Here is a 56,725-nt window from a genome sequence, read left to right on the forward strand (position 1 = left end):
CAGCGGCCGGTGTCGAAGCCGAGCGCCTGGACGGGCGACAGGCCGCTTGAGGCGTGAGCCAACGCGCGCGGCACGTTCAAGTCCGGCGCCGTCAGGCCCCCTGCACTCACGCTGAACCCGGCGCGGCGCAGGGCCTCCACGGTCGCGGCGCCCGTGCCACTGGCCAGCACGTGTACGTGCGCGGCGCCGGACTCCCGGATCTGGCGCACGAGGGCTGCGTGGTCCGGCGCGGCCGGATCGAACAGGGCTGTGCCGCTCAGGGTGCCGCGTCCGGCCTGCAGTCCGCTGGTCACCGCGAAGGGCAGGTCATACCCACTGTCCAGGTGCGAGATCAGCAGATACACCCCCCCCTGGCGGGCCAGGGTACGGGCGTGCGCCCACTCGGCCTCCCAGCTGTGCAAGGACGCCGTGAGGGCCAGCGGGGCGGGCCGGTGCAGGTCTGGTCGCTGCACGCCGAACTCCGCCGCCAGGACCGGGGTGGGGCGTTCCAGCAGCGCGGGCTGCGCGGCGTGGGTCAGGCCGTCGCCCAGCAGCACCAGCAGGTCCGGGCTGTCCCGCAGGGCGGCGCGGGCCGCCTCGACCACGGCGCGGGGGGTCGGGCCAGTCTGAACCGTACTCAGGGTGACGTGCTGGCCGTCCAGACTGCCGGTCAGGCCGGCCATGAATGTCCCGGCCATGGCCGGGTAGGGACTGCGTCGAGGCAGCACCACGGCGACGCGGGCAGCGCGGCGAGGCGCGGCCTGTGCGGCGGCGGGCAGGGCCGCGCCGCTGAGTGCAGCGAGGACCTTGAGAAGGCGGCGGCGGGTGGTCTGCGGTTGTGTATTGGTCATGGCGCGCCAGCTTTCCGCTCAGGAGCGGGGAGGGTAGATGCCCTGCAACGCGATGATGAAGTTCATGGTCAGGTAGGGCTGCATGTTGTTGTGGGGTTGACTGCCGCCCTGGATACTCAGGGTTGATGGGCTCAGCGTGGCGTTGGGAGTGGGCACGTAGGGGGTGACGTTCGAGCCGCGGGCCAGGGCCAGGTTGGCGGGATTGTCACTCTCTGCCGGGTCAATCGCGGCGTTCAGGGTGTGGGTGTGTACAGGCATCTGGGTGGAGAGCAGCGTGACAGCAGCCGTGCCGCTACTTTCGCCCAGGCTGCGCGGTGTGAGTCCGGGGCCAGTGCCCCAGTGCATGGGCGCGCGGCCCTGCAGGTTGGGCAGTGCAAAAGTGGTGGTGCCGTTGCCACCGTAGGTCGTGCCCAGGAGGGAGAACAGGGCGGTGTTCTGGCTGATGGGGAGGATCTGACCGTTGCAGAATGCCCAGCCGTACGGCGCGAAGTTACCTGCGAATATACGGATCTCACCGACGTACGCTTCTGACATGAAAACCTCTGTGAGCGAATGGAGGCTGATGTGGTGGATCCGGCGCCCGGACCCACGACTCAGGCGGGGCTGGGGAAGATGCCGTACACCGCGATGATGAACGACACGCACAGGTAGGGCGCCATGTTGCTGTGCGGCTGACTGCCCCCACTCGCCGTGATGCTGCTGGCATTCATGGCCGCAGACGGTGTGTCTTCCAGAAACAGGTCCCCGGTGCTGGGTGGCGCCAGCAGGTTGCCGCCGGGCGCGCTGGTCGTGGCGGTGGCGGCCACACCCAGGGAGTGGCTATGGGACGGGATCTGGTTGGTCGTCAACTGGACGTTCTCCGTTCCCACTGTGCTGCCAATCGTGAAGGTCGTCCCCAGGGCGCTGCCCATGTGGATCGGCACACGGCCCTGAAGATTGGGCAATGCAAAGTTGGTCTGGCCGTCACCGCCGTAGGTCGTGCCGATCAGGGCAAACAGCGCGTCGTATTCGGAGATGGGCAGTAGCTGACCATTACAGAAGAGCCAGCCGGCAGGGGCGAAGTTTCCGGCAAACTGACGAATCTCGCCGATGTAAGGCTCTGACATGACGACTCCTTAGGGCCGCGAGGGGTAGATGCCCACCAGCGCGATGATGTAGTTCAGCACCAGGGACGGTTGCATGTTGATGTGAGGCTGACTGCCTCCCGCCCCCCCCACGGTGCTGCCCACCAGTGCGGCAGACACTGCTCCGGAGCTGTACAGGTTGCCGCCGTGAGCAGGCGCGGCCAGGACAGCGCCGGTGGGCACCGGGGTGGTGCCAGCCTGCGAGCTGGCCTGCACGGTGTGGGTGTGCTGGGGGAGCTCGGTCAGCGTGAGGGTGTGGTTGACTTCTCCGCCCGCCTGTCCCTGGGTGTAGCCGTTTCCTGCGTGGATCGGCATGCGCCCTTGTAGGTTGGGTAACGCGAAATTGGTCTGGCCGTTCCCACCGTACGTGGTGCCCAGCAGGGAGAACAGCGCCTGATTCTGGTTGATGGGCAGCAGTTGTCCGTTGCACAGAGCCCAGCCCCTGGGCGCGAAGTTGAAACTGGTCAGGCGGATTTCAGCAAGGAAGGGATCAGCCATACAGACTCCTGGTTAGTTGGGGGCCTGGCAGGTGCCAGCCACGGGGGCGAAGGTGCCGCTCAGCCGGACTGTCGAGCCGTTGTTGACCGCAGTGACGCCCGCAGAGCTGGGCGCGGCAGTGTCAATCTGGAAGGTACTGCCCAACAGTTGCCGGAGCCGGAATCCCGAAATGGGAGCGGGGTTGGGCGCGACACTGGTGTTACCGATAGGCTTCACGCACAGGAAGTTCCCCTGACCGGACGTCGTGCTGCTGGTCAAGGCAATGCCGTCAAGGTTGTTGGGATGGGCAGGGCTAGAAACATTGTTGTTCGTCAGGATCACGTCCATGCGCGCGGCACCGTCCATGGTCCGGAACTGCATGCCATACAGGCCGTAACTGGTGATGGTGTTCCCGCTGACCTCGAAGCGGGCTGAACCTGCCACTCGCTGGGCCAGATCGATGGGATTGGCGTTGCCGCTTGTGGACAGGGACAGGGTGTTGTTCTGAATCCTGCCGTGATCCACGCTGGTGCTCCCGGTCGGGCGCTGCGCCTCGTAGGTGACGCCGTTGCCCGTTCCGGCGTGCGTGAAGCTGTTGTTCCGGATCAGGTACGTGTTGCTGGTGTTGCCTGTGGGGTTCAGGTACACGCTGGAGGCTGTGTTGTTCTGGAATGAGCTGTCCTGCACGCTCAGGTTCAGGGTGCCGGTACTGGCCGTGCCGAATGGCGTGAACTGCACGCCGACATGGTTCTGCTGCACCACCATGCGGTTGAGGTTCACGGTGAGGTTTGCGGTGTCGGGTTGCAGGTGGATGCCGATATTGCCGGCACTGGCTGCGGTCTGAATCGTTCCTCCTGAGCCGGCTGAGCCGCTGCCGGTGACGGTCAGGGTGCCGCCCACCTGTTCAAGGTTGACGCCCCGGCCGTTCGTGGCGGGGTTGGCGGCGTCCAGGCGGGTGGAGGTCAGGTTCACTGTTCCGTTTTTCAGGTTCAGGGCGAGCCCGTTACTGGCCCTCACCTGCGTCAGGGTGCCGTTCAGGGTGCCGAAGTTCGTGCCGGTTATGCCGTCGGTGCTTCCCTGCACGCTCAGGCCGGTCAGGGTGTTGTTGCTGGCGAGCGTCACGCCGGCGCCGCCGGTCACCTGGAGGAGCGGGGCCGTTGCGGCCGTCAGGAGGGTCGAGCCGTTTACGGTCAGGGCCGTACCGGCCCCGACGGTCGCCTGGGCGTTTTTCAGGGTGAAGGTGGTCGGCTGGCTGTACGTGCCGCTGGCGATGTAGATCAGGTCGTTGGGCCCAGAGGCAGTCTGGGCGGCGCTGACCGTATTGAAGGGGGTGGACTGGCGGCCGTCGCCGCTGCCACCTGCGCCGTTCACGAACCACACGCGCCCGTTGACGTTCACGGGGGCGGCCTGATTGCTGCCGGTGCAGCCGGTGCTGGTGTTCAGGCCGTAGCGCAGGGTATCTGCGGTGGGGGTGCCGCCGCTGAAGGTGAAGGTGTCTGCGGCGTTGCGGGTCAGGGTCGCGCCCGCGCCGTCCCCGACCCTGGAGGTGAACGCGAAGGACCCGTCGGCGTTCATGTTGAGAATGCCGCCGCGTGCACTGCCGTTGCCGGTGAAGGTCAGGGTGGGCGTGGCGCCGCCCGGAGTGGGTGGGTAGACGCTGTAGAAGCGGCCGAGGCCACTGGCGGAATTGGTGGACAGGGTGGTGTTGCCGGTGGCGGCATACGCAGTCGGCAGGGATTTGAGGGCCACGTCCCCGCCGATGTGGGCGGCGCGTGTGCCGGGTGCCCCGGCAGTGGTGGCCGACCCGATGAACAGCGGGGTGCCGCTGTACGTGCTGCCGCACAGCACGGCGACCTGGGCCCCCAGGGCGGTGGCGCGGGCGGCGACGTCCCCTCCGACCTGCTCCTCGGGGCTTTCGGTGACGCGGGTCAGGCTGTCGTCCACCACGGCGAAGGTCATGTTGAACGTGTAGGGGTCGTCCGCCACGTTGGCCTGGAGGGGCAGTTTCAGTGCGACCGTGACCACGCCGTCGAACGCGCTGCTGCCCGGGTTCGCGTTCAGGGTGCGGGAGTCGGTACGGGTGCGGTTCCTGGTCACGAAGCCAAACGGGAAGGCGCGCGTCACCCCGGAGATCCCGGCGACCTCGTTCTCGGCGTACACCTGCAGGTCCTGTGCGCCGCTGAGCAGTCCCGGGCGGCCTGTTCGCGGGTCGAAGGTCAGTCCAGTGGTGGGCTGAATGAGCGGCGCGATGGTCGGGTCCGCGTCCGATCCGTCGAAGCGTTTCAGGCTGCTGAACGGCGTGTTATTCAGTGTGGACGGGGTGCTGGCCGCGATCAGCGTGAGGTTCTGCCGGGGGGTGGTGTAGGCGGTTCCGGCGGCCGTGGCGTTGCGGACCAGGAAGGTGGCGTACAGGTAGCGCACGCCATCGACGCCGCGCGTCCCGGTCGTGAAGGTGCCGCTGGACGCCGCCCGCAGCTGAATGCTGCCCAGATCCGCGAGGCCCGATCCGGTCAGCCCGCCGGGCACGCTGGCACTCACCTCCGGTCCGGATGGAGCTGTCAGGCCGCTGAAGTTGACCGTCACGAGCCCCAGGGGATGCACGGGCTGGGAGCGGCCGGGCTGCGCCGTGACTGGCGTGGTGCCGGGGGCTGGGGGCGCTTCAGGTGCGGCTCCCGGCATGGTCGCCGTGTGGCGCGCGCAGCTGGCGAGCAGGGCACTCATGGTGAGCAGGATCGTGGCGTGGCGGTTCATGGGCAGACCCCCTTGATCAGATAGGTGGCGCCGGGGTCACCGGCCAGCCCGGCGGTCCGCACCTGGTTCACGCAGCGGGCCGGGACGGGTCCGGCGTAGCTGCTGCCAGGCAGGACGGTGACCTGCGTGGCGGCTTCGGCAGCGGCGCGCTGGGTAACCAGGGCGTTGTCGGTCTGCTCGTCGGGGCTCTGCGTGACGCGCGTGGCACTGTCCTGCACGGCGAGCAGCACCACCCGGAAGGCCCAGGGGTCGCGCCGGGTACCTTCGGCGGGGGTCTGGCCAGCGTCGTCCGCCTGGAGGGGCACCCGCACCGAGAGAGTGACCTGTCCGTCGAACTGGTCAGCGGCGGGGCTGGCGCTCAGGGTGCGGCCACCCGCTACGTTTCTGACCACGTACCCGTAGGGGAAGACTGTTTGGACGCCCAGGTCGGCGTACGAGAGAGAGCCTCCGCTTCCACTGCGGAGGCTGCCCGGGGCGATCTCGGTTTCGGTGAACACCTGGAAGTCCTCGCCCCCTGGGTTCAGCACCGGTTGCGCACGCAGGGGATCGAAGCGCAGACCGTGTCCGGGCAGGACGCTGCGGACCACGGCCGGCGCGACGCTGCCGCCCGCGAAGGTGGTGACGGCGCGGTAGGGCGTGCCCGCCAGTGTGTCCCCGGCGGACACGGGAATCAGGGTCAGGTTGCTGCGGGGCGTGGGGCTGGCGGTGCCGTCCGCGTCTGCGTTGCGCACACGGTAGGTCGCGCTGATGTACCGGACACCGTCGACGTTGCGGGTGCCGGTGTTGAACACGGCGATACTCAGTGGCCTGAGTTGCAGTCCGCGCGGCTGATCGGTCAGGTCCTGGGGGCCCAGCGGCAGCAGGTGCGCGCTGGAGATTCCACCAGCCGAGAAGGACAGTTCGATCAGGCCCAGAGGTTGAAGGGCCGGAGGCGCGGGGCGGGGCGGTGACGCGCAGGCGGCGAGGCACAACAGGGCGGCAATGAAGGGCAGACGGGAGGTCATGAGGCTCCTTGTGGCGACGGGGGATCGGTCCGGGCCTAGGTGAATGTGATCTTCATCAGTATAAGATGAAAAGCGTTAGTTCACCCAGTTCGGAGGTAGACCATGTCAGCAGCAGTCAAGACGACCACCCCCCATCGACCTGAGCCGTACCGTCCTCCCCAGGTCACGCCACTTGGACGCTGGGCCAGCCTGACGCTGGTGCAGTCAGTCCCGGTCGGTCCGGGCGGTTGGCTCCCCATAGGCAACCGTCAGGACGCCTGATCCAGACCTGAACCTCAGGCACATCTCACGCGACCTCGTCTCCCACGGAACGCCGTTTGAACGCCACTCCACGCTGGGCCGTGGGCGCTCCCGTCTGGCCTGACTGGCGTAATCACCTCTCTGCCACACCACGTGACAGGTCGTGAACCAGTGGCCCATTGTAGTCCGGCCAGGTCCTGCGTGAGAGGCTGCTGGTCGTGCCTTTGGGGAACCGGTCTTCGCACCGCGACCTTTGGTCTGACCTTATGGCTGCTCCTCCCGGACTGGACAGTTTTTTTAGGCCCTCCTAATCTGAGACATGGCCAGTCGTCCCCCCACCACCGAGTCCGTGTCGCCCCCGGCAGGTCGCAGCCTGGACGACCGCATGACCGAGCGGGCCGAGGCCGTCCTGGCCCGGCACTCGCAGAAGCGCGGGCTGGCCCGCATCCTGCCGTTCCTGGGCCCGGCCGTCATCGCGTCCATCGCATACATGGACCCCGGGAACTTCGCCACGAACATCCAGGGCGGCGCGCAGTTCGGATACGCGCTGCTGTGGGTGATCCTCGCCGCGAACCTCATGGCGATGCTGATCCAGAACCTCAGCGCGAAACTGGGCATCGCTACGGGCAAGAACCTGCCGGAAACCATCCGGGAACGCTGGCCGCGCCCGGTCGTGTGGCTGTACTGGGTGCAGGCGGAGATCGTGGCGATGGCGACCGACCTCGCGGAATTCCTGGGTGCGGCGGTCGCCATTCAGCTGCTGACCGGCCTGCCCCTGATCTGGGGCGCGGGCATCACGGCCGCGCTGACCTTCTGGCTGCTGACCATCCAGCGCCGGGGCTTCCGCCCGCTGGAACTTGTGATCGGGGGCTTCGTGTCCGTCATCGGCGTGGCGTACCTGACGCAGTTCGTGGTGGCCCGCCCCGCCCTGGCCGACCTGGGGCGCGGGTTCATTCCCAGCTTTCAGGGCGTGGACAGCGTGTACCTCGCGGTGGGGATCATCGGCGCGACGGTCATGCCGCACGTCATCTACCTGCACTCAGCGCTGACGCAGGGGCGCGTCCCGACCCGCAACGACGACGAAAGGCTGCGCCTGAGCCGCCTGAACCGCGTGGATGTCATCGCTTCGATGGGGCTGGCGGGCCTGATCAACATGAGCATGCTGGCCGTCGCCGCCGCCACCTTCTACGGCAAGGGCGTCGAGAACGCCGGGGACCTGGAAACCGCCTACCGCACGCTGACGCCGCTGCTGGGCCCGGCCGCCGCCACCGCGTTCGCCATCGCGCTGCTCGCCAGCGGCCTGAGCAGCAGCGCGGTGGGCACCATGGCCGGGCAGGTCATCATGCAGGGCTTCGTGAACTTCAGCATTCCGCTGTGGCTGCGGCGCACGATCACGATGCTCCCGGCGTTCATCGTGATCCTGCTGGGCCTGAATCCCACGGACGTGCTCGTGCTGTCGCAGGTGATCCTGTCCTTCGGCGTGCCGTTCGCGCTGATCCCGCTGCTGCTGTTCACCGCGCGGCGCGACGTGATGGGCGTCCTGACCAGTAGACCCCTCGTGTCCGGGCTGGGCTGGCTGTTCGCCAGCATCATCATTGGCCTGAACGTCTACCTGCTGTGGGGGGCGTTCACGAGCTGACGCGTGAATGAAGGGCGGCCCGGTTCACCTGACCGGGCCGCCCTTCTTGCTTCCGCGGTCAGCGGGGGTACATGGCGTTGATGGTGCTCTTGTCGGTCGTGGAGAAGCCGTTGCGCTGCCCCATGCGGTTCAGGTCGATGCTGCTGTCGAGCGGCTGGATGGCGATCTTCCCGTCGAAGAACGCCGGGTAGTGCATGATCGAGTCGAAGTCGTACGCGCCGTACCCGGCGCTGCCGCTGCGGATCTGGTACTGGCTCTGCCAGTCGGCGGGGATGTTCGCCCAGATGATCGTCACGGACTTGTCGCGGTCGGGGCGGGTCTGCTCGTGGAACAGGCCCATGGCGTGCCCGAACTCGTGGATGATCGAGCCGGTCGTGCAGCGGTCGGCCAGGGTGATGGTCTGCTTGCCGCCCACCATGCCCAGGCTGGACGCGCAGCTGGTGCCGGTGTTGTACGTGATTTCCACGTAGTTGCGCTGCGTGCTGCTGGTGCGGGGCGTCACGACCACGTTCGTGGTCGAGCGGATCGTGGAGGCGGCAGCCGCCACGCGGTCACGGATCGCCTGGGGGACGTTCGCGGCGAAGGTATACGGGATGGTCCGGCCCGTCCAGCGGTAACGGGTGTCGACAACGTACGTGCCCTGCTTTCCGACCTTGGCGCTGCTGAGGTCCGCGAGGATGATGTCGTCCTCGAGCATCAGGTAGCCGTCCTGCTTGAAGCCCATCACCTGCTGCTCGGTGCCGTCGGGCATGATCAGGGTCGCGGGGGCCTTCTCGGGGGCCGTGCGGGCGTCGGGGGTGGGGGACGGGCTGCAGGCAGCCAGGATGACGGACAGGGCAATGAGGGAAGACGCGACGCGCATGGGTGAAACCTCCGTTGTGTGGTGTACCCCGCGAAGATAGTGAAGGTTTGATGAAAAGTAAAGGGGCGACGCGAACGTCTGCCCCTGATGGGTCACTCCGGCACCCGACGCCTCCGGGAGACCCGCTTCAACCCGTGCGGGCGCGCAGCCAGTCGAGGATGACCTGACGGACCTCCTCGCGCGGCTCGTCGTTCAGGAGTTCGTGGTAGCCGCCCTCGACGGTGTGCAGGGTCCTGTCGGTGGACGCGATCGCGTCGTGGAAGCGCTGGCTGCCCCGTGGGTCGGTGATCCTGTCGGCCGTACCGTGCAGGGTGAGGGTGGGCAGCGTCCAGCGGGCGTACTCGGGCCACAGTCGGCCGCTCAGGCCCAGCATGGTCGCGCCGGTCAGGGCCGGGACGTTCCCGTGGTACATGACCGGGTCCGCCTCGTACGCGGCGACCTCGTCGGGCAGGCGCGACAGGCCGCCGGTGCCGAGGTCGCTGGTCTTCAGGCCCGGCGCAATGCGCGCGATCACCGGCGCGAGCCGCTTGAGCCACGCGGGTTCCTTCTCCCCCACCAGCAGCGCCGGGCTGGACAGGATCACGCCGCTCAGGCCACGCGGATCACGGGCCGCGCTGGCCGCCGTGACCAGCCCGCCCATGGAGTGCCCCAGCGCGAACACCGGCAGGTGCTGCGCGCGCAGGGATTCGCGGGCTTTCAGGTGATCCTCGACGAGCACGTTCAGGTCCGAGACCGCCTGCCGCCCGGGGGACTTTCCGTGGCCGCGCTGATCGTAGGCGTACACGCTGATCCCGGCGTCGGCCAGCGTGGGAATCAGGCGGTGGTAGCGCTCCACGTAGCGGCCCGCGTACTCCCCGAACCCGTGCGAGAGCAGCAGCGCCGCCTTCGGGCTGGCCGCCCGCCACAGATACCCCTCGACCGGTGCGCCCGGTACCGTCCACGCTTCGTTGTGCATGAACCGAGTCTAACGGGGGTGATGGGTGATGGTCGACAGCGTGCGCGCGACCCGACCGGCCACGTCAATCTCCATCCACTCCCCACTTCCTATTCCCCAAGAAAGGCGTCCACCAGCGCGCGGTACCGCTCCGCCTCCTCCAGCGCGGGGAAGTGCCCGCTGTGGGCCAGGACCTCCTGGCGGGCGTGGGGGATCAGGGCGGCGATCTCCGCTCCGGCGGGGGGTGGGTTGAGGGGGTCGTGCGCGCCGCTGAGGATCAGGGTGGGGGCCGTGACGCGGGGCAGGCCGGGCCGGAAGTCGAAGCGTTCCAGGGCGCGGCGGGCGGCCTCGGCCTGCCCTGGCGTCTGTGCCAGTCCGGCCGCGTGGTCGTCGGCGGTGCGGCGGGCGACCTCGGCCCGGATGGCCTGAGGGGTGCCGGGGGCGAACATGCGCTCCAGCAGGAAGGTCTGCACCTCCTGCGGGGTCAGGTCCCGCAGTTCATCCTCGTGCCGGGCCATCAGGGCGGCGGTGCCGCTGGTCTGCCCGCTGGCCTTCGGGACGACCAGGATCAGCCGCGAGACGCGCCCCGGGTGGGTCGTGGCGAGGGCCTGCGCGACGTAGCTGCCCATGCTGGTGCCCATCACGGCCGCCTGCGCGACGCCCAGGGCGTCCATGACGGTCAGCACGTCGCTGACGTGGTCGGCCAGCGTGAAGCTCGTGGGGCGGCCCGAGCGCCCGTGCCCGCGACTGTCGAGGGCGATCACGCGCCGTGTCCCGGCGAGGTGGTCTAGGTCGGCGTCCAGCCAGCCGCTGTGGCTGCCCAGGCCGTGCAGGAGGATCAGGGGGTGCCCCTCGCCCCGCTGCTGAACGAACAGCGGGGTGCCGTCGGCGGCGGAGATGATCACGGGGCGTCCAGGGTGGGCAGGGTGCCGTCCACGGCGGCCAGCGCGTAGGCGTATTCCTCGGCGATCTCGTTGAGGTACTCGTAGCGGCTGCTGGACCCGCCGTGCCCGGCGCCCATGATGGTCTTCAGGACGACCGTCCCGCTGCCGGGCCCCGCGAGGTCGCGCACGCGGGCGGCGAACTTGGCGGGTTCCCAGTACGCCACGCGCGGGTCGTTCAGGCCGGTGCTGATGAACAGGTGCGGGTAGCGGGCGGCCTTGAGGTTGTCGTAGGGGCTGTACGCGGCCATCACGGCGTACTGATCGGCGTGGTTGGGGTTGCCCCACTCGTCGTACTCGTTCGTGGTCAGCGGGATGCTGTCGTCGAGCATGGTGCTCAGCACGTCCACGAAGGGCACGCCGGGGAACACGGCGGTCCACAGGTCGGGGCGCAGGTTCAGCGCGGCGCCCATGAGCAGGCCACCCGCGCTGCGGCCCATAGCGACCAGCTCGCGCGCCGTGCCGTCCGCCTTCAGGGCCTCCCCGGCGGCGACGAAGTCGGTGAAGGTGTTCATCTTGTGCGCCAGTCGCCCGGCGTCGTACCAGCGGCGGCCCAGTTCGGACCCGCCCCGGACGTGTGCGGTGGCGTACACCCAGCCCCGGTCCACCAGCGGCAGGCGCGCGATGGAGAACGCGGGGTCCATGCTGAAGCCGTAGCTGCCGTAGCCGTACAGCAGCGTTGGCGCGGGCAGGCGGGTGTCCCGGCGCCGCAGCAGGCTCACGGGGACGCGCTCGCCGTCGGGCGCGGTGATCCAGGTCTGCTCGCTGACGTACAGGCTGGCGTCGTAGCCGGGGACCGGCGTGGCCTTCACCAGGGTGGTGCCCAGGCTGTCCAGGTCGAGGTCCAGGTGCTCGACGGGCCGGGTGAGGCTGGTGAACACGATCCGCGCGCGGCCCGTGTCGAAGACGTGGTTCGCGCCGATGCGGACGGTGACGCTGTCCTCGGGGAACTCGACGCGGCGGGCCGGGCCGTACCCGCCGGGCGTGCGGGCCAGCACCCACAGGCGCGTGAAGCCCCCCTCTTGCCCGGACAGCAGCAGGTGATGGCGGAAGAGGAGCAGGCCGGTCAGGTGCCGCGCCGGGTCGTACGGGAGGACGTCCTGCGCGTCGGCCCAGTCCAGCGTGCCCGCGCGTTTCGGGAAGCGCACGAGCTTGAATTCCTCCGCGCCTCCGTGGTTCGTCAGGGCCAGCCAGTGGTCCCCGGCGTCAGTCAGGACTGGCACCTCGGTACCGCGTTCACGCGGGAGGAGCAGCGTGGGTTGCGCGCCGTCCTGCGCAGTGTCCAGCACCCACCACTCCTGCGCCATGTTGCTCTGGCTGACCAGTCGCAGCGTGCCGCCGTCCTCGGTCGTCAGGGCGGCCACGCGGAAGGTCGCGTCGGGTTCGTGCAGCAGCCGCTCGTCCTGCGTCTGAGGCTGCCCCAGCGTGTGCCGCCAGATCGAATCCGGGCGCTGCGTGGCGTCGTCGGTGGCGTAGTACAGCGCGGTCCCCGCCGCGTTCCAGTCGAGCACCCAGCCGCTCAGGCCGGTCAGGGGCGCCCCGACCAGTTCGCCGGTGGCGGTGTCCAGCACGCGCAGCTGGAAGACTTCCTGCCCGGTCGTGTCGAGCAGGTACGCCCACAGGCGCCCGTCCGGGCTGGGCACCGCGCGGTACACCCACACGTTTTCCAGGCCCTCGCGGACCTTCAGGACGTTCAGGTCCAGCAGGGTCTCCTCGGGGCCGCCCGCCAGGGGGCGGCGCATGAAGATCGCGTGCGCCTGCCCCTCCAGCGTGCGCTGGAAGTACGCGTACGCGCCGCGCACGACCTCCGGCTGGTCGTCCTGCTCCTGCACGTGCGACAGCAGCTCTCGGTAGATCGCCGCCTGCGTGTCCCGCAACGGGGCCATCACGGCGTCCAGGTGGGCGTTCTCGGCGCTCAGGTAGGTCAGCACCTCGGGGTCGGCCTTCCCCTGGGTTTTCAGCCAGTGGTAGTCGTCGGCGCGCTGGACGCCGTGAATATCGTGCAGGACGCCCTTGCGGGCAGCGCGAGGTGCAGAGGTCATACCCCGGAGCATAGCGGCACGCCCCGGGGTGCACTGCTGGACCTGACCGGCTGCCCCTGCCGGGGTGGGTCGGTTGGGCCATCCGGCGCAGCGCAGAATCAGGGGCAGCGCAGTCCCCCAGTCAGCGCAGTGTCCGGGTCAGCGCAGCGCCCGGAGCAGTTCCCGTTCGACGAGTTGCGCCGCGATCGGGCCGCGGATGCGGCGGAACAGGTGGTAGTCGAAGAAGTACACCTGCCCGGCCTGACTGGCGCGCAGGCGGCTGGTGATCGCCCCGGCGGTCCACTCGGCGCGGGCGCGGGTGGGCGTGCTGGTCCCGGCGGCCAGGACGATCACGGCGTCCGGGTCGAGGGCCGCGAGCCCCTCCACGCTGACCACGGCGTCCTTCTTCTGGCCGTCGATGACGTTCAGGCCCACGTCGCGCAGCAGGCCGCCGGTCCAGTCGTCGCTGCCGCTGATCGTGAAGGTGTTGCGGGCGTCCCCTCCGGCCGTCCAGACGACCAGCACGCGCTTCCTGCTGAACGCGGTCAGTTGCGCGCGGGTGCCCTGCACGCCCTTGTTGTAGGTGGTCAGCGCGGCGCGGTACGCGGCCTCGCGGTTCAGGACGCGGGCCAGGGTGGGCAGCGTCTTCTGCCACGCGTTCCGGTCGATGCCGTCGAGCAGCAGCGTGGGCGCGATGCGGCTGAGCTGCGGGTACACGTTCGCGGCGTACGTCTCGCCGATGATCAGGTCCGGGCGCAGGGACGTCAGGATCTCGAGGTTCGGGTTGAAGCGGTCGCCGACGTTCACGGGCGCGCTGGTCACGCGGCTGCCCAGGTACCTGATGTCGCGGATGGGCGAACCGAACGCCGGGGTTTTCAGGAACGTGGAGGCCTCGCCGTAGCCGACGGGCTGCACGCCGATGGACAGCAGCAGGTCCAGCGCGTGGGGGCCGAGGGCCACGACCCGCAGGGGCTGTCTGGGGATGATGGTCGTTCCGGCAGCGTGCGTGACGGTCTGGGGGTACGTGGCGGCGCTGGCGGTCAGGGCGGCGCTGCCCAGGACAGCGGTGAGGGTCAGGAGGGTGGTTCGTGTGGGCATGGGTGTCCTTGTGCGCTGGGGTCCATGGGGGACGGCCGCGCTGGTGTCGGGAATTGTGCCAGACTTAATCCCGAGTTACAAGGTCAGGATTCATCCCGGGGGCCACGCAACCATGAAGTTCCGCTCAACCGCACCCGTGCCGACCCCACCGCCCGACCGCGCAGACTGGGCCGTATGGCAGACATCGCACGCAAGGCAATGGCCCACTGGGAAGGCGACCTCAAGCACGGCAAGGGCACCGTCAGCACCGAGAGCGGCGTGCTGGACGGCGCGCAGTACTCGTTCGGCACCCGCTTCGAGAACGGCAAGGGCACCAACCCCGAAGAACTCCTGGCCAGCGCGCACGCCGGATGCTTCACCATGCAGCTCTCGGCACTGCTCGCCAACCACGGCCACACGGTCGAGTCCCTGGATACGCAGGCCACCTGTGAGATGGTCAAGGACGGCGCGGGCTTCAAGGTCAGCGCCATGAAACTCGTCGTGCGCGGCAAGGTCACCGGCAGCGATCAGGCCGACTTCGAGGAACACGTCAAGCAGGCCGCCGACATGTGCCCCATGAGCCGCGTCATGCAGGGCAATGTCGAGATCACCCACGAAGCCATCCTGGAATAAACGTCCGGCCCTGCGGCGCCCCGCCCCCCAGGGTCAGGGGCGCCGTCCTGTATGGCGGCAGGCCAATCGACGGATGTGCACCCAGCCCACGTGTGGCAGGCTGGCGCGCATGAGTCACCTGTACTATCTGGTCGGCGCGCCCGGTAGCGGCAAACGCACGGTCGGGAAGGAGTTGTCGGCGCTGACGGGCGCGGCGCTGCTGGACAACCACCTGACGAACGATCCGGTGTTCCTGGCGGCGGGCATCTCGGGAAATGAGCCGGTCAGCGACGAGGTGTGGGCACTTTGTTTCGCCGTGCGGCAGGCGATCAGGACCGCGACGCTGCACGCGCCACCCACGCTGGCCCACATCTTCACGAACTACCTCACGGCGCAAGATCAGGAGTGGATGAACGTGGAGCGGCTGCGGCAGCTGGCCACGGCGCGGGGGGTGCCGTTCGTGCCGGTGTGGTTGACGTGCCCACTCCCGGAGCTGGAGCAGCGGATGGGCCTGCCGGAACGGGCCGAACGGCTGAAACTGCGCGACCCGGCGCAGTTGCGGGAATTGCTCGCCCGGGCCGGGACGCTGCCACCCCCGGCGGACGCGCTGGTGCTGGACACGTCGCACTTGGAGCCGTTTGAGGCGGCGCGGCGGATCGTGGCGTTCGCGGGGGCGGTCAGTGGGTCTACCCGGCCCGGTGCAGAACGGGCAGGTGCAGAGTGACGCGCATCAGGCGCCACCGGAACTGCCAGTGGGCCGGTCGGGCGGCTCTCAGGGTACGGGCCAGCCCCTCGGCCTGCGCCTCGCGGAGCAGCTGGGCTTGACGGTCGAGGGCGTGCTGGTGGCGTTCATGGAACATGGTGGGCCTCCTTTTAGGGCGTGAGTGGGGTGTCCCGCCGGCCGCCGGGGCGGTCGTGGTTGACGCGTGGGCCGGGAGCGGTCAGTTCAGGTGCAGCTGGCCTCTGAAGGTCATGAGGACGAAGGTGCTCGTGCAGGCTTCGGTCTCGTCGGTCTCCAGACGGTCGAGGATGTCGTTCAGAGCGTCCTGCGCGGCGCGGTACTGCTGCGGGCTGAGTTGCACGGTGCGCATCCGCATGGCGGGCGCGAAGGCCCCGGTGTCGGTGCGGGTGTCGGGCGCGCAGCGGCCCAGGTGGATGGTGAGGTCGTCCCCAGTGGCGGGGTGGCCCTGACGGGCCTGCCAGTCGAGGATGGCGTGGGCGTAGGCAGCGGTGATCTCGCGCATGGCGGGGCCGATGACGGTCAGGGGTTCGTCGAGCTGGACCAGGGTGCGCGGGACGTGGAAGGTGCGGGCGGCCGCGACGTACTGCACGCGTTTGCCGTGGTGGCCGGCGACGCGCAGCAGGCCGCAGTCGCGCAGCTTGCGGACGTGGTAGGTGACGCGGTTGGCGGGCTCGTTCAGGGCGTGGGCGGCGTGACTGGCGGTGGCGGGCGTCAGGAACTGTTCGAGGAGGCGCGCGCCGTACACGAAGTCCATCAGGGCGTCGGCCTGGGCGGGGGTCGTGACGTGCAGGGCCTCGGGTGGGTGTCGGGTGTGGCGGGCACGGCTTCATTCTGCGAATTTCAAATTTCAGTTGAAAGCCGGGATTCTGAAAATCGCCCAGGGTCGCGTCAGGCTCCCCTCTTCGGCCGTGGATGTGCGCCTCATACGGATTCCGTTTGTTTCGCCAACAATCCGGAACTTCACCGGATCGCCGGCTCCACGTCCGGAACCCGTTTCTCTCCTACTCGCATCCGCTCGGATTGAATGGTCTTTGCAGCCCATTCAATCGGAGTCCATATCAGTCGGGGCTCAGCCCGGATTCGCTTGCCAGCTCATCGGGAGGTCAGTTACAATAGAATTATGTCTGCAACATATCTGGAGTATTCAGATCCGAACGGGGCCGAGCACAAGTTCTACGAGGTGACCGTGGACGGCGCCGACCTGACCGTCCGTTACGGCCGAATCGGCACCGACGGGCAGACCCAGCGCAAGACCTTCCCCAGCCCGGAGAAGGCCCAGGCGGAAGCGGACAAGAAACTCAAGGAAAAACGCCGCAAGGGCTACGAGGACGCCGTACAGGGCGTGCGCCAGAAACGCGAGGTGGTGCGCCGCACCTTCACCGAGACCCGCGCCACCACCCGCCAGGGCGCGCCGCTGCTGTGGAAATTCGACACGAAAGCCACCGCGTTCGGCATCTTCGCGGACGAACAGCAGGTCTGGGTGGGCAACGAGGCCGGGCAGGTGCACGCCCTGAGCCCCGACGGCGAGGTGCAGCGCTCGTTCACCCTGCCCGACGGCGTGAAGTGCCTCGTGCGCGACGACCGCTGGACCTTCGCCGGGTGCGACGACGGGAACGTGTACGACCTGAGCGGCAAACTCCCGTTCGTGGCGTACGAGGTCGAGGGCAGCGCCGCGCTGCTGTGGCTGGACATCCACGCGGGCACCCTGGCCGCCAGCGACTGGGACGGCAACGTGTTCGCCTTCGACGCCGAGAGCGACCAGCAGTGGGCGAACGTCGCCACCGGCGGCAAGATGGGCTGGATGGTCCGCGTGGACGACCGGGGCGTGTACTACGGGCACTCGGCGGGCGTGGGCATGTACGACCGCACCAGCGGCCTCCCGCTGTGGCAGGCAAAGACGCGCGGCGGCGTGCTGTTCGGCTGGCAGGACGGCCAGGATCTGTACGCGGGCACCACCCAGAACCTCATCCAGCGCTTCACGAAGGCGGGCGAGCACGTGCAGGACTACGCCTGCGACGCCGCCGTGCTGTCCTGCGCCACCAGCCCCGGCGGGGAGTACGTGTTCGCCGGGGACAGCGGCAGCGCCGTGTACTGCTTCACCCGCACCGGCGAGCGCCTGTGGAAGCTGGGCAGCGGGGTGGGCGGGGCCCTGAGCATGCAGTACTCGGGCGGGCGGCTGTACCTCGTGACCTCGCGCGGCATCCTGGCCGCCCTGGACGCCAGCCCCGAGGCGATCCAGGCCGCGCAGCGCGGCGAGGCCCCCGCCCCCCGCGACGTGAAACTCGCCGCAGCCGCGCAGGTCAGCGCGCCCCTGACGCAGCTGACCGTCACCCCCGACAGCGGTCAGGGCGTGCGTCTGGTCTGCGAGCGTGACGGCACCCGCCTGCGCGTTCGCCCCGCCACCCCCGGGTATCAAGAGTGGAACGTGCAGTTCCCCCGCAACCTCCGCGAGGCGGGCGCGACGTACCTCGTGGACGACCTCGTGGACGCCGGGGGCTTCTACCGCGTGGTGGGCGACATCCGCCGCATCGGGTAAGGACCCGCACCGGAAAAGGGCGTGACGCAGGGTCGGTCACGCCCTCTGTCCTGTTTCCGGCTCAGTACAGGTGGAAGTCCTTCAGGCCGGTGGCCTCGCTCTGCTGGGTCTGGACGTCCTGCACGCGGGCGTGGGGCGGGCCGCGCCGCAGCCAGTGCAGCAGCCGCGCGAGGTCGTCCTTGTGGCCCTCGGCGACGACCTCGACGCGGCCGTCGCTGAGGTTCTCGGCGTACCCGGCGAGGTTCAGGTCGCGGGCGTACCGCTGCACGTAGCGTCGGTAGCCGACGCCCTGCACGGTACCAGTGATGAGGGCAGTCAGGCGCATGGGGGGCATCGTAGCGGCTTTTGCTCCTTTGAACGGTGGGTTTCTGACGGTTGCATGAGGATGCCGTGGGTGCGGCATTCACGCGGCGCTGCGTAGAATGCGGGGAATGCGGCCAGGAGCGTGTGGACAGTGGAAGGGCCGGGCAACGCCGGGCCGGGTGGAGGCGTGACGGAACCGCGCCCCGAAGACCGTGACGGGACGCAGGACCCCGCTGCTCCGGAGACCGCGCCCCCCCCGCGCCGCCGGGGCTGGGTGTGGTGGTGGGTTCTGGCTGTTCTGGGCGCCCTGCTGCTGGGGCTGGCATTCCTGCCCGCGCTGCTGGGCGGGGCGCTGCTCGCAAGGTTCGGCACCCCGGCGGGCGTGAGTGCCGACCGCGTGACCGGGCCGCTGTGGGCACCCAGCCTGTCGGGCGTGCGGGTGAACATCCCGGGCCTGACGGGCGAGGCGGGCCGCGTGGGCGTGACGGTCGCGGGTGTGAATCCCCTGACGCGGGTGGTGCGGCTGAACGTGCAGGCGTCCGACGCGGCGCTGAACCTGAAGTTGCAGGACCTGTTCGGCGGAGGCGGCGGCGCGGCGGGCGGTGGGGGCGGCTGGACGGTCGTGCTGGGTGGCCTGGACGTGCAGCGCACCCGCCTGAACGTGGACGGCACGGGTTTCAACGTGCCGGACGGCCGCTTCACGGTCACGCCGGGGCAAGGCGGGGCGCTGTCGGTGCGGGGCGCGACCCGTGACGGTGACCTGAACGCGGGCGTGCTGGTGGCCGAGAAGGCGGGCGCGAACGTGTTCACGGTGAATCTGGACGCGGACGCGCGGGTGCTGAACCACTACTGGCCGGGCGTGACCGCCGGGCGCATCACTGGTCGCTACGTGCTCGGGGACGGTCCCATCGTGGGCGACCTGAAGGTGACGGACGCCGCGCTGCGCGTGCCGGAGGCGAAGTTCGTGACGGTGACGGGCATCGGCGGTACGGCCACGCACCGGGGGGACGACATCCGCCTGAATCTTGCCGGGCAGGGCTGGAACGGCCCGGTCACCGCGACGGGCGGCGTGGACCTGAAGGCGCAGAACTGGTCGGTCACGGCCGACGCCGCGCCGACCGTGTCGGGACTGGCGCGCGCGCTGGGCACGACCGGGGACGGCACGCTGAAACTGCGGGTCACGGCGGGCGGCTGGAGCACCGTACGCGTGAAGGCGTACGCGCAGGGGGCGGGCACGCTGGCGGGCGTGGGCTTCAGCGACGCGAACGCCGAGTACACCTTCCTGAACGAGGACGGGAACGTGGCGGGCCAGACGAACGATCTGGCGTTCAGCGCGGACACGGCGCTGGGCGGCTCGGCGCAGAAACTCGCAGGCCGCTGGGCGTTCGGGCGCGAGGGCCGCGTGAACCTGAACGGCACCTTCGCGCAGAAGGCGCTGGACGTCGAGGGCCGGATCGACGCGCAGAACCTGCTGAGCTTCGACGGGCAGGGCCTGGGTGGCCCGCTGCGCGGCACCTTCAACCTGAACAACACGCGCCTGAACGCCGTGCTGAACCCCACCTTCGGCGCGGCGGGCGCCCGCGTGGCCCTGAGCGGCACGCCGGACGAACTGCAGGCGCGCGTCACGGACGGGCAGGCGGGACCCTTCACGGGCCTGTCGGGTACGGCCGCCTTCGACCGCCGGGGCCTGCGGGTGGATCTGGGCGCGGCGAGCCTGAATCTGGACCCGGACTTCCGGGGCACCTGGGCCGCCCGAAACCTCTCCGGCAGTGGCGTGACCCTGACCGGCGGGGGCCGCATCGACCTGACGGGCGGGGACGTGACGGGCACCCTGAACGCAACCGTGCCGGGCGTGCCGCAGCCGCTGCAGGGGCCGCTGGACCTGAATTACGTGCAGCAGCGCGGGACGTTCACGGCAGGCTCGCAGCGCCTGAGCTGGAATGGGGACGCCTTCGGGCTGCGCGCCCGGAACCTCGCCGCAGCGGGCGGCCTGCGGGTCACGGGGGACGTGACGGTCACGAACACCCTGAAGGCCTTCGGATCCCTGAGGGCGGTGGGAGCGGGCGTCACGCTGAGCGCGGTGGGCAACGGCACGACCGCGCAGCTGCGCGGCACGTCGAACGGCGTGACCGTCCTGGCCGACGCGGACCTGCGCGCCCCGTACCGCGTGCAGGCGCGCGTGGCGGGCGCGGACATCCGGGGGAGCGTGACGCTGGCGGACGGCGTGCGCTTCACGCTGACCACGCGGGGCGACACGGCCAGCGGCACCGTGGACGGCGAGAACATCACCGCGAGCGGGCGCGTGAATCTGGGTGCGCTGCGGCCCCTGCTGCCGGGCCTGAACCTGGGCGGCACGCTGGACCTGAACCTCGCGGGGCGGGGCGGGTCGGCGCGCGTGAACGCGCAGGCAGCGGGTGCGGGCATCACGGGCACCCTGACCCGGCAGCCGGGCGCGGGCACGCCGGTCACGGCGGACCTGACCGTGACGTCGGGCAGCGGCGCGGGCCGCGTGGCCGCGCAGGTCGCGGGCCGGGTCTTCCCCGACCTTCAGGTGGGCGGGACCGTGCAGGCGCAGGGGCAGACCCTGAACGCCCGCGTGACCGGCCCGTACGGCGCGCTGAGGGCCGCCGTGACCGGCCGCACGGGCGTCCTGTCCTTCGGGGGCGTGACGCTGCCCGCGCAGGCGGTGAACCTGCGGGGCACCCTGACGCCCGCCGTGCGCGTCGGCGGCACCTGGGGTGACCTGACGGCCGCGTACGACGGCCGCAGCGGTCTGGTGCAGGTCAGCGGCGCGCAGGCCCTGACGGCGTTCGGGCAGGCGGGGCGCGTGCAGGGCCGCGCGTCCTGGGCGCCCGGCCCGGACGGCTCGTTCCGGGGCGCGGTGAACGCGCGGGGCGTGCTCGACCAGTACACCCTGGCTGTCAGCGGGCCGTGGAACGGCCTGAATCTCCTCGTCACGGATGGCGAGGGGCTGCGGGCCGAGGGCACCGCCTCGCTGCCCAGCGGGCGCTACGACGTGGATGTCAGCGGGCCGCTCGGGAACGGGCTGTTCGTGGACGGGAACGTGCAGGGCGCCGGAACCGAGCCGCGCGGGCAGGTCGCCGTGCGGGACGCGCAGGGTGGCCGCGCGACCGTGACCCTGGCCGGCTTCGACAACCTGAACCTGACCGCGCAGGGCCTCACGCTGGCCGGGCAGCGGCTGGAGGGGACCCTGAACGCGCGCGGCGGCGTCCTGAACGGTAGCCTAAACGCCGGGCCGTTCCTGGTCCGCGCGGACCGAGGGGCGCTGCGCGTGACCGGCTCGGTCGCGGGGCAGGCCGTCACCGCGACCGGGCGGGTGCGGCTGCCCGCCACGCTGGAGGGCCTGAACCTGCGCGTGACCGGGCCGTACTTCACGGCGACGGCGGGCGGCAGCGTGGCGGACCTGCGCGGCACCCTGACCCTGAAGCCGCAGCGCTTCGCAGCGGGCCCGACCACGCTGAGCGTGCCGGGGCAGTCGTTCCCCGTGCGCGGCTCGCTGACCGGCGCGCGCGCGACCGTGGGCGGCCTGACGTACGCGGGTGGAAACTGGACCGGGGCGCTGGGCCTGCGCTACGCGCTGGGGAGCACCCCCGCGACCACGCAGGCGGGTACCGTGCGGCTGGCCGGGCAGGGCACGACCACCCTGCTGGCGCTGCCTTCGGGGCCACTGACCGGGCGGGTGTCGGTCCTCCCGGCGCTGGGGGGCACGCTGAGCACCAGCCTCGCGCCGTTCACGGCGGGCCTCCCGGCGGACGTGCGCGCGGCGCTCGTGCCGGGGCGGCTGGAGGTCGCGCTGGGCGGCAGCAGCGCCACGCTGTTCACGAGCGGCACCCGCTACCTGGGCAACCCGCTGCGGCTGGACGCCCGCGCGGACTGGAAGAACGGACTGACCGTGAGGGGCACCCTCACCCACCCGGGCTCGCGGATTCCGGTGGCGTACAGCGGCGCGGGGCTGACGGTCCGCAGCGCCGTGCTGGACGCCCGGGTGCTGAGCCCGGTGCTGGACGGCGTACGCGGCCGCATCACCCTGAATCTGAGCGTGCCGGATCTGGACTTCGCTCGGGCGACCGGGCGCGCGGACGTGAACGTGCAGGCGGCCGGGCAGGCGGCGCGCGGCAGTGTCAGTCTGCTGCGCGGGCAGGTCAGCGCGAACCTGAGCAGCAGCCTGGGCGGGCAGGCGCTGAGCGTGCGCGGCCCGCTGTACCCGCAGGCGAACGCGGCGGTGACCTTCGAGGACCTGCGCGCCGCCCTGACCGGCCGCGCGGGGCCTGGGGCGGGGGACGCACTGACCCTGCGCGTGAACGGCTCGTACGCCGGGAAGACCGTGAACGTCACCGCGACCGGCGTGGCCCTGACGGGCGGCGCGGCCCGCGTGACTCTGGGCGGCAGCGTGGCGGGCGCGGCGCTGGACCTGACCGCCACGCAGCGCGCCGGGGCGGGCCTGGACGCCTGGACCCTGGGCGGCTCGGCGAACGCGGGCGACCTGCGGCCCCTGCTGGGGCAGGCGGGCCGGGCGTCCGTCACATTGGGCGGCACCCTGGCCGACGTGCGCGCCACCGCGCAGGGGGAGGTCTCGGGCGTGACCTTCCGCGCCCCGCTGCGCTACGCGGGCGGCGCGCTGCGCCTGGACGGCGCGCAGGCCGAACTGGCGCAGGGCACCGTGCGGGCGGGCGGGCCGGTGTTCCCGGCGCTGAACCTGGACGCGAAGGTGACCCTGACGGATCTGCTGCCCGGTACGTACACGGCGCAGGTGCGTGGCAGCCTCGCCCGGCCGGACGTGACCGCGCAGGGCACCCTGACGGACGGCCCGTCGGGACTGCGTGCGGCGGGCACGCGCGTTACAGCGCACCTGCTGGGCGGCGCGTACCGCGCGGTGTTCACGGGCGCGCCCCTGGCGGGCGAGCTGCGGGGTGACCTGGGCACCGGCGCGCTGGGTGGCCTGCAACGGGTCGCGCTGACCCTGAACGCGGCCCTGGTGAACGCGGACACGGACGTGCGGCTGCGCGGCCCGATCGCCTGGAACGCCCGCACAGGTTTCAGCGGAGCGCTGCGCGCCGTGGGCGACGTGCCCGGCGGGCCGCTGGACGCCCTGCTGGACGGGACCCCCACGGGGGACCTGACCGTGGCGGCCACGCTGGGTATGGGCGTGCGCGAGGCCCGCGTGACCGGGCGCCTGCCCGCCAGCCTCCCGCTGCGGCCGGGCGGCACGCTGACCCTGGCGAGCTTCGACGCGGGCGCCCTGTGGGGCCGCGCGGAGCAGCTGCGCCTGAGCGGCGCCGCCACGCTGGGCGGCGCGTCATGGAGTGCGCTGAACGCCTCGTTCAGCGGCACCGTGCAGGACACGCAGGGGGACCTGAGCGGCGACCTGAGCGCCCGCTACGCCACCGGGAACGCCCGCGTGCAGCTGACCGGCGCGCGCACGAGCGGACTGGCGACCCTGGACAGCGGGCGCTACGCCGCGTCGCTGCGCGTGGACGGCCTGCGTGCCGCGCGGCTGCTGCCCGCCGGGCTGGACGTGGACGCCCTGACCGTGGCGGGCTCCCTGAGTGCCAGCGGCACCCTGTCCGGCGGGCTGGAGGCATTGAACGCGCAGAACCTCGCCGTGAAGGGTGAGCAGGCGCAGGCCGGGCCGTTCAGCCTGTACGGCCGCGCCGCTTTCGATCCGCGTGCGGACGTGCTGAGCGCCGACCTGAGCGGCAGCCTGCGTGACGGCGTGCTGCGCGCCCAGGGGTCCCTGCCGGGTGGGCTGCGCGTGACCGCGCGCGACCTGAGCACCGCGTACCTGAACGCCGCGTCGCCGGGGGCCGGCACGCTGGGCGCAGACCTGACCTTCTCGGGCCGCGCCGCCGACCCGGCCGTGGCGGGCCGCGTGACGCTGACCACCGACCAACTAGAGGCGCTGATCACCGCGTCGGGCCGGGTGCTCGACCCGCGCCTGAACGCCCGCGCGACCCTGAAGGGCAGCCTGGGCGGCACGGTGTACGCCGAGGCGAGCGACCTCGACCTCGCGGCAGGCACCCTGCGGGCCCGTCTGTACGGCACGGTCCGCAGCGGTGACACCCGCGCGACCCTGGATCTGAACGGGATGTGGCCGCGCCTGTCCGGCTCGGTGCGGGCCAGCGTGGCGGGCCTGCCCGACCCCGTGACCCTGACCGGCGACGGGCGCGGCACGTACGCGCTGGCCGCCGGGCGACTGGGTGCGGGCTCGCTGAGCCTCACGCCGGGCGCGAACCTCGTCCCGGCGCTGGCGGGTCGCCTGAACGTCACGCCGCTGCCGCTGGTGGGCGGCGCGGGCGAGGCGACCCTGACCGCCAGCCTGGGCGGCACGCTGGTCTCCCCCACCCTGGCGGGCACGCTGAGCACGCGCGGCGCGGCGCTGGCCGGGATCACGCTGGGCGACCTGAGCGGCACCCTGTCCGGCACGCTGGCCGGAGTGAAGGGGACACTGACTCAGATGGGCCGGACGGTCGCGACACTGGACGGCTCCCGCGTGACCCTGAGCGGCCTGAGCGCGGCGGCCTTCGGCAGTCAGCTGGAGGCGTCGGGCAGTGCGGCCCTGGACGGCACCGCCGACCTGACCGTGGACGCCTCGGGCACCCTGGCGGGCCGCGTGCAGGTCACCAACCGCGCGCAGGCGATCACGGCGCGCGGGAATCTCAGCGGACCGCAGGGCCTGCGCGCCGCGCTGGACGTCACCGCCGACCGCCTGGGCGGCTGGCGCGGCAGCGCGCGCGTCACGGGCGGCCCCGCCGGGGTCCTGACGCAGCCGCTGACGCTGCGCCTGAGTGGCCCGCTGGGCACGCCGCTCGCGCAGGGCGAGGCGGGCCTGCTCGGCGCGGGCGCCCGCGTGGTCGCCAGTGCGCGCGGCGTGCAGCTGCGCCTCGTGGACGGCCCGCAGGCGCAGGGCAGCGGCGTGCTGGAAGCCCGCCCCGGCGCGCGCGGCGAGTGGGCGCTGCTGGGCACCGCCAGCCTGACCCGGCCCGAGGGCGCCGTGACCGTCACGGCGGACGGCACCCTGGCGGACCCGCAGGCGCAGCTGTCCGTGCGGCGCGGCGAGTGGCGCGCCAGCGGCAGCGCCAGCCTGAAGGCCGCCGACCTGAACGTCTCGGACGGACTGGTGGACGGCTCGCTGCGCTGGCAGACGGGGCAGCTCGCGGCGAACCTGCCGGGCCTGAACCTGGGCCGGCTGGGCATCACGGGCCTGTCGGGCCTGCTGACCGCCACGGGCAGCGTGAACACCGACACGACCTCGGGCCGCGTGGCGCTGAGCGTGCGCGAACTGGACACCCCCTACGAGGTGCCGTACCTGGGTGTGGCGCTGCGCGGCAGCCTGGACGGCGAGGTGACCCTGGCCGGGGGCCGCCCCGACGTGAACCTGACGGCTGCCCTGAGTGAGGGCACGCTGGCGCTGCGGTCCGCGCAGGGTCCGGCCTTCTGGACCGGCACGCTGACCGGCCGCCTGACCCGCGAATCGGGCACCCTGGACGTGAACGTGCGCGCCGCGGGCGACGGGCTGCGCGGCACGCTGGGCGTGCGTGCCTACCCGCTGGAGGTCGCCGGGCAGAGCCTCACCCTGAACGGCGCGGTGACCCTGAACGGGCAGACGTTCGCGGCCGACCTGAGCGGCGGGAACGACATGGGCAGCGCCGACCTGAGTGCCTCGGGCGGCGTGGCGGACCTGATTCCCGCGCTGGAGGGCGTGCTCGCCGTGCAGCCCACCGGGGACGGGTACACGCTGCGCGCCACGCTGGACGAACTGGAGGTGCGCGACCTGAAGATTGCCCCGGCGCTGTCTGGCCGCGTGAGCGGCGAGGCGAACCTGCGGGACGGGGGCGGCACGTTCGTGCTGCGCGCCGACGCGCTGACCGTCGGCACGAAGGTCCTGCCCGCCCGGCTGGAAGGCACGCAGGTGGGCAACGACTGGCGCATCCGGGGCTTTCTGGGCCAGTCGGACTTCACGGCGGGCCTGGGGAGCGGCGAGGTCTTCGGGCAGGGCAACCTGCGCGCCCTGCCGGTGGGCGCGCTGGTGGGCGCCTTTACCGGGGAGACGCCCGGTGAGGGCGTCGTGACCGGCGTCGCCCGCTTCCGCTTCCCGCTGGCCGACCCGACCGCCGGAACGCTGAACGTGGTGGCCGAGCGCATCCGCGTGAGCGCCACGAGCGGCAAGGGCGAAGGCGCTGTGACCGAGACCCTGACCGGGAGCGGCACGCTGGACTTCGCCAGCCGGGAGCTGCGCGGCGTGAACATCCAGCTGGGCGGCGCGGGCACCTGGGACGTGCGCGGCCAGTACACCCGCGAGAACGTGAACCTCAGCGCGCAGTTCACGGACACCACCTTCACGCCCGTGCTGCGGCTGGTGCCGGGCCTCGTGGACCTGACGCCCAGCCTGAAGGGCACCCTGACGCTCTCGGCAGCCGGGACGTACGACCGCCCGCGCGGGCTGCTGCGCGCGCAGAACCTCCAGGGCAGCGTGGCAGGCCTGAGCCTCAGCGTGCCGCAGTTCGCCGGGGACCTGCCCGACAGCGGCGCGTTCACGGCGGGAGGGCGCGTCCTGACCGGCGGCACCGTCGGGTCGGACGGCACGCTGAACATGGCCGGGCAGCTCACGCTGGGCCGCCTGAGTGGCACCCGCGTGACCTTCACGGGCCTGCTGGCCCCGCAACCGCTGGGCGCCCTGCCGAACAGCGCGGTGACCCTCGCGCAGCAGCCCGACGGCCGCTGGACACTGGACGCGCAGAGCCGCAGCAGTACCACGGCCAGCGGCGCGGGCACCCTGAGCCTCACCGGGACGCTCTCGCCCAGGTGGGATCTGAGCCTCACCGCGCGGAACTACAACCTGCCCCTGGCCGTCATCTACGGCCGCGAGAGTGCCCTGAACGCCGACCTGCGCGCCGTGGACGACGGCAGCGTGATCCGCGTGACCGGCGCAGCGGACTTCGTGCGGCTGGTGCTGGGCCGCGTGAATGCTCCCGCCACCATTCCCGCCCCCGGGCAGAGCAGCGCCGATCCCAGCACGGGGCGCACCACCGACAACTTCGTGAGCCCCCTGCCCGAGGAATTCACGACCTTCCCGAAACCGCAGGAGGACCCGGCCGCCCGGCCCGCGCGGCCCTTCCTGCAGCGGCTGGTGTTCGAGGACATACCCATCCGCGCGGCAAACGGCATCCGCATCGACGAAAACCTCGTGCGGGCCGAGTTCACCGGCGGCCTGACCCTGGCAGGCAGCGGCGACCGTCCACGCCTGAGCGGCGGGGTCCGCTCGCAGCGCGGCTTCGTGTACCTGCGCGAGAATGAGTTCGCGCTGCAGGACAGCAGCGTCACGTTCAGCGGCGACAACCTCTACCCGACATTCAGCGTGCAGGCCAGCGGCACCGTCACTGCCGTCACCACCCGCCAGCGCGTGCCGGTCACGCTGGAACTGAGCGGGGAGTTCGTCACCCGCAACGGCACGCCCGTGCTGGACCTGACCACCACGCTGCGCTGCACCGCTGAGGGCAGCAGCTGCGCCGACCCCGCCACGGGCCTCCCGTACGGCGAGGCGGAACTGTACGCGCTGGTCGCCACCGGCGTCCCGAACCTCGCGGCGCTGCCCAGCAACCTGGGCGCACTGGGCTCCAGCGCCATTCAGACAGCCCTGAACGTGTTCGTGCTGGGCGAGTTTGAGCGCACCATCGCCAACGCGTTCGGCCTGGACGTGTTCCGCCTCACGCCGAACCTCAGCGTCGAGGACGGCACCGTGGGCGCCACGATCACGCTCGGGTCGTACCTGACCCGCGACCTGTACCTCCAGTATCAGGTGGACCTGAACGGCGAGGGGCTGATCAACGCCGAGTACACCGCGCCCGACAGCCGCTTCACGTTCAAGGTCAGCACGCCCCTGAAGGGCCTGAACCTCCAGTCGATCCGCCCGACCTTCAGCGTCGGGTACAACGTGAACGACCGGACCAACGTGAACTTCGGCGTGGAGAACGGCGAACGCGGCGCCGTGTTCCGCTTCGGCGTGCGCTACCTGTTCGGCCGGTAAGGTGGGGGGCGCGCGTCTGCCCCCATCTCGCCCCGGCACCGGGCCATGAAGAGCGCCGCCCCCGCACAGAGCAGGGGCGGCGGCGATGTGACGGGTCTGCTCAGCCGACGGTGACGTTCGCGCGGGGTTCCAGCGCGTAGAAGGCCACGACGGCCACCAGGGTGCCCACCCAGCCGGGGGCGCTGCCCAGGTCCAGCTCGAAGGGGCGGCCCAGGACGGTGCTGCCCAGCTGCCCGACGAGCTTCTCGCCGGTCTGCTGCGCGACGACGTTCCAGCCGACGATGGGTTCGCCCATGAAGCCGGTCACGCGGTCCACGCCACGCAGCGTGAGTTTCTGCGCGCCGACGTTGCCGCGCAGCTCGCCGTCTTCCAGCTCGATCTTCACGGAGTCGGCGCCGACGGTGCCCTGCACGCCGCGTTCGGTGATCTCGAGGTTGATGTCCTTGCCGTGCAGCTTGCCGCCCGCGCGGCCCCTGATGGTGTCGCCGTCGATGGCGCAGCGGATGCTGTAGCCGTCCGCTCCGCCGAGGCGGCCCTTGATGAGGTCTTCCATGCGCGCGAGTATAGCGTGCCCTCACGGGGCGGGGCGCGTCCCCTCCCGCCCCGGTGCGAGGCCCAGCCGCTCGAAGTACGCCCGGCGGGTCAGCACCGGGCCGCCGTCCCCGAGCCCCACCCGGCCCACGTTCCAGCGTTCGAACAGCACCCGCAGCGCCCCGCCCAGCAGCGCCGCGCCGAACCACGCGGGCGGCTCGCCGTTCCAGCGCAGCGTCTGCCCGTCCCAGGCGAGGTGCGGGCAGCCCTCGTCGTGCGCGGCCCAGAACATCCCGCCCGTGTCCCCCAGGCGCTGCGCGCGGACGGTCAGGGGCGGCTCACGGACCTCCGCGTCGAACTGCGGGGCACTCCAGACCTGCGCGTACAGGCCGTACAGGCCCTGCTGCACGGCGTGGGCCTGGGCGCGCACACGGGCCTCCTCGCGCCCGGTCAGGCTGCCGGGCGGGCGGTCCAGTTCCGCCCGCAGGGCCGCCAGCTGGGCCTCCAGCGGCGCCAGACGCTGCCGGGGCGTGGGCGGCGGCGGCGGGGGTGGCGGGTCGCCCTGCAATGTCGCCGCCGGGTCGAGGTACTCGCGGCTGCCCCAGCCGCTCACCTCGCGCAGCGCGGCGTCCTCGATCACCCACAGGCGCGTGGCGACCTCCCGCGCGAAGCGGCGGTCGTGCGTGACGATCACCACCGCCCCCCCGTACGCCTGCACCGCGCCCTCCAGCGCCAGCAGCGCCTCCACGTCCAGGTGGTTCGTGGGTTCGTCCAGCAGCAGCAGGTCCGCCCGCAGGCCACTCACGAGCGCCAGCCCCGCCCGCGCCCGCTCGCCACCCGACAGCACCTCCGGGGTTTTCGGCCAGTCCTCCGCCCCGAAGCCCGCACGGCCCAGCAGGGTGTTCGCCTGCCGCCCGAAGCGCCGCTCGAACTGCGCGTGCAGGCCCTCGCCCGGCGTCAGGCCGTGCCACGTCTGGTCCAGGCTGGCGACCGTCACGCCCGGCGCGACCCGCAGCGCAGGCGGCGACCCGGCCTCCCCGGTCAGCGGGTCCGGCGCGGGCGGGTCCGGGTGCAGTTCGCCGGACAGCAGGCGCATCAGCGTGGTCTTCCCCGTGCCGTTCGCGCCCATCAGCGCCACCCGGTCACCCTGCCGCAGCCGGAAGGCAGCCTCCGACAACACGGGCCGGTCCCCGTACGCCTTGTTCAGGTGCTCGCCCCACGCCACCAGCGGCGCGCGTGCCGTGCCCGCCAGCAGGCGCATGCGGATCTGCCGTTCCGGCAGCGGCGCCTCCGGCACGCTCTGCCGCTCCGCGCGGGTCTTCAGCGCCCGCGAGCGGCGACCCCAGCGGTCCAGCACCTCCACACTCCTCGAGAGCCGCTGCGCCTCGCGTTCGCCCAGCCGCGCCGCGCGGGCCTGCGTGCGCCGCTCCAGCTCCCGCTGTGCCGACGCCCGCGAGTACCCCCCGGGATACCCGGTCGCCGCGCCGTGCTCCAGCCACACGCTGCGCGTCGCCACCGCGTCCAGAAACTCCCGGTCATGACTGGTGAGCAGCACCCCACCCCGGAACGCCCGCAGCCAGCCCTCCAGCCACTCCCGCATGCGGATATCCAGGTGGTTCGTCGGTTCGTCCAACACGAGCAGGTCCGGTTCACGCGCCAGGGCCAGCGCCAGCGCCAGCCGCGTCCGCTCCCCCCCGGACAGCGTGCTCGCGTCCCGGTCCAGAAAGCGCGTCAGGTCCAGCATGCCCAGCACCCGCGCCACCCGCGACGGCCAGCGGAAGGCATCCACGTCCTCCAGGTGCGCGTGCAGCGCCGACCAGCGCGCCAGCACCTCCGGATCACCCAGGTCCGCCTCCAGCTCCAGCAGACTCACCTCCAGCGCCCGGTACGGATGAGCCGCGTCCACCAGCGACCGCACACTCCGCCCCGAAGGGTGCGCGTGATGCTGCTCCAGCACTGCCACCCGCAGGCCATCCGCGCGCCACACCTCACCTTCCTCCGGCACCCGCTCCCCGACCAGCACCCGCAGCAGCGTCGTCTTCCCCGCCCCGTTCCGGCCCAGCAACGCCACCCGCTCACCCAGCGACACGCCCACACTCACACCGTCCAGCACCACCCGCTCGCCAAACAACACCGACACGTTCGACGCAGCAATCAGGGTGGACGGCACAGACACGCCCGCAAGGCTAACAGAAGGGTCCAAACAGGAAATGCGCCGAAGGGCTCAGTGCAGAACAGGAAGGCGGCTGACCTGCGGACGACCCCTCCGGCCCTGCGGGCCACTTCCCCCCAGAGGGGAGGCTGGGACGGCCTGCATGTCTTGGCTCCCCTCAAGGGGAGCTGGCCGCGAAGCGGCCTGAGGGGTTCACCCGCACCGTCTACACCTGCCTGACCATTCCGACTATGCCCCGTGTGGTCGCAGCTCTAAGTTCACAGCCACCCGTCCGCTATCCTGTGTCGAATGTCGGTCGTGCCTCACCCTGCCCCTGAAATGCCTTCTTCCGCGCCGTTCGTGGTGGCGGCGCTGTATCAGTTCCGGGCGGTGGCGGACCCAGCGGGTCTGCGGGAGCGGCTGCTGGCGCTCGGTGAGGCGCGAGGGTTGTGTGGGACGCTGATCGTGGCGTCCGAGGGAATCAACGGGACGGTCGCGGGGAGCCGGGCGGGGATCGACGCGCTGCACGCGGCGCTGCTCGCCGAGGGCTTCGCGGGGCTGGAGTACAAGGAGTCCGGCGCGTCGGCGCAGCCTTTTAAGCGGTTCAAGGTGCGTCTGAAGCGGGAGATCGTGACGCTGGGCGTGCCGGTCGCGCCGGAGCGGGAGGTCGGGCAGTACGTAGAGGCGGGCGACTGGAACGCGCTGATTGAGTCGGAGGACGTGGTCGTGATCGACACGCGCAACCGGTATGAGGTGAAGGCGGGGACGTTCCGGGGCGCGGTGGATCCGGGGATCGAGTCGTTCCGGGAGTTCCCCGCGTGGCTGGACGAGCATGCCGAAGAACTGCGGGGGAAGCGCGTGGCGATGTTCTGCACGGGCGGGATCCGCTGCGAGAAGAGCACCAGTCTGCTGCGGCAGCGTGGGTATCAGGACGTGTTTCACCTGCGGGGCGGGATCCTGCAGTACTTGGAGGACGTGCCGCAGGAGCAGAGCCGCTGGGACGGCGAGTGTTTCGTGTTCGACGGGCGCGTGACGGTCGGGCATGGCCTGCGCGAGGGCGCGGCGGTGATGTGCCATTCGTGCGGCTGGCCGCTGGGTGAGGCCGAGCGGGCTCACGCGCTGTTCGAGGAGGGCGTGAGTTGCGAGCACTGCCACGCGCGGACCACACCGGAGCAGAAGGCGGCGTTCCGGGAGCGGCAACGGCATTTCGACCGGCAGGTGCAGGAGGGGTGCGGGGCGTGACGGTCGCGTGAGGCGGAGTCCGTCTCTTTCGTTGACAACCCGGAACACCGCCGGGTTGCCAACTCCACGCCCGGACTCCGCTCTGCTCCTTCTCGCATCCGCTCGGATTGAACGGTTCTGGCGAACCATTCAATCGGAGCCCATATGAGGCGGCGCGGCGCCCTGGTCGTCCTGGCGGGCCTGGGGGTGGGCGGCGCGCTGCTGCTGGCCCAGCCCCGACCGGCCACGCCCGCGCCCGGCAGTGCGGAGGTGCGCTTCGTGCAGGACATGCGCGTCCATCACGATCAGGCGGTCACGATGAGCGTCCTCGTGCTGAAGGTCGCGGCAGACCGCTCGGTGCGTTCGCTGGCGCTGGATATTCAGCTGGGTCAGGAGGAGCAGAACCGGCAGATGGAGGCGTGGCTGCGCCGCTGGAACGCCCCGGACGGCGCCGCGCCCGACGCGATGCACGCCAGCATGATGGGCATGGCCACGCGGGAGGACCTCCTGTCCCTGAAGACCCTGCCCGCCCGGGAGGCCGAAACGCAGTACCTGCGCCTGATGCGCCGCCACCACCAGGGCGCGCTGCTCATGGCCCGGCCCCTCACGGGCAGCCGTCAGCCGCTCGTCGCTGGCCTCGCCCGGCAGGTCACTGCCACGCAGTCCGGTGAGATCCGCACCCTGGACAGCCTCCTGAAGGCACGCGGCGCGCCGCCCCTGCCCGCGCCGCACGGCATGCGGCACTGAGGGGGTCCTGGGTCAGTTTCCTTCCACTTCCGCCGGGATGGGGGCGGGGAAGATCAGGGCGCTGAGGGCCAGACCACCCAGGGCGGTCATGACGGCCACGCCGAGCCACAGTTCGAGGCTGAGGCTGGTCTGCCCCCGCCACACGGCGTCCCCGAGGTACGGCACCCAGACGCTGAGCGGCAGGAGGAACGCGAAGGCGCGCAGGTGCCAGGGCCGGGTGGGGCTGGGGCGCAGGAGGGCGTGCCACACGTCGATCAGGAGACCCGTGGCGACGGCCAGCAGCGGAACGCGGATGTTGCCGGGGAGGACCATGAGGGTCATGCCGAGGTTCGTGACGCCGTACATGACGGCGACTGAGCCGAACGGGAGGGTGAAGCGGCGCAGGAGCAACAGGGGCGGCGCGGCCATGACGACGGCGGTCAGGAGGATGGCACTCAGCTCTCCGCGCGTCTGCACGTAGCCGAGGCCCTGCGGAACGGTCAGGAGGCCCCACAGGTACATGTGCATGAACGCGGTCATGGCGAGCAGGCTGGTGGCACTCAGCGTGGCGACCCAGCGGACGGCGGGGCGCGCGGCGCGGGGTTCGGGGCTGCGCCACGCGGCGTTCAGGGGGGACGCGCCGATCAGCATCGCGCCGAGGAACAGCAGGAGGTGCGTGGGGGACAGCAGCGCCTCGATGCCGACCTCGATGCCCAGCACGGTGTGCCACGTCAGGTCGCCGACGCCGCCCAGCGCGAAGATCGGCACGCCCAGCGCGGCGAGGTGGTACCCGTCCGGGAAGGCGCTCAGGCCGCGCCGCCCCTCGCGCCAGCCGCGCGAGGCGAGAAACAGGCACCACCCGGCGACCGCCAGGAAGCCGCTGTAGAACGCGGCGTGCCAGGGCGTGAAGAACGTCTCCAGCGTCTCGCCGAACTGGTTGTGCGCCCAGCCGTCCGTGAACACGCCCGCGATCAGCCACCATGCCAGGGCGATGGTGACGAGGTTCTGGCGGGTGGTGGCCCGACCCGCGCGGGTAGCCGGGGCGAGCGTGGTGGACGCCGTGGTCATGACGGCAGTGTACCGGGGCGGGGTGTTATACGGGTTCCGTTTGTTTCATTGATAGATCGGCACACCACCGATCTGCCCACTCCACGTCCGAAATCCGTTTCTCTCCTCCTCGCTTCGCCCGGATTGAACAGTCTTTGCAGCCCATTTGACCGGAGTCCGTATTACTCGCGCGCCTCGCTGATGTCGATGATGCCGGTGAAGTCCTTGTACTCCAGCACGAGTTCGTACGTGCCGTTGCGGCCCTTGCCCAGGGCGTTCAGCGCCCATTTGCCCTTGGGGCACACCTGACCGGCCACCTGCGTGCCGCCCGGGTCGAGCAGGCGCACGGTGACGTTGCCCCTGCGGACGTCGCACAGGCCGCGCACGCCGACCGTCTGGTTTTCCTCGAAGGCGTTGAAGCCGTAGCGGCTCTCCCCGGTGGCGTTCAGCATGTAGGTGGGTGTCAGGGTGACATAGCCGAACCTCAGGCCGAACGTGAAGTACATCAGCGTCAGGACCAGGGCTAGGGCAGCAATGAGCAACCGCATTCCGCCGAGTCTACCCTGAAGTGCGCGGGGCGTGCGCCACACACCCGACCGGACGGGTCAAGGACGGCCGTCCTGCCACGCGCGGCCCAGGCGGGCGGCGCCACCGCGCAGCTGTTCGGGGTTCAGGTGCGCGTAGCCCAGCAGGACTGCCGGGGCGTGGGGGCCCTGCGCGAGCGGCGCGACGGGGCTGAGGGCCACGCCCTGCCGGGCCGCGCCGTTCAGGGCGTGCAGTTCGGTCCAGCCGGGTGGGAGTGGCAGGTAGAGGTGCAGGCCGCCGGGTGCCGGGTGGGGCGTCCAGCCGGGCAGGTGTTCGGCGAGGGCCTGCACGAGCACGTCGCGGCGGTGCGTGAGGGCGGCGCGGGCGCGGCGCAGGTGGCGGCTGTACGCGCCGCTGCCGAGCACGTCCGCGAGGGCCAGGGCGTCCAGGCGGCCCGGGACGCGGTCGGTGAGGGGGCGGGTGGCGGCCAGGACGCGCACGACGTCGGGCGGGGCGGCCAGGAAGCCGCTGCGGGTGACGGGCGCGAGGCTCTTGCTGAACGAGCCGAGCAGGATCACGCGGTCGGGCGCGACGCCCTGCAGGACGGCGGGTGGGCGGGCGGCGTGGTACAGGTCGGCGGCGTAGTCGTCTTCCAGGATGAACGCGCCGCTGTGGCGCGCCCAGGTGATCAGCGCCTGCCGCCGCGCGGCGGGCAGGGCGGCGCCCGTGGGGTACTGGCAGCCGGGCGTGACGTACAGCAGCGTGGCCTGTGCGGGCAGGAGGTCCGGCTGGACGCCCCGGTCGTCCACCGCGACCGGCTGCACCTGCGCGCCGGTCGCGGCCAGCGCGGCGCGCGCGCCGGGATAGGTGGGGTCCTCCACGGCGGCCACACGTCCAGTTTCGAGGAAGACGCGCGCCAGGGCGTCCAGCGCACCCTGCGTGCCGCCGGTCAGGAGGATCATGTCGGGCGTGACCTGCGCGCCGCGTTCGGCGTTCAGGTGCGCCGCCAGCGCGCGGCGGGTCTCCAGGGGGCCCAGGGGATCGTCGGGCTGTCCGGCGCGCAGGGCCTGCGCGGCGCGGCGGGCCAGGGCCTGTGTCCACGCGGCCTCCGGATACAGGTCCGGGACGGGCTGCCCGACGCGGAAGTCCACGAGGTACTCGCCACCCGCGTCCTCGATCTGTCCGGCCAGGGCGCGCTGGGCCCAGGCGCTCAGGGGCAGCGTCGTGGTCGCGGGTGGAAGCGGCGCGTGGGCGGGGACGCTGACGCGGGTGCCGCTGCGGCCCTGCGCCTGCACGTACCCCTCCAGTTCCAGCTGCGCCAGGGCGTCCACCAGGGTGTTGCGCGCCACGCCCAGGTGATCGGCGAGGCGGCGGTGCCCGGGCAGTCGGGTGCCTTCGGGCAGCAGGCCACGCGTGATCGCGCCGCGCAGCGTGCGGGTGACCTGCGCGTGGCGGGTCTCGCCGGGCTGCGCGGGCGGGAGGGTCAGGGCGTCCAGCCAGCCGGGCGCTGAGTGGTCCGGGCTCAGCGGACTTCCCGTTCCAGCCACGCGCGCTGCCCGCCCTCGGCCTCCAGGGCCTGCCCGGCGGTGTCCAGGAAGCGGTCGCGGGCCGCCTGCGCCTGCTCGGGGGTGAGGCCGTGCGCGGCGGGGTCCCGGAGCAGCTCGCGCAGCAGAGGGAATACGGGCACGGCCGCGTGCAGGGTGCCGTTCACGGTCACGTCGGCGGGCCACTTCAGCAGCCAGTCCAGCGCGTACGGGGCGGGTTCCAGCACGCACCCGCCGGGGTACGGGATGCGGCCGGGGGTGGGGAAGGTCACGGCGTCGGTCATGCCCCCAGCATGCGCCGCGAGGGGCGGCGTGAACAGGAGGCGCGGCAACGATCCCGGCGCCCGGCTCGTACGGTGAGGTATGTCTCTCGGTCCTCTGGAACTCCTGATGCTGCTGCTGGCCACCCTTGTTATCGCCCTGCTGGTGGCCCTGCCGCTGATGTGGCTGATGCGCGGTTCCCGGAAACGCGCTGAGCTTCAGCGGCAGGTGGATGACCTGCGCGACCGCCTGGAGCACCTCGAACGGCCCTGAAGGCACTGGGAGCGGCGGGCCTCTCCCCTGTCGGAGTGACCCGCCGCCCCTCGTGCCGGGTGTTTACCCGACGGCGGGTGAGGTTTCCAGCGCGCTGAGGACGGCGCGGGTGAAGGTCTGCGTGTCGGCCTTACCGCCCAGGTCGCGGGTGGGGTGTTCGCGCAGGGCCAGGGCGACGGCGCGGTCGATCTGGTTGGCGCCCTCGGGGCGTTTGAGGCCGTGACGCAGAAGCATTCCGGCGCTCATGATCGCGGCGGCGGGGTTCGCGACGCCCTTCCCGGCGATGTCGGGGGCGCTGCCGTGGATGGGTTCGAACAGGCCCGCGCCGTCGCCCAGGCTGGCGCTGGGCATCAGGCCGAGGCTTCCGGGGATCACGGCGGCCAGGTCGCTGAGGATGTCGCCGAAGAGGTTCTCTGTGACGATCACGTCGTAGCGGCTGGGGTCGGACACGATCAGCATGGCGACACTATCCACGTACTCGTGGTTCAGGTGGATCCCGCGGTACTCGCGGTCGCGCAGGGCGGTGACGTCGCGGCGCCACAGTTCGCTGACCTCCAGCACGTTGGCCTTGTCCACGCTGGTCACGCGGCCCTTGCGCTGCTCGGCAGCCCAGAAGGCCACGCGGGCCACGCGCTCGACCTCGGGGGTGGTGTAGCGCATGGTGTTGTACGCCGTGTCCCCGTCAATCTTGCGGTCCCCGTCGAAGTACACGCCGCCCAGGAGTTCGCGCACGATCAGGATGTCCACGCCGCGCGCCAGTTCCGCCTTCAGCGGCGAGAGGTACTCCAGGCCGGGCTGGACGCGCACAGGCCGCAGGTTCGCGTAGCACCCGAGTGCCTTGCGCAGCGCGAGCAGGCCGCTCTCGGGCCGCAGGTGCCGGGGCAGGAGGTTCCAGGCGCTGTCCTGCGCGCCGCCCACCGTGCCCAGCAGGACCGCATCGGCGTCTTTCAGGGCGTCGCGGGTGACCTGCGGGAACGGATCGCCGTGCGTGTCATAGGCGATCCCACCGATCAGATGTTCCTCGATGGTGACGTCGGGCGCGACCTCGCGCAGGACGGCGACGGCGGCGGCGGTAACTTCCGGGCCGATCCCGTCGCCGGGCAGGGTGACGATCTTAGGCATGCTGTTCCTCCTGTCCGGGGTGGCCGTGACCGGCCTGAGTGGAGTGGGCATTCAGGGTCTCGGCTTCCAGCGCGGCCTGATCGTTCGCCTTCATGTACTCCAGCCAGCCCCCGGCCTTCTGCACGTCCAGCGCGAACTGCGGAACGGGCACAAACGTCAGCTGCTGCCCGGTGCGGGTGTTCGTGATCGTGCCGCCCTTCAGGTCCAGGTCGGCCGGGTCGCCGTCCTGGAAGGCCTCCACGATCCCGTCGCATTCCAGCGCCAGGAAGCCGTTGTTGATGGAGTTGCGGTAGTAGATCCGCGCGAAGTTCGGGGCGATCACGGCCGCCACGCCCGCGCCGCGCAGCGCCCACACGGCGTGCTCGCGGCTGCTGCCGCACCCGAAGTCCGCGCCGGCCACGATGATGTCGCCGGGTTCCACGCGCCGCACGAAGTCCTTGTCGTAGTCCTCCATGGCGTATTTGGCTAGTTCGCTCTCCACGTCGGTGGTCAGGTGGCGGGCGGGAATGATCTCGTCGGTGTTGATGTGATCACGGGCAAACACGTGCACTTTAGGCATGGTGACCTCTGGGGGTGGGGGGCGACCCCAGGATCGGGTCGCCGGACGTGAGTGAGTTATGGAGCAGGGCCAGCGCGCACGCGCCCAGGATGGAGAGGCCGAAGCCCAGCCAGGGCCAGCCGCGCAGGTGGCCGCGCAGGGTCAGGCCCAGCAGCAGGCTCAGGACCGTGACGGCAGCCCACGCGAGCGGGGCGTAGGGAAAGGGTAGATGCGCCCAGAGGGGCATCTCGCGGAAGGTGTACAGCGCCAAGATCACGCCGAGCAGCAGCGGGCCACTGACGGAGGCGAGCGGCGCGCGCCTTCCCTGACCGGGCACCCGGCACGCCATCCAGAGCGCGAACAGCGCGGCTCCGGTGATGAGCAGGCCGGGCAGGTCCATGTCAGTTCAGTCCGCCGGGGTGGGCGACGGCGCTGAGTTCCTCGGGGAGTTCCTCGTCGTACAGGTCGCGCCACGCCTGACCGTCGAAGGTCACCTCGGATTCCATGAAGGTCTGCGCGAGGGGGTCCGGGTCAGTCAGGGCGTCCAGGGGAATATCGAGGCGCACGGCGGTCGGGACGGGCAGTTCCGCGCCGTCGGGGATCACGAGTTCCTCGGCGTAGACGTTCTCCAGCATCTGCCGGGTCCAATTGGCCCAGTCGTCGGGGGTGCCGGCGCCGGTCGTGTCGCGCAGTTCGGTGCGCAGGCGCTCGGCGTGCTCGGCGGGGATGTCGTCTTCATCCCATTCCACGCGGCCGTCAGCGTGGACGGTGACGGGTACGGTGTCCAGATCGAAGATGTCCGCGAGTTCAGCGGGCAGTCCCCCCTCGAAGGTCTGGCCGTCGGCGTACGACACCCACTCCTCACCGTCCAGGGTGTAGGCGGCGCTACCTTCCTGCGGGACGACCTCCACGTTGCCGAGCACCGCGAAGGCGCGGCTGAAGGGCGTCTGGAGGGGCGCGGGTTGCGTCAGGTCGAACACGACGCGCTTGGCGACCGGGCTGTCCTCCCCGGCGTCCGGGGCGAGTTCGAGGTGCAGGTCCTGCCACTCGGCGTCGGATTCACCGTGGTACTCGCGGGCCAGTCCCTCGATGGCTTCCAGCAGTTCGGCCGGCGGTTCGGGGTCGATGTCGGTGCGGCCCTCGCGGTACTGCTCGATGGCGTAGGAGGCGACGGTCTCGCCGGTCAGGCGCGCGGCGGGGTGGTTCAGGAGGCGGCGCACGGCGGCGTTGGGGTCGGCGTTCGCGGGGAACGCCTCCCAGCGCTGCCCGTCGAAGGAGTGCTGCACGCCGCGCAGGCGGACGTGCCCGCCATCCACGCGGATGTCGCCCTCGTGCGGCTGCCCGCCGGTCGTGAGTTCCCCCGTGACGTGCCGGTGCGGCGCGACCGGCAGGGCGGCGACGTCCTCGGCGGTGGTCAGTGTGTCGTCCACGCGGCCGTGCAGCACGAGTTGCGTGCGGAACTGGCTGTCCCAAGCGGCGCCATACGGCAGGACCAGTCGCAGCGCCTGCTCGATCTTCCCGCGCAGCGTGGCGTCGTCGGGCACCTGCGTGAAGGTCAGCGTGCCGTCGGCGTCCAGCTGCGCCTCGAACGGATGGACGGTGGGCATCAGACCCAGTTGTTTGCGGCGTTTGGCTTCACCCATAGTGCACCCAGCTTACTCGCGGGACGCGAGCAGCAGCCCTCCGAAGCCCAGCATCAGGGTGCCCGCCACGCGGTCCACGGCCCGGCGGGCGCGCAGGTAGGCGCGCTGCATGGGCGCGGTGGACATGCCCGCAGCGACCAGCGCGAACCAGCCCAGGCTGAGGCCCACGATCACCGCGAAGGCCGCGAGTTTCAGGCCGGTGCCCGCGTGCGCGCCGAGCACGCCGCTGAACACGCTGCCGAAGAACACGGCGGCCTTGGGGTTGCTGATGTTCGTCAGGAACCCGGCGCGCAGCGCGGCGAGGTCACTCAGTGGAGCCTGGATGGGCGCGGCCTGCGCGTCCGGCCGGGCGCTGCTGCGCCAGAGGTTCACGCCCATCCACAGCAGGTACGCGCCGCCCGCGACCTTCACGACGCCGTGAATCCAGGGGAACGCCTGGAACAACAGGCCGATGCCCAGCAGGGCCAGCGCCGCCCAGCACGCGATGCCCAGCACCACACCCAGCCCGGCCAGCAGGGCCGCGCGGCGGGTGCGCGCCAGCGCCGTCTGGCTGACGAGCAGCACGTCCGGGCCGGGGATCACGAGGATGACCGTGTGAATGGCCGCGACGGCCAGCAGAATGTTCAAATCCACGCTTCTCTCCTCCCCTTGTCTGTGGATCGCGGCCGATCAGTCGGCGGCGTTGATGGTGTCGTTGTAGGCGCGCGGGTCGCTGATGAAGCCCGCGACGGCGCTGGCGGCGACGGTGGCCGGGCTGGCGAGGTAGATCTGCGCACTGGGATCGCCCATGCGGCCCACGAAGTTGCGATTTGAGGAGCTGATGCACACGTCGTCCGGCCCCAGAACCCCAGAGTGCATGCCCAGGCACGCGCCGCAGCTGGGGTAGCTGACGCTGGCCCCGGCGTCCACGAAGATCTCCAGCAGGCCCTCCTGCGCGGCCTGTTTCCAGATGGCCTGCGTGGCGGGCACGACGATCATCTGCACGCCCTCGGCGACCTTGCGGCCCTTGAGGATGCGGGCCACGTCGCGCAGGTCGCTGATGCGGCCGTTCGTGCAGCTGCCCACGTACGCGTGCGTCACGGCGATGCGGTCACTGCCCGCCACGCGGCCATTGCTGGGGATGTGCGGGTACGCGACGGTCGGTTCGACCTGCGAGGCGTCCACCTCCACGATCACCTTGAAGCTGGCGTCCGCGTCGGACTGGTACTCGGTGTAGGCGTCGGGCGTGACGCCACGGGCGCTCATGTACGCGCGGGTGGTGTCGTCCAAGGCGACGATCCCGGTCTTGCCCCCGGCCTCGATGGCCATGTTCGTCAGGGTGAAGCGGCCCTCCATGTCGAGGCCATCGATGTAGTCCCCGACCCATTCCATGACCATGTAGTTCGCGCCGTCCGCTCCGATGCGCTTGATGACTTCCAGCACGATGTCCTTGGGCGTCACGCCCGGCTGGGCCTGCCCGGTCACGCGGATCAGCATGGTCTCGGGCACCTTGAACCACACCTTCCCGGCGTAGATGGCGCCCGCGAGGTCCGTGCTGCCCACGCCGGTCGCGAAGGTGCCCAGCGCGCCTGCGTTGCAGGTGTGGCTGTCGCCGCTGACGAGCGTCTGGCCGGGTTTCATCAGGCCGGTGTTCTCCAGCACGACGTGTGCGATGCCTCCGCGGCCCACGTCGAAGAAGTGCTTGATGCCCTTTTCATGCACCCAGCTCTTGAGCTTCTGGTACATCTTCGCGGCCTTGATGTTCATGGCGGGCACCGAGTGGTCGGGCACCGCGACGATCTGATCCGGGTTGAACACCTGATCCATCCCGCGTTCTTCCAGCATGCGCAGCGCGGCGGGTGTGGTGATCTCATGGCACAGCACCCAGTCGGTGCGGCACTCGATGAGCTGCCCGGGCACCACGTGGTCGTGACCGCTGTGCGCGGCGAGGATCTTCTCTGCAATCGTCATTCCCATGATGAAACCTCCCCCAGGAAAAACACGCCCCCGGTCGCTGCTCGCTTCCGGGGGCGTGTGGGTGAACGCTGGGCTGCGCTCAACGCCCCCAACGAAGAAGAAGCACCGCAGCGGGCGCGTTCCGGCGTCGTGGTGGGTTGAACATGCCCGGAGTCTACGGGAGCGGCGCGGCGCAGGACACGCAGGTGTGTAGACGGGCCGGAACAGTCAGGCAGGCTCGTGATATTTCCCACACTCCCATTCGGCATGTGCAGCAACTCCTTCAAGATTCAGTGATTAGAATCCTGAGCGGTTATGAAACGCTTTCAACTTCCGACCACCATGCTCGGCCTGACCGTCCTGCTCACGGCCTGCCCCCAACCCACCACACCGGACGCCACCGTCAGTCTGACCGTCGCCCTGACTGGCGTCACCAGCGCGCCCATCAAGATCACGAATACCACCTCCGGCGCCGCCCTGTTCAACGGCAACCTCGACACCGGTAAGGTCTTCACGAACCTCACGGCCGGCACTACCGTGAAGATCGAACCCGGCACCCTGAACGGCTTCACCACGCCCGCCGCGCAGACGGTCACGCTGGACAGCAGCAAGACAGCGTCCGTCGAGTACAAGGCCCTGCCCGGCGCCCCCGTGCAGCCGGCCCGCATCCAGGGGCCGGTCAGTGACCTGCCCACCGGCGCGGCCACCGGCGTACTGGGCAACAGCTACGAAGTCGACACGAACAGCGAGGGTGCCGTCAGCGGCAGCGGACTTGACCTGCCGCTGACCCGGGCGCCCAGCAGCCGCCTGTCCACGCTGCTGCCCACCGGCAACTCCGGCTGCCAGGCCACCGTCACGGCCAGTGTCAACCCGAACATTGCGCTGTTCACTGAAGTGAACCTGCTCAGTCCGAAGATGGATTACCTGGGCACCGTGACCGAGCAGATCGTGGCGGGCGGCACCATGACCGGCAGCCAGGTCGCGCGCCTGTACAGCGACCGCGCCGCGACCGTCAAGGGCACCCTCACCTGCCCGGCCTCGAATGGCGCGACCCTCACCGTCAATCTCGACGTCACCCTGACCGCCGGCTGGAACGCCGTGGAGTACGCGTCCGGGCAGAACCAGCTGACCCTCAGGACGCTGGGTGGCGGCGCCCGCAGCACCCTGAAAGCCACGCGCGCTCCGGGCATGGTCAGCGTCGCCCTGCAGAAGCCAGTCGAGTTCACCTCTGACGCGGACGTGGCCGTCGCGGCGCGGATCTACCAGGACGGCGGTTACACCGGCGAGATCAGCCTGAGCACGGACGTGCCGGGCCTGACCATTGAGCCCAGGACGGTCACGCTGACCGCTGCCACGCTCACCAGTCAGGAGGCGCAGGCGACCGCCGCCTACCTGCGCCGCCTGGGTGTGACCCCGCAGCGCCTAGACACCACGCTGACCTTCCGGTACAGCGGCGCGGGCAACCTGGAATCCACGCCCTTCCAGATCGTGGCGCGTGACGCCGCCGGCAAGCAGGTCGGCGCCGGGAACAGCACCGTAACGGTCAAACGGCCCGGGCTGGCCCTGTCCCTCTTCCCGTCCGAAGTTCAGATGTTCCCTGGCGACACCCGCGACGTGAATGTGACGGCCAACGGTATCGGCGGGTTCACGGGTAACGTCACATACACCCTGACCGGCCTGCCGGCTGGCCTGAGCGCCCAGCCGGTCACGGCCAACCTGAACGGTTTTTCGTTCGTGACCCTCAAGGTCGTGGGGGACGGCACCGTCAAACCCGGCACGTACCCGATCACCGTGACCGGCGTGAGTGCTGACAAGACCGCCAGCGCCACAGGGCAACTGATCGTCAGGGCCCCCACCGTCACCCTGTCGTTCAGCGGTTACGGGTTCTCAGTCTCGCAGGGAGCGACCGCCAGCGTGCCCGTGACGGTCTCCACGACCAACGGGTTCAGCGGCACCACCACCGTCACCCTGACCGACCTGCCGGCCGGCGTGAGCGCCACGCCCAAGACCGTGACGGTCACGCCGGGCGCGTCCACGCAGGTCATGGTGCCCGTGCAGGCCACGGCCGACGCAGCGCTGGGCAACGCGACCGTCAAGGCCAGCAGCCCGAACCTTGATCAGTACGCCTCCCCCACCGCCACGCTGAGTGTCCGCCCGGCCCGCGCCACCCTGCCGGTGCCGGGAACGGTGCTGGGCGCCGCGCAGGCCACGGCCGGCGCGTGGGTGGCCACGGACGGGGCGTTCGACACGACCACGAACCAGTACCAGACCAAGGTGACCCGTGTGAGTGCCACTGGACAGGCCCTGACGAGCGCCGTGGTGCCCGGCAGTTCAGCCACCCGACTGATCCAGATGGACGGCGGCGTGCTGGCACTCAGCACGGACGGCGCGGTGAAAGCCACGCTGATCACCGAAGCGGGCGCCGTCACGCCCCTCTCGGCCCCCGCGCTGGGCAGCGTGGTTGCCCTGAGCGGCAGCGCGGACAGCAAAGGCCGGGTGTGGTTCGTGCGCAGCACGTACAGCGCGGGCGCCGTCACATACGCCCTGCACACCTGGACGACCGCGACCGGCGAGATCGCGCCCGTCAACGTGAACCTGGGTTCGGTCGGGTCGTTCTACGGGAACCAGAACTTCTTCTTCAGCCCGGATCGGCAGAAGCTTGTCCTGATCGTGCCCGGGTACCCCGGCAGCATTTTCCGCATCGACACCGCGACACTCACGGCCACCAAGGTCGACACGACCGTGCCCGCCAGCAGCGCCGCCATCACCGACAGCGGCACCCTGTGGCTGTCCGCCTACGGCACCCTGAGCCGCGTGAACAGTGACGGCACCGTCACGCAGTTTGACGGGATCAGCACGGGCGAACTCCTCGGCTTCGACCGGAAGACGACCGGCACGCTGTGGGGCAAGGACACGTCCGGCGTGTACCGCGTTGATGTCTCGGCGGCCAAACCCACCAGCACCTTCGTCTCGCTAGGTGACGTGAAAGGCGCGGCCCTGAACGCCGACGGTGGCCTGCTGGCCATCTGGAACCCGCAGTACAGCGATCCGGCTGCCATCTCCCTGCTGAAGTAAGACGCAACCGACCGGGCGCAGGGTGAACGGGATTCGCACACCGTTCACCCTGCGCCCGGTCAGTTCCTCATCACTTTGGCGTATGAATGCGGTCAGAGGGGCTGCGTATGCTGGGGGCATGAATGTCACCCGTCATTTCAGCGATACGCGGACGGACGAGGGCCGTGTGAGGATTCTCGTGCAGTCTGGTCAGCTCGTGCTGGAGGCAGAAGGGCCGGGCTGGCAGCACCGCAGCGTCCACGTGGACCTAGGGGACGTCACGCTGGAACTGGCGTGGCTGCCGGGTCTTGGATCAAGCCTGTACGGCGAGGTCATGGACGACGTCGCCCGGCAGGTGCAGTTCGACGGTTCCGCGCCGGAGCGCGGCGGTACCGACCTGCCCGGCGCAGCATGATCCTCTGATGTCCATCCTTGCAGGGAGCGGCCCCGCCTGTGCCCGGCGGGGCCGCTCCCTGCGGGCTACTCGACGAACCAGATCACAAACCGCGCCTCGTTCCCCTGACCTTCCAGGGCGTAGGCGAAGGCCGCCCAGGCGAGCACGCGGGCGTGATGCGCGTCGGGCAGGTGCGCGGTCAGCGTGGCGAGGTCGGCGGCGCTCAGCGTGGTGCGGCCGGTGATCTCGCCGTCCTCGAACAGCGCCTCGGCACTGACCTGCACGCTCAGGTTATCCGGGTGTCCCACCTCGTCGAGGTGCGCTGCCTGGAGGGCGTGGTGCAGATCTGCCGCAGGGTCGAGCAGGAAGCGGGCCTCTCCGATCCAGTCGGTCTGAGGGCTCTCGCCTGTAGGGTGGGGGCGGGTTTCGCAGAAGATAAACGCCAGGGCAGGCACGGCGCGCCACCTCGGGACGCACCCGCCAGCAGATCACGCGGGCATGAGGGTGGGGCCAGTGGGTCTTGCCTCTCTTCTCATCTTCGTGGGTGCCTGTCCTGAAGTGAAGGCAGGGCAGCAGCGGGCCGACCTCTGTCCTGAGCAGCGATCAAGGCGGGGCTCGTCTGGGGAGGGTAGCGGCCCGGCCTCTCATACAGGGGCCGGGCCGACACGGGTGGGGCAGGATCAGCTGGCGGCGCCGACGGCGCGGTCGCCCTCGGGGTTCTCGGGGGCGCGGTTCAGGATGGCCTGCGCGTCGGGCCAGTCGATGATCTGGAAACGGCTGTTGCGGATGGCGGGCGTGAACCCGGCGTCCACGGCGATACGGATCAGTTCGCGCACGGTCGCCTGGTGGCGGTCGTGTCCGGCGGCGGCGGAGACGACGTTCTCCTCCAGCATGGTGGAGCCGAGATCGTTGGCGCCGTAGTACAGCGCGGCCTGCCCGACCTTGAAACCCTGCGCGGGCCAGGACGCCTGGATGTTGGGGATGTTGTCCAGCGCGATGCGGGCGATGGCGAGCTGCTGGAGGTACTCGTGCGCGGTCGCGCCGGGCGCCTTGCCGTGCAGGCGGGTGTGTTCGGTCTGCAGGGTCCACATGGCGAAGCCGGAGAAGCCGTTGCCGTCGTACTCGCGGTTGGCCTTGTCCTGCTGCTCGCGGATCTTCAGGAGGTGGCTGGCGCGCTGCGCGTAGGTCTCGCCGAAGCCTATGACCATGGTGGCGATGGTGTACAGGCCCTTGCGCTGCGCGGCGTCGATGATCCGGAACCAGTCCTCGCTGCGGATGCGGGCGGGGGCAGCCTTGGCGCGCACGTCGTCTTCCAGAATCTCGCCGCCCGCGCCGGGCAGGCCGTCGAGGCCCGCCTCGATCAGCGTGTCGAGCAGCTCGTCGAGGCTCAGGCCGAAGGTCTTCTCCATGAACAGCACTTCTTCCGGGGAAAAGGCGTCGATGCGGATGGTGGGGTGATTCGCCTTGACGTGCCGCAGCAGGCCCGTGTAGTAGTCCAGGCCCAGCTCGGGGTTCACGCCGCCCTGCAGCAGGATGCGGGTGCCGCCCACCGCTTCGAGTTCGCGGATCTTGTGGCTGATCTGCTCGTAGTCCAGGGTGTAGCTGTCTTTCTGGCGGCGGGTGCGGTAGAAGGCGCAGAAGTTGCAGCCGACATTGCAGATGTTGGTGTAGTTGATGTTCCGGTCGATCAGGAACGTGACGGTGTCCGGGTCGCGGCGCGTAAGGCGCAGGTGGTGGGCGACGGCAGCGACGTCCGGGAGGGGCTGGTGGTACAGCGCCTCGATCTCGGCGTGGGTCAGGCGGTCGCCGCGTGCAGCGCGGGGCAGCAGGTCGCCCGCGGCGGGGGTGGGGGCGGGTGCGGTCATGTCCGGAGCGTAGCACCGCGCCCGGCGGGCATTGGTCTCCCCTTTCACCGAACCGGGCCGGTCAGGAAACGCGCCGGGCCTGGGGTGATCCCGTGGCCCGGCGCGACGAGTCCCCTCCGCTCAGGGTTGCCCGACGGGGGCGCGCAGGCGGCCCGGTCCGGCGAACGCCACGGCGAGGCTGGCGGCAAGCAGCACGAGCGGAAATTCCAGGCCGTTCGGGTTGAAGAACCCGGCCTTCAGATGCACCAGCAGGATGGCGACGAGCATGTTCACGGCGAGCAGCACCCCGGCGGCGCGGCTGTACACACCCAGGATCAGCAGCAGGCCGCCCAGCAGTTCCACGGTGGCGACCAGGGGGGCGCTGATGCCGGGGACGGGCACGCCCATCTGCGTGAAGGCCTGCGTGGTGCCGGGCAGGGTGTACGTGAAGAATTTCTGCGCGCCATGCATGACGAACACCAAGCCGGTGGTGAGGCGCAGTAGCAGCAGGGCGAGGTCGGGGTTCAGGGCGGTCGCGGTGCGGGTGGTCATGGGATGTCCTCCGGTGGGGTGACCGCAGTGTCCAGCTTCGTTGAGGGGCCAACACCACGCCCCTCCACTCCGCTTCCCACTGCGGTCTGTTGACGGTTTCTCGCTCCACTCGTTTCAGGGAATCTGAGGCTTCCGCTCGGGTTCCCTGGTCACCGCTGTGAGCAGCGTGATCAGGTCGCGCAGTTGCGTGTCGGTCAGGTGCGCGAACTGCCGGGCGTGCAACTCGGTGAGGGGCGGGTCGAGGCGGTTCAGCAGGTTGCGTCCGGCGTCGGTGAGGCGGGTGGCGACGATGCGCCGGTCGGGGCGGTCGCGGTCACGGGTGACCAGTCCGGCTTTCTGGAGCCGGTCGAGAAGGCGGGTGACGTCGGGGTCGTGTTCGAGGAGGCGGTCGCTGATCTCGCTGCAGGTCAGGCCGCCCTCGCCGGCGCCGCGCAGGATGCGCAGGACGTTGAACTGCGGGCCGCTCAGGCCGTGGTCTCGCAGCAGGTCGGCGCCCTGGCGCTGCTGGTGCAGCGCGAGGCGTTGCAGCGCGAGGTAGGCGCGGTGGTGCAGGCTCCCGGGCGCGCCGGGGACAGGGGTGTCGGTCATGGGTTCAGGGTAGCGGGCCGGTCGAGTGAGGTCACCGCTGGCCCCCAAATTAATCGTTGCAACGATATTCTGTCAAACGAGTGATCGCCAGCCCCACCGCTGCTTCATGCCGCCTGAAGCTGCGCGTTGCCCTGGACGCCACGCGGCGGCGCGGACGTATAGTGCTTCACGTTGAGGCGGGCAAGCCGGAAGCGCTTCCACGCCGGGAGGACAACCATGAAACTAGGCATGATCGGACTGGGCAAGATGGGCGGCAACATGGTTCTTCGCCTCACCCAGGGTGGAATCGAGGTCACCGGCTACGACCGCAGCGAGGAATCCGTCGCGCAGATCGAACGTCAGGGCGCCCGGGGTGCCCGCAGCATGGACGACCTGATCGCCGCGCTCGGTGAACCCGGCAGCCGCGCCGTGTGGGTCATGGTGCCCGCCGGGAAGATCACCCAGAGCGTCATCGACGACCTCGCGCAGCGCCTCGCGCCGGGCGACATCGTCATCGACGGCGGCAACAGCAACTACAAAGACAGCATCCGCCGCGCCGAGGACCTCGCCAAGGCAGGCATCCACTTCGTGGACGTCGGCACGTCCGGCGGCGTGTGGGGCCTCAAGGAAGGCTACGCCATGATGATCGGCGGCGCCGAGGAAGCCGTCGAGCGCCTGCGTCCTGCCTTCGAGGCGCTCGCACCTGCCGCCGACCGCGGCTGGGGCCGCATGGGCCCGGCGGGCAGCGGCCACTACGTGAAGATGGTCCACAACGGCATTGAGTACGGCATGATGCAGGCCTACGCCGAGGGCTTCGAGCTGATGAAGGCGCACCAGGACTTCAACCTCGACATGGCGCAGATCGCCGAACTGTGGCGGCACGGCAGCGTCGTGCGCTCCTGGCTGCTCGACCTGACCGCCGAGGCGCTGCAGAACAAGGCCGAGTTCGAGAAGCTCTCGGATTACGTGGCGGACAGTGGTGAGGGCCGCTGGACGATCATCGACTCCATCGAACTGGGCGTGCCCACGCCCGTGATCACCCTGGCGACGCAGATGCGCTTCCGCAGCCAGCAGGAGGTCAGCTACGCCGGGCAGATGCTCTCGGCGATGCGCCGCGCGTTCGGCGGGCACGCCGTGAAGACCATCGAGACACCCCGCCAGGAGGGCCTGGTGCCCGAGGTGGCGCCCGGCGATCACCCCAAGGTGGCCGCGCCGGAGAACATCGGTCACACCGCCAGCGCGGGCGAGGGGAGCGCCGCCGAACAGCTGGGTGAGACCGGCCAGCAGCGCGTGAAGGGTGACGCATGACCCGCAGTACCAAGAAGGACAGCGCCCAAAAAGCCACGGCGAAGACCCCGGCCGCCAAGAAACCCGCGGCGAGGAAGCCTGCGGCCAAGAAGGCGACCGGCGAGACCTCCGCGAAGTCCACCCGCGCCAGGGGCGTGAAGGCCAGCGAGGTGCAGGAGAACGTGGACCGCAAGGTCGCCGCGCAGGCGGTCGGGGTGGCCGACGCCGCCCCGAAGGCGAAGAAGGCCGCCCCGAAGAAGAGCGCCCCCAAAGGCAGCGCGGGTGCCCCCGGCGAGGACGGCACCAACCCCTTCCGCGCGCTGATGCGCCGCAACCGCGCGCCGGAACCCGCCACGCTGGTCATCTTCGGCGCGACCGGTGACCTGTCCCGGCGCAAGCTGCTGCCCGCCGTGTTCGGCCTGTGGCAGGACGGCCTGCTGGGCAGTGCGTTCAATATCGTCGGGGTGGGCCGTCAGGAGATGACGGACGAGCAGTTCAAGGACTACGCCGTCCAGGCGCTCAAGGACAGCAAGGAAACCGACGCGATCCAGCCGGGCAGCCTGGAGAAGTTCCGGGAACTGCTGTACTACGAGTTCGGGGATTTTGCCGGGGACGAGGTGTACGCCAAGCTGGGCCGCGAGCTCGACCGCGCCGAGGAGGCGCACGGGGGCCGTAAGAACGCCCTGTTCTACCTCTCCACGCCGCCCAGCCTGTTCGAACCGATCAGCAACGGCCTGGGCCGCCTGGGCCTGTCGGACGAGTCCGAGGGCTGGCGAAGGCTGGTGATCGAGAAGCCCTTCGGGCGTGACCTCGCCTCGGCCCGCGCGCTGAACGACGCGATCCACCACGTGTGGAACGAGTCGCAGGTGTACCGCATCGACCACTACCTGGGCAAGGAGACGGTGCAGAACCTCATGGCGATCCGCTTCGGGAACGCCATCTTCGAGCCGCTGTGGAACCGCGGGTACGTGGATCACGTGCAGATCACGGCCGCCGAGGACCTGGGCCTGGAGGGCCGCGCCGGGTACTACGAGGAGGCCGGCGTGGTACGCGACATGCTCCAGAACCACCTGATGCAGCTGTTCGCCCTGACCGCCATGGAACCCCCGGCGGCCTTCGACGCGGACGCCATCCGCGACGAGAAGGTCAAGGTGCTGCGGGCCGTGAAGGAGATCCCCAGCGGGCGCGTTGAGGAGGTCGCGGTGCGCGGCCAGTACGGCGCGGGCACCCTGTACGGCGAGAAGGTGCCCGGCTACCGCGACGAGCCCGGCGTGCGTGAGGGCAGCGTGACGCCCACGTACGTGGCGCTGAAGCTGGAGGTGGACAACTGGCGCTGGCAGGGCGTGCCGTTCTTCCTGCGCACCGGCAAGAGACTGCCGAAGAAGGTCACGGAGATCGCCGTGGTGTTCAAGCGACCCCCGCTGGGCATCTTCCCCGGCGGGCTGGAACGCAACGTGCTCGCCTTCCGCATCCAGCCGGACGAGGGCGTCAGCCTGAAATTCAGCAGTAAAACGCCGGGGCAGGAGATGGTGCTGCGCGAGGTGGTCATGGACTTCCGCTACGACGCGTTCGGCGCGCAGCTCGAAAGCCCGTACTCGCGCCTGCTGCTCGACGCGATGGTGGGCGACGCGACCCTCTTCCCGCGCGAGGACGAGGTGGACCTGGCGTGGCAGATTGTCAGCGGCATCCTGAGCGTGTGGGACACCGACCCGGCCCGCAAACCGAAGAAGGGCGAGGGCCCGGACTTCCCGAACTACACGTCCGGCACCTGGGGCCCCGACGCGGCCGACGATCTGATGGGCGACGACCGCCGCTGGCGGCGCCTGTGACCCGGGAGGTGAGGGCGTGACCTACGCAACCGACCTGAAACCGCTGGGGCCGGTGGACACCACCGTCCGCAAGGCCCAGGCGACCCTGGATGAACTGTGGGCGCAGACGGACGTGGAGACCCGCGCCTACACCGGCAACATGATCGCGCTGACCGTGAGAAAACACCTAGGCCGCGTGCAGGAGGCCCTGGCAGGCCTGGAAGGCCGGTACGCGGGACGGCAGATCATCGGCGTGATGGACGGCACCGACGACCTGACCGTGCACGCCGCGCTGGTCCCGCAGGCGGGCGGGCTGTACGTGGAGCGCCTGACGCTGGAAGCCAGCCCCGAACAGCTTCAGGGCGCGATCCTGCCGCTGATCCGCCCGGCCACCGTGAACCACGTCTGGTGGGGCGCGGACAGCCGCCCCGAGGGTACGCTGCTGGCCGAACTGACCGAGATCGCCGATCAGGTGATCGTGGACAGCCTGACGCTGGACGTCCCGCCCTCCCGGCACTACGCGCTGGCCGACCTGGGCTGGAGCCGCTCGGCGGGGTGGCGTGAGGCGCTGGCGCAGCTGTTCGACTCGCCGGACGCGGCGCGGCAGCTGGGGCGCGTGACGCACCTGACCGTCCGGCACGCCGGGCGCAAGGACCTGCCCGCGCGACTATTCGCGGGGTTCATCGCCAGTACGCTGGGCTGGACGGACCTGAGCACCGTGGACTTCCGTCTGGGCCGCTGCGGGCGCGAGAACGGCGACCTGTGCGGCGTGGAGCTGCGCGGCGACGGCGTGCATTTCAGCCTGAAGGCCGAACAGGGCGACATGGCCCTGGCCGCCTGCCAGTGGGACGACGTGCAGCGCGTCACGGAGGTCACGGTGCCCAGCATGACCCTCGCGCAGGGCCTGGCGCGCGTCATGGCCCGCCCTGAACGCGGCGAGGTCTTCGAGCGCGCCTGGGCGTTGGCGAAAGAAACGCTGTAACCGCCGGGACGAGGGGCCGCGCCGCTGTCAGGGTGCGGCCCCTCCCCTTTTCCATCTGGACGGCGCGGCATACTGCGCGGCGATGAGCATCTCGCCCCATGACCGGCTGCACGACCTCGCCCTGAGCCTGGGGGCGGACGCGGTCGGGTGGGCTCCGGCGCAGGTGCCGCGCGCGGCGGTGGACGAGTATGCGCGGTGGCTGGAGGCGGGGCGGCACGCGGGCATGAGTTACCTGGAGCGGCAGCTGCCCGTGCGGGCCGATCCCACCCAGCGCCTCTCAGGCGTGCAGAGCGTGCTCGTGCTGGGCGTGTCGCACGCGTTCGCGCTGCCGCCCGTGCCGGAGGGGGGCGTGCGGGTGGGCCGCGTGGCGCGCTACGCGTGGACGCCGGACTACCATGACCAGCTCCAGCCGGTCCTGTCGCAGCTGGAGGCGGAGGCCGCGCGGCTGGGCGTGCGCGCACGCGGGTACGTGGATCACGGGCCGGTCATGGAGCGGCTGTTCGCGTCCGGGGCGTTCCTGGGCTGGCGTGGCAAGTCCGGGATGCTCGTCAGCACGCAGCTGGGCGCGTTCGTGACCCTGGCGGTGCTGCTGACCGACCTGCCGCACCCGGGCGATCAGGCGGCCCACCCGGACCGCTGCGGGCGCTGCCTGAGGTGCGTGACCGCCTGCCCCACGGCCGCGATCGGGCCGGACCGCGCGATCGACGCGCGGCGCTGCGTGTCGTACCTGACCATCGAGCACCGCGGGCCGGTCCCGCCCGAGCTGCGCGCCGGGATGGGTGAGTGGCTGTTCGGCTGCGACGTGTGCAGCGAGGTCTGTCCCTGGACGCTGAAGGCCGGACCACTGGCGCAGCTGCTGAAGCCGGACCCGGAGCTGGCCCACCCGGACCTGACCCGCTTTTTCGGCGTCAGCGAGCGGGAGTTCGAGCGGCAGTGGGCGGGCACGGCGTTCCTGCGCCCCCGGCGCAAGGGCATGGCCCGCAACGCCCTGACGGTCCTGGGCAACATGCGCGCGCCGCAGGGCTGGCCGCTGCTGCTCATGGGCGCGCAGGATCCGGCCTGGGAGGTGCGCGAGGCCGCCGCCTGGGCGCTGGGGCAGTGGGGTGAGACCGGGAAGGTGCGCCCACTGCTGGACGACCCGCACGAGGCGGTGCGGGCGACTGCCGAACATGCCCTGGGCACCACCTCCACACGTCCCTGACCTTCGGGCGGTCTTCATCAACCCGCTTGCAGGCAGACGCCCCCGCGCGTCCCGGGCGCGGGCCGCTACCATGTGGGCGTGCGTCCCGGTGCCCTTCTGCTTCCCTGCCTGCTGCTGACCCTGTCAGCACTTCCCTCTGCCGCCCAGTCGGTCAGCACGCCTGTCCTGACCCCCACCGTGACCGCACGTTACCCCCATGAGCGCACGTCGTTCACGCAGGGGTTGCAGTACCTGGGGAGCGGCACGCTGCTGGAAAGCACCGGCGTCGTCGGGCAGTCCGGGGTACGGCGCGTGGACCTGAAGACCGGGAAGGTGCTCTCGAAGGTCGCCACGCCCATCGCGGGCGCGTTCGGTGAGGGCGTCGCGGCCCTGAACGGCGTGGCGTACCACCTCACCTGGGAAGACGGCGTGGCGGTCACCTTCGACGCCGCGACTCTCAAGGAGACCGGCCGCTACCGCTACAGCGGCGAGGGCTGGGGCCTGACCACCGACGGCAAGGCGCTGATCATGAGCAACGGCTCGCCGACGCTGGTGTGGCGCGACCCGAAAACCTTCCGGGTCAAGCGGAGCGTGCAGGTCACGGACGCCGGGCAGCCCGTGAAGAACCTGAACGAACTGGAGTACGTGCAGGGCAGCGTGTACGCGAACGTGTGGCTGACCGACCGCGTCGCGCGGATCGATCCGCAGACCGGGAAGGTCACCGCCTGGATCGACGTCTCGGCCCTGACCCGCGAGGTCAGTGCGGCCGCCGCGAAGGCCGGGCATACCCTGACCTTCGACGACGTGCCCAACGGTATCGCGTTCGTTCCCGAGCGCGGCACGCTGCTGTTGACCGGCAAACGCTGGCCGACCCTGTTCGAGGTGAAACTGCCCGGCGTGAAACCCGAGGAGCCCACCACGACCGGCCGCGCCCGCACCGGCCGCTGAGATTCGACATGGAAGGGGGGGCGAGCCATGTGGCCGTCCCCCCTTCCATGCCCCGTGTTCAGGGCAGTCGGGCCTGTACCACCTGCCAGATCACGTCCGACAGGTCGTCGGCCGGGCGGGTGGCGTCCAGCACCAGGAAGCGGGCGGGCGTCTGCTCCGCAAGGTGCAGGAACCCGGTGCGTACCCGGCGGTGGAAGTCCAGGTCGGCCTGCTCCAGACGGTCGGGCTGCCCGCGCCGCGCAGCCCGCTCCAGGCCGAGCACCGGGTCGAGGTCGAGCAGCACCGTCAGGTCCGGCGTGAGGCCGTCCGTGGCGGCCAGCGTGATCTCCCGCAGGAGGTTCACGGGCAGGCCGCGCCCCGCCCCCTGGTACGCGAGGCTGGAATCGGCATAGCGGTCGCACACGACCACCTCGCCCCGGTTCAGTGCCGGGCGGATCTCGTTCGCCACGAGCTGCGCGCGGCTGGCGGAGTACAGCAGGAATTCCGGCAGCGGGTCGATGGTCAGCGTCGGGTCGAGCAGCACCTCGCGCACCCGCGTGCCCAGGGGCGTCCCGCCGGGCTCGCGGGTCAGCCGGTGCGGCGTGCCGTGGGTGTCCAGGCGCGCGGCCAACTGGGCGAGCTGAGTGCTCTTCCCGGCGCCCTCGGGTCCCTCGAAGCTGACGAACAGACCCGGGTGCAGCGGCGTCACAGGCCGATTCACAGGCCGGTGGGGTGGTGCAGGAACTGCCACGCCAGCCCGAACTCGTCTTCCAGGCGGGCGGCCAGGGCGCGCACGCCGAACACCTCGGTCTCGTAGTGCCCGGCGTAGATCACGTTCACGCCGTACTCGAACGCGTCGTGGAAGTGCTTGTGCTCGGGCTCGCCGGTCAGCAGGGTATCCAGGCCCATCGCGGCGGCCTCGGCGATGCTGCCCGCGCCGCTGCCGCTCAGGACCCCCAGGCGCCGCACGGTCGGGGAGCGCCCGCCGCCGTGCACAAGGCAGATCTCGCCGGTCAGTTTCTGCACGCGGTCCGCGAAGTCCTGCAGGGACTGCTCGAAGGGCAGCTCCCCGGCAATGCCGATCTTCCCATCGGCCCACTCACCGAACGGCTCGGTGTTCTGGAGGGTCAGCGCCTGGGCGATCATCGCGTTGTTCCCTACGACCGGGTGCGCGTCCAGCGGGATGTGCGACACGTACAGGTTCAGGTCCGCCATGAGCGCCGTGCGGACCCGCTCGCGGTGCGGGCCACTCAGGGCCAGCGGGTCACCCCAGAACAGCCCGTGGTGCGTGATCAGCAGGTCCGCGCCGCTGTCCGCCGCGTGCTGGATGGTCTTCAGGCTGCTGTCCACCGCGACCGCCACGCGCCGCACCGTGCCGGTGCCCTCGATCTGCAGGCCATTCAGGCTGGGGTCCTTGAAGGCCCCCACGTTCAGGTACTCGTTCAGCCAGCGGACCAGGGTGTCACGCGGCACCTCGCCGCGCGTGGGAGTCAGGGAGACATACGACATGGCAGGTATTCTAGGCCCGCTGCCGCAGGCGCGCAGGGTGCGGTCACACACGCAGGAACGCCCCAGGACAGGCAAAAACCCCGACCCGGTGGGGGTCGGAGTTCTCTTGGTGGCGATGCCCGGACTTGAACCGGGGACCTAACGATTATGAGTCGTTCGCTCTAACCAGCTGAGCTACATCGCCTTGAAAAAGCCCCGCGTGCGTGCGGGGCACCTTCTGGTGGAGCTGAGGGGATTCGAACCCCTGACCTTCTGAATGCCATTCAGACGCGCTCCCAACTGCGCCACAGCCCCTCGCTTGCCTTGCTGCCCCGTTTGAGGCTCAGCTATGCTAGCAGCGACCTCCCGGGCTGTCAATACGCCGTGCGGGGCGTGGTCAGCGCGGCTGGAGCTGCTGCGCGGCCAGCTGTACGTACCCCTCGATCAGGTGGATGATCACGGGGTTGTGGGTGTGCACGCCGTGCGCCTCGCCGACGCCGCCCTCGTCGATGAAGTGGGCGACCAGGGCGGCCTCGCCGTCGCGGGCGAGCAGGAACGCGCGCTGGCCGGGCGCGGCGATGGCCGGCAGGTTCGTCAGGGGCGTGCGGTACAGGTCCACGCCGCGCGGACTGAGGCGTTCCAGGCGGTCGGCGAAGCTGGCTTCACCAGCCATGAACAGGCTGCGGCGGGCGTTCAGGGTGAGGTCCTCGCACAGGCTGCGGATGGCGGCCTCGCCGTACAGGTGGTACACCGCTTCCGGTGCGGGGTCCGGGGCGAGGCGGGACAGGTCGCGGTCCAGCGCGCCGAGGCGGTCGTCGAAGGCGCGCCGGGCGCGGGCGAGGTACTCGCGGGCGCTGAGCGGCGCGTACTCCAGGGGGTTCTGTCCGACCTTGGCGGCCAGGCCGCGGCCCTCGAGCCGTTCGAGGGTCTCGTAGATCTTGGGCCGGGGAATGCCGGCCTGCCGGGCCACGCGGGCCGGGACGGCG

Annotated in this window: 48 protein-coding genes and 2 tRNA genes (2 of these 50 running past the window's edge); 15 read left to right on the forward strand and 35 right to left on the reverse strand. The window is 70.8% G+C overall.

Features of this window, described 5'->3' with window-relative positions; translation table 11 throughout:
• The 6 genes in view from SY84_RS03060 to SY84_RS03085 are tightly spaced (at most 59 nt apart) and all read right to left on the reverse strand, a layout consistent with a single transcriptional unit that may run on beyond the window.
• Positions 1-830, reverse strand: the 5' portion of a protein-coding gene (locus tag SY84_RS03060; RefSeq protein WP_046842776.1) for an ABC transporter substrate-binding protein. 235 nt of this gene lie to the left of the window's left edge; 830 of the gene's 1,065 nt are visible here — the first part of the coding sequence; its start codon is at positions 828-830; its stop codon lies off the left edge, out of view.
• Positions 831-848: 18 nt separating this feature from the next.
• Positions 849-1,364 (reverse strand): phage tail protein, encoded by a 516-nt coding sequence (locus SY84_RS03065; protein WP_046842777.1) that lies wholly within the window; start codon positions 1,362-1,364, stop codon positions 849-851.
• A gap of 59 nt (positions 1,365-1,423) precedes the next feature.
• A complete protein-coding gene (locus SY84_RS03070) occupies positions 1,424-1,936 on the reverse strand; it encodes a phage tail protein (protein ID WP_046842778.1) in 513 nt (170 codons plus the stop codon).
• A 9-nt stretch (positions 1,937-1,945) separates the two neighbouring features.
• On the reverse strand, positions 1,946-2,452 hold the full coding sequence (locus SY84_RS03075; protein ID WP_046842779.1) for a phage tail protein: 507 nt from the start codon (positions 2,450-2,452) through the stop codon (positions 1,946-1,948).
• 12 nt (positions 2,453-2,464) lie between these two features.
• Positions 2,465-5,182: a beta strand repeat-containing protein gene (locus SY84_RS03080; protein ID WP_046842780.1), complete on the reverse strand. Its 2,718-nt coding sequence runs from the start codon at positions 5,180-5,182 to the stop codon at positions 2,465-2,467.
• Positions 5,179-6,186 (reverse strand): hypothetical protein, encoded by a 1,008-nt coding sequence (locus SY84_RS03085; protein WP_046842781.1) that lies wholly within the window; start codon positions 6,184-6,186, stop codon positions 5,179-5,181. Before SY84_RS03085 ends, SY84_RS03080 begins: the two co-directional genes overlap by 4 nt.
• Positions 6,187-6,745: 559 nt before the next feature.
• Between SY84_RS03085 and SY84_RS03090 the strand changes: the two genes are divergently transcribed.
• Positions 6,746-8,065: an Nramp family divalent metal transporter gene (locus tag SY84_RS03090; RefSeq protein WP_046842782.1), complete on the forward strand. Its 1,320-nt coding sequence runs from the start codon at positions 6,746-6,748 to the stop codon at positions 8,063-8,065.
• A gap of 58 nt (positions 8,066-8,123) precedes the next feature.
• Here the strand turns inward: SY84_RS03090 and SY84_RS03095 are convergent, their stop codons facing one another.
• From SY84_RS03095 to SY84_RS03115, 5 genes are all read right to left on the reverse strand, one after another.
• Positions 8,124-8,927, reverse strand: a complete 804-nt coding sequence (locus SY84_RS03095; protein ID WP_046842783.1) for a M12 family metallopeptidase — start codon at positions 8,925-8,927, stop codon at positions 8,124-8,126.
• 127 nt (positions 8,928-9,054) lie between these two features.
• Positions 9,055-9,882 (reverse strand): alpha/beta hydrolase, encoded by an 828-nt coding sequence (locus tag SY84_RS03100; RefSeq protein WP_046842784.1) that lies wholly within the window; start codon positions 9,880-9,882, stop codon positions 9,055-9,057.
• An 89-nt stretch (positions 9,883-9,971) separates the two neighbouring features.
• Positions 9,972-10,766 carry an alpha/beta fold hydrolase gene (locus SY84_RS03105; protein ID WP_046842785.1) on the reverse strand — a complete coding sequence of 265 codons (795 nt, stop codon included), beginning with the start codon at positions 10,764-10,766 and terminating at the stop codon, positions 9,972-9,974.
• Positions 10,763-12,844 (reverse strand): S9 family peptidase, encoded by a 2,082-nt coding sequence (locus SY84_RS03110; protein ID WP_046842786.1) that lies wholly within the window; start codon positions 12,842-12,844, stop codon positions 10,763-10,765. The genes SY84_RS03105 and SY84_RS03110 overlap by 4 nt, the downstream gene beginning before the upstream one ends.
• Before the next feature lie 138 nt (positions 12,845-12,982).
• Positions 12,983-13,921, reverse strand: a complete 939-nt coding sequence (locus tag SY84_RS03115; protein ID WP_046842787.1) for an iron-siderophore ABC transporter substrate-binding protein — start codon at positions 13,919-13,921, stop codon at positions 12,983-12,985.
• Positions 13,922-14,095: 174 nt separating this feature from the next.
• On the opposite strand from SY84_RS03115, the gene SY84_RS03120 reads away from it, so the two are divergent.
• A complete protein-coding gene (locus SY84_RS03120; RefSeq protein ID WP_046842788.1) occupies positions 14,096-14,533 on the forward strand; it encodes an OsmC family protein in 438 nt (145 codons plus the stop codon).
• A gap of 109 nt (positions 14,534-14,642) precedes the next feature.
• The gene (locus tag SY84_RS03125; RefSeq protein WP_046842789.1) at positions 14,643-15,236 is read left to right on the forward strand and encodes an AAA family ATPase; all 594 of its coding nucleotides are present in this window, start codon (positions 14,643-14,645) and stop codon (positions 15,234-15,236) included.
• Here the strand turns inward: SY84_RS03125 and SY84_RS16415 are convergent.
• Both SY84_RS16415 and SY84_RS03130 read right to left on the reverse strand, forming a co-directional pair.
• Positions 15,199-15,372 carry a hypothetical protein gene (locus SY84_RS16415; protein ID WP_157882875.1) on the reverse strand — a complete coding sequence of 58 codons (174 nt, stop codon included), beginning with the start codon at positions 15,370-15,372 and terminating at the stop codon, positions 15,199-15,201. The genes SY84_RS03125 and SY84_RS16415 overlap by 38 nt on opposite strands.
• A gap of 81 nt (positions 15,373-15,453) precedes the next feature.
• On the reverse strand, positions 15,454-16,008 hold the full coding sequence (locus SY84_RS03130) for a winged helix-turn-helix domain-containing protein (RefSeq protein WP_046842790.1): 555 nt from the start codon (positions 16,006-16,008) through the stop codon (positions 15,454-15,456).
• A gap of 366 nt (positions 16,009-16,374) precedes the next feature.
• Between SY84_RS03130 and SY84_RS03135 the strand changes: the two genes are divergently transcribed.
• The gene (locus SY84_RS03135) at positions 16,375-17,790 is read left to right on the forward strand and encodes a WGR domain-containing protein (RefSeq protein WP_046842791.1); all 1,416 of its coding nucleotides are present in this window, start codon (positions 16,375-16,377) and stop codon (positions 17,788-17,790) included.
• A 61-nt stretch (positions 17,791-17,851) separates the two neighbouring features.
• On the opposite strand, the gene SY84_RS03140 is transcribed toward SY84_RS03135, so the two are convergent.
• The gene (locus SY84_RS03140; RefSeq protein ID WP_081424489.1) at positions 17,852-18,115 is read right to left on the reverse strand and encodes an acylphosphatase; all 264 of its coding nucleotides are present in this window, start codon (positions 18,113-18,115) and stop codon (positions 17,852-17,854) included.
• Between the two features lie 165 nt (positions 18,116-18,280).
• Here SY84_RS03140 and SY84_RS03145 point away from each other — a divergent pair, with 165 nt between their 5' ends.
• Positions 18,281-28,138, forward strand: a complete 9,858-nt coding sequence (locus SY84_RS03145) for a translocation/assembly module TamB domain-containing protein (RefSeq protein WP_245621390.1) — start codon at positions 18,281-18,283, stop codon at positions 28,136-28,138.
• Between the two features lie 100 nt (positions 28,139-28,238).
• On the opposite strand, the gene SY84_RS03150 is transcribed toward SY84_RS03145, so the two are convergent.
• Positions 28,239-28,691 (reverse strand): hypothetical protein, encoded by a 453-nt coding sequence (locus SY84_RS03150; RefSeq protein WP_046842793.1) that lies wholly within the window; start codon positions 28,689-28,691, stop codon positions 28,239-28,241.
• A 21-nt stretch (positions 28,692-28,712) separates the two neighbouring features.
• Entirely contained in the window at positions 28,713-30,845 is a 2,133-nt protein-coding gene (locus SY84_RS03155; RefSeq protein ID WP_245621391.1) for an ATP-binding cassette domain-containing protein, read from the reverse strand.
• A 315-nt stretch (positions 30,846-31,160) separates the two neighbouring features.
• Between SY84_RS03155 and SY84_RS03160 the strand changes: the two genes are divergently transcribed.
• On the forward strand, positions 31,161-32,063 hold the full coding sequence (locus SY84_RS03160) for a rhodanese-related sulfurtransferase (RefSeq protein ID WP_245621392.1): 903 nt from the start codon (positions 31,161-31,163) through the stop codon (positions 32,061-32,063).
• A 144-nt stretch (positions 32,064-32,207) separates the two neighbouring features.
• The gene (locus SY84_RS03165; RefSeq protein WP_046842795.1) at positions 32,208-32,789 is read left to right on the forward strand and encodes a DUF305 domain-containing protein; all 582 of its coding nucleotides are present in this window, start codon (positions 32,208-32,210) and stop codon (positions 32,787-32,789) included.
• 12 nt (positions 32,790-32,801) lie between these two features.
• On the opposite strand, the gene SY84_RS03170 is transcribed toward SY84_RS03165, so the two are convergent.
• The 4 genes from SY84_RS03170 to SY84_RS03185 all read right to left on the reverse strand — a co-directional run bounded on the left by SY84_RS03170 (position 32,802) and on the right by SY84_RS03185 (position 36,168).
• Positions 32,802-33,836 (reverse strand): hypothetical protein, encoded by a 1,035-nt coding sequence (locus tag SY84_RS03170; RefSeq protein ID WP_046842796.1) that lies wholly within the window; start codon positions 33,834-33,836, stop codon positions 32,802-32,804.
• A gap of 161 nt (positions 33,837-33,997) precedes the next feature.
• On the reverse strand, positions 33,998-34,363 hold the full coding sequence (locus tag SY84_RS03175) for a hypothetical protein (RefSeq protein ID WP_046842797.1): 366 nt from the start codon (positions 34,361-34,363) through the stop codon (positions 33,998-34,000).
• Between the two features lie 57 nt (positions 34,364-34,420).
• Positions 34,421-35,887 carry a PLP-dependent aminotransferase family protein gene (locus tag SY84_RS03180; protein ID WP_081424490.1) on the reverse strand — a complete coding sequence of 489 codons (1,467 nt, stop codon included), beginning with the start codon at positions 35,885-35,887 and terminating at the stop codon, positions 34,421-34,423.
• On the reverse strand, positions 35,863-36,168 hold the full coding sequence (locus tag SY84_RS03185) for a hypothetical protein (protein ID WP_046842798.1): 306 nt from the start codon (positions 36,166-36,168) through the stop codon (positions 35,863-35,865). Before SY84_RS03185 ends, SY84_RS03180 begins: the two co-directional genes overlap by 25 nt.
• Before the next feature lie 79 nt (positions 36,169-36,247).
• Here SY84_RS03185 and SY84_RS16420 point away from each other — a divergent pair, with 79 nt between their 5' ends.
• Positions 36,248-36,418 (forward strand): hypothetical protein, encoded by a 171-nt coding sequence (locus tag SY84_RS16420; RefSeq protein WP_157882876.1) that lies wholly within the window; start codon positions 36,248-36,250, stop codon positions 36,416-36,418.
• A 63-nt stretch (positions 36,419-36,481) separates the two neighbouring features.
• Here SY84_RS16420 and leuB read toward each other — a convergent pair whose 3' ends face one another.
• From leuB to SY84_RS03215, 6 genes are read right to left on the reverse strand one after another with little or no spacing between them, the layout of a single operon-like run.
• Complete coding sequence (leuB, locus tag SY84_RS03190; RefSeq protein WP_046842799.1) at positions 36,482-37,540, reverse strand: 3-isopropylmalate dehydrogenase; 1,059 nt, start codon at positions 37,538-37,540, stop codon at positions 36,482-36,484.
• Positions 37,533-38,099 (reverse strand): 3-isopropylmalate dehydratase small subunit, encoded by a 567-nt coding sequence (locus tag SY84_RS03195; protein ID WP_046842800.1) that lies wholly within the window; start codon positions 38,097-38,099, stop codon positions 37,533-37,535. Before SY84_RS03195 ends, leuB begins: the two co-directional genes overlap by 8 nt.
• Complete coding sequence (locus tag SY84_RS03200; protein WP_046842801.1) at positions 38,092-38,478, reverse strand: hypothetical protein; 387 nt, start codon at positions 38,476-38,478, stop codon at positions 38,092-38,094. The genes SY84_RS03195 and SY84_RS03200 overlap by 8 nt, the downstream gene beginning before the upstream one ends.
• Before the next feature lies 1 nt (position 38,479).
• A complete protein-coding gene (locus SY84_RS03205; RefSeq protein ID WP_046842802.1) occupies positions 38,480-39,721 on the reverse strand; it encodes a hypothetical protein in 1,242 nt (413 codons plus the stop codon).
• A gap of 12 nt (positions 39,722-39,733) precedes the next feature.
• Complete coding sequence (locus tag SY84_RS03210; RefSeq protein ID WP_245621393.1) at positions 39,734-40,354, reverse strand: LysE family transporter; 621 nt, start codon at positions 40,352-40,354, stop codon at positions 39,734-39,736.
• Between the two features lie 36 nt (positions 40,355-40,390).
• On the reverse strand, positions 40,391-41,677 hold the full coding sequence (locus SY84_RS03215) for a homoaconitate hydratase family protein (protein WP_046842803.1): 1,287 nt from the start codon (positions 41,675-41,677) through the stop codon (positions 40,391-40,393).
• Positions 41,678-41,971: 294 nt separating this feature from the next.
• On the opposite strand from SY84_RS03215, the gene SY84_RS03220 reads away from it, so the two are divergent.
• Together SY84_RS03220 and SY84_RS03225 are read left to right on the forward strand one after the other, a co-directional pair.
• A complete protein-coding gene (locus tag SY84_RS03220; RefSeq protein WP_046842804.1) occupies positions 41,972-44,731 on the forward strand; it encodes a hypothetical protein in 2,760 nt (919 codons plus the stop codon).
• Positions 44,732-44,849: 118 nt separating this feature from the next.
• Positions 44,850-45,125 (forward strand): hypothetical protein, encoded by a 276-nt coding sequence (locus SY84_RS03225; RefSeq protein ID WP_046842805.1) that lies wholly within the window; start codon positions 44,850-44,852, stop codon positions 45,123-45,125.
• A 65-nt stretch (positions 45,126-45,190) separates the two neighbouring features.
• On the opposite strand, the gene SY84_RS03230 is transcribed toward SY84_RS03225, so the two are convergent.
• The 4 genes from SY84_RS03230 to SY84_RS03245 form a co-directional block, all read right to left on the reverse strand.
• Positions 45,191-45,559 carry a hypothetical protein gene (locus SY84_RS03230; protein ID WP_046842806.1) on the reverse strand — a complete coding sequence of 123 codons (369 nt, stop codon included), beginning with the start codon at positions 45,557-45,559 and terminating at the stop codon, positions 45,191-45,193.
• Positions 45,560-45,784: 225 nt separating this feature from the next.
• On the reverse strand, positions 45,785-46,969 hold the full coding sequence (mqnC, locus tag SY84_RS03235; RefSeq protein WP_046842807.1) for a cyclic dehypoxanthinyl futalosine synthase: 1,185 nt from the start codon (positions 46,967-46,969) through the stop codon (positions 45,785-45,787).
• Positions 46,970-47,089: 120 nt separating this feature from the next.
• On the reverse strand, positions 47,090-47,500 hold the full coding sequence (locus tag SY84_RS03240) for a DoxX family protein (RefSeq protein WP_046842808.1): 411 nt from the start codon (positions 47,498-47,500) through the stop codon (positions 47,090-47,092).
• A gap of 114 nt (positions 47,501-47,614) precedes the next feature.
• Complete coding sequence (locus SY84_RS03245; RefSeq protein ID WP_052751026.1) at positions 47,615-48,088, reverse strand: MarR family winged helix-turn-helix transcriptional regulator; 474 nt, start codon at positions 48,086-48,088, stop codon at positions 47,615-47,617.
• A gap of 216 nt (positions 48,089-48,304) precedes the next feature.
• On the opposite strand from SY84_RS03245, the gene gnd reads away from it, so the two are divergent.
• The 5 genes from gnd (at position 48,305) to SY84_RS03270 (ending at position 54,272) form a co-directional block, all read left to right on the forward strand.
• A complete protein-coding gene (gnd, locus tag SY84_RS03250; protein WP_046842809.1) occupies positions 48,305-49,375 on the forward strand; it encodes a phosphogluconate dehydrogenase (NAD(+)-dependent, decarboxylating) in 1,071 nt (356 codons plus the stop codon).
• A complete protein-coding gene (zwf, locus tag SY84_RS03255) occupies positions 49,372-51,183 on the forward strand; it encodes a glucose-6-phosphate dehydrogenase (RefSeq protein WP_081424491.1) in 1,812 nt (603 codons plus the stop codon). The genes gnd and zwf overlap by 4 nt, the downstream gene beginning before the upstream one ends.
• Before the next feature lie 16 nt (positions 51,184-51,199).
• Positions 51,200-52,144, forward strand: a complete 945-nt coding sequence (locus tag SY84_RS03260; protein WP_046842810.1) for a glucose-6-phosphate dehydrogenase assembly protein OpcA — start codon at positions 51,200-51,202, stop codon at positions 52,142-52,144.
• Positions 52,145-52,226: 82 nt separating this feature from the next.
• Positions 52,227-53,345, forward strand: coding sequence for a tRNA epoxyqueuosine(34) reductase QueG (gene queG, locus SY84_RS03265; RefSeq protein WP_046842811.1), 1,119 nt, complete (start codon positions 52,227-52,229; stop codon positions 53,343-53,345).
• 78 nt (positions 53,346-53,423) lie between these two features.
• On the forward strand, positions 53,424-54,272 hold the full coding sequence (locus SY84_RS03270; protein ID WP_081424492.1) for a glutaminyl-peptide cyclotransferase: 849 nt from the start codon (positions 53,424-53,426) through the stop codon (positions 54,270-54,272).
• A gap of 58 nt (positions 54,273-54,330) precedes the next feature.
• Here the strand turns inward: SY84_RS03270 and tmk are convergent, their stop codons facing one another.
• The 5 genes from tmk to SY84_RS03295 all read right to left on the reverse strand — a co-directional run.
• Complete coding sequence (tmk, locus tag SY84_RS03275; RefSeq protein ID WP_046844897.1) at positions 54,331-54,951, reverse strand: dTMP kinase; 621 nt, start codon at positions 54,949-54,951, stop codon at positions 54,331-54,333.
• A 17-nt stretch (positions 54,952-54,968) separates the two neighbouring features.
• Complete coding sequence (locus SY84_RS03280; protein WP_046842812.1) at positions 54,969-55,760, reverse strand: Nif3-like dinuclear metal center hexameric protein; 792 nt, start codon at positions 55,758-55,760, stop codon at positions 54,969-54,971.
• A 107-nt stretch (positions 55,761-55,867) separates the two neighbouring features.
• Positions 55,868-55,944 (reverse strand) — tRNA-Met (locus tag SY84_RS03285).
• A gap of 34 nt (positions 55,945-55,978) precedes the next feature.
• Positions 55,979-56,054, reverse strand: a tRNA-Ala gene (locus SY84_RS03290).
• Positions 56,055-56,136: 82 nt separating this feature from the next.
• Positions 56,137-56,725: the 3' portion of a TrmB family transcriptional regulator gene (locus SY84_RS03295; protein WP_046842813.1), read on the reverse strand. It continues 83 nt past the right edge of the window; only the last 589 of its 672 coding nucleotides appear in the window; its start codon lies beyond the right edge, outside the window; the stop codon is at positions 56,137-56,139.

This window comes from Deinococcus soli (ex Cha et al. 2016), from assembly GCF_001007995.1.
GTDB lineage: Bacteria > Deinococcota > Deinococci > Deinococcales > Deinococcaceae > Deinococcus > Deinococcus soli.

Bases quoted from the DNA above. Each gene is read 5' to 3' on its own strand.
- mqnC (WP_046842807.1), bottom strand. From the start codon at position 46,969: ATGACCGCACCCGCCCCCACCCCCGCCGCGGGCGACCTGCTGCCCCGC.
- SY84_RS03280 (WP_046842812.1), bottom strand. From the start codon at position 55,760: ATGTCGTATGTCTCCCTGACTCCCACGCGCGGCGAGGTGCCGCGTGAC.
- SY84_RS03135 (WP_046842791.1), top strand. From the start codon at position 16,375: ATGTCTGCAACATATCTGGAGTATTCAGATCCGAACGGGGCCGAGCAC.
- SY84_RS03130 (WP_046842790.1), bottom strand. From the start codon at position 16,008: ATGGACTTCGTGTACGGCGCGCGCCTCCTCGAACAGTTCCTGACGCCC.
- SY84_RS03215 (WP_046842803.1), bottom strand. From the start codon at position 41,677: ATGGGAATGACGATTGCAGAGAAGATCCTCGCCGCGCACAGCGGTCAC.
- SY84_RS03125 (WP_046842789.1), top strand. From the start codon at position 14,643: ATGAGTCACCTGTACTATCTGGTCGGCGCGCCCGGTAGCGGCAAACGC.
- SY84_RS03175 (WP_046842797.1), bottom strand. From the start codon at position 34,363: ATGCGGTTGCTCATTGCTGCCCTAGCCCTGGTCCTGACGCTGATGTAC.
- SY84_RS03095 (WP_046842783.1), bottom strand. From the start codon at position 8,927: ATGCGCGTCGCGTCTTCCCTCATTGCCCTGTCCGTCATCCTGGCTGCC.
- SY84_RS03165 (WP_046842795.1), top strand. From the start codon at position 32,208: ATGAGGCGGCGCGGCGCCCTGGTCGTCCTGGCGGGCCTGGGGGTGGGC.
- SY84_RS03110 (WP_046842786.1), bottom strand. From the start codon at position 12,844: ATGACCTCTGCACCTCGCGCTGCCCGCAAGGGCGTCCTGCACGATATT.
- gnd (WP_046842809.1), top strand. From the start codon at position 48,305: ATGAAACTAGGCATGATCGGACTGGGCAAGATGGGCGGCAACATGGTT.
- SY84_RS03085 (WP_046842781.1), bottom strand. From the start codon at position 6,186: ATGACCTCCCGTCTGCCCTTCATTGCCGCCCTGTTGTGCCTCGCCGCC.
- SY84_RS16415 (WP_157882875.1), bottom strand. From the start codon at position 15,372: ATGTTCCATGAACGCCACCAGCACGCCCTCGACCGTCAAGCCCAGCTG.
- SY84_RS03160 (WP_245621392.1), top strand. From the start codon at position 31,161: ATGCCTTCTTCCGCGCCGTTCGTGGTGGCGGCGCTGTATCAGTTCCGG.
- SY84_RS03120 (WP_046842788.1), top strand. From the start codon at position 14,096: ATGGCAGACATCGCACGCAAGGCAATGGCCCACTGGGAAGGCGACCTC.
- SY84_RS03140 (WP_081424489.1), bottom strand. From the start codon at position 18,115: ATGCGCCTGACTGCCCTCATCACTGGTACCGTGCAGGGCGTCGGCTAC.
- SY84_RS03075 (WP_046842779.1), bottom strand. From the start codon at position 2,452: ATGGCTGATCCCTTCCTTGCTGAAATCCGCCTGACCAGTTTCAACTTC.
- SY84_RS03195 (WP_046842800.1), bottom strand. From the start codon at position 38,099: ATGCCTAAAGTGCACGTGTTTGCCCGTGATCACATCAACACCGACGAG.
- SY84_RS03200 (WP_046842801.1), bottom strand. From the start codon at position 38,478: ATGGACCTGCCCGGCCTGCTCATCACCGGAGCCGCGCTGTTCGCGCTC.
- SY84_RS03225 (WP_046842805.1), top strand. From the start codon at position 44,850: ATGAATGTCACCCGTCATTTCAGCGATACGCGGACGGACGAGGGCCGT.
- SY84_RS03240 (WP_046842808.1), bottom strand. From the start codon at position 47,500: ATGACCACCCGCACCGCGACCGCCCTGAACCCCGACCTCGCCCTGCTG.
- SY84_RS03220 (WP_046842804.1), top strand. From the start codon at position 41,972: ATGAAACGCTTTCAACTTCCGACCACCATGCTCGGCCTGACCGTCCTG.
- SY84_RS03170 (WP_046842796.1), bottom strand. From the start codon at position 33,836: ATGACCACGGCGTCCACCACGCTCGCCCCGGCTACCCGCGCGGGTCGG.
- SY84_RS16420 (WP_157882876.1), top strand. From the start codon at position 36,248: ATGTCTCTCGGTCCTCTGGAACTCCTGATGCTGCTGCTGGCCACCCTT.
- SY84_RS03150 (WP_046842793.1), bottom strand. From the start codon at position 28,691: ATGGAAGACCTCATCAAGGGCCGCCTCGGCGGAGCGGACGGCTACAGC.
- queG (WP_046842811.1), top strand. From the start codon at position 52,227: ATGAGCATCTCGCCCCATGACCGGCTGCACGACCTCGCCCTGAGCCTG.
- SY84_RS03185 (WP_046842798.1), bottom strand. From the start codon at position 36,168: ATGACCGACGCCGTGACCTTCCCCACCCCCGGCCGCATCCCGTACCCC.
- leuB (WP_046842799.1), bottom strand. From the start codon at position 37,540: ATGCCTAAGATCGTCACCCTGCCCGGCGACGGGATCGGCCCGGAAGTT.
- SY84_RS03100 (WP_046842784.1), bottom strand. From the start codon at position 9,882: ATGCACAACGAAGCGTGGACGGTACCGGGCGCACCGGTCGAGGGGTAT.
- SY84_RS03070 (WP_046842778.1), bottom strand. From the start codon at position 1,936: ATGTCAGAGCCTTACATCGGCGAGATTCGTCAGTTTGCCGGAAACTTC.
- SY84_RS03065 (WP_046842777.1), bottom strand. From the start codon at position 1,364: ATGTCAGAAGCGTACGTCGGTGAGATCCGTATATTCGCAGGTAACTTC.
- SY84_RS03205 (WP_046842802.1), bottom strand. From the start codon at position 39,721: ATGGGTGAAGCCAAACGCCGCAAACAACTGGGTCTGATGCCCACCGTC.
- SY84_RS03115 (WP_046842787.1), bottom strand. From the start codon at position 13,921: ATGCCCACACGAACCACCCTCCTGACCCTCACCGCTGTCCTGGGCAGC.
- zwf (WP_081424491.1), top strand. From the start codon at position 49,372: ATGACCCGCAGTACCAAGAAGGACAGCGCCCAAAAAGCCACGGCGAAG.
- SY84_RS03245 (WP_052751026.1), bottom strand. From the start codon at position 48,088: ATGACCGACACCCCTGTCCCCGGCGCGCCCGGGAGCCTGCACCACCGC.
- SY84_RS03080 (WP_046842780.1), bottom strand. From the start codon at position 5,182: ATGAACCGCCACGCCACGATCCTGCTCACCATGAGTGCCCTGCTCGCC.
- SY84_RS03090 (WP_046842782.1), top strand. From the start codon at position 6,746: ATGGCCAGTCGTCCCCCCACCACCGAGTCCGTGTCGCCCCCGGCAGGT.